The sequence below is a fragment of the Trinickia sp. genome (assembly GCF_035492435.1).
Lineage (GTDB): Bacteria > Pseudomonadota > Gammaproteobacteria > Burkholderiales > Burkholderiaceae > Trinickia.
In genome coordinates, this window is record NZ_DATJJF010000212.1 from 1 (window position 1) to 42,016 (window position 42,016).

Here is a 42,016-nt window from a genome sequence, read left to right on the forward strand (position 1 = left end):
CGCAAGGAATAGAGGGCTAGGCCGTGACAGATTGTTGAGCGAAGGGAAATAAAGGATTGTTCCGTGCGTCGATGATCGGGGCGGGACACATTGCTACACTGACGGCGCTGCTCGAAAGAGCAGACTTTTTCGCAGTGTCGAAAAAGAGGTCTCCAAACCATTGTCAGCGCGGCTCCGACGGCCGCGCTCTTTTTTTGTGGCTGAGCCGTGTCAGGCGATGAGCCGCAAGATTGTTGGTTCAGCGATGACCGCGGCGATTGCGCCGCTCTCTTGATGATGACGCGATGCCGCTTTCAGGTTCTTGCGTTGGCGGCGTCCAATCTTCCATTACGTAGTGCCGGGCATCCATCGGCGACGCTAGTAGGTTTTGCCAGTGATCGCCGTGCCAAAAAGGGTCCACATACAAAAGCGTGGCAGGCGCTGTTGGACCGACCCGATTTTTTGCACGCGCGGCTTGTGCGAACTTCGCGAATAAGCGCTTCAGTTCCACCCTAAGCATGACCATCTCCAACCAGCTAATCCCTCAAATGCATGATCCGACTGGGATCCAGCATAGGCAACCCGGATAAATACTTACATTAGAAACGGTTTTGTAGCAAAACATGGGTGGGTTGATAGTTGGGTGGCCAACAAAAGTAATATTAAAAGCGGGTTGCCCGGACCCTTTTCCAAGAGCATGCATAATGCATCGGAAAACTGTTCAGATAATGAAAAACTCCTTGACGAATGCTTGCGGTTCCCTTTATAACAGCAGCGCCGGATACGCTTTAGCATGACGCGGCGGGTGGAGAGACCGCTGTTCGCGCATGAATGAGATTTCGGTGGAGGGCGCTGCCCGTCTATTAAAAATTTCGAGGGAATTAGTACTATGGAAACTGGTATCGTCAAATGGTTCAACGATGCTAAAGGGTTTGGATTCATCACGGCAGATAAGGGTGGCGAGGATCTCTTCGCGCATTTCTCCGAAATCCAGGTGGAAGGCTTCAAGTCCTTGAAGGAAAATCAGCGCGTTCAGTTCGACGTGAAAACCGGGCCGAAAGGAAAGCAGGCGGCCAATATTCGTCCGATTTAACCGCTCATTGCATCGAAGCTAAGGCCGCCGCCAGCCCGCGCGAGGAATGTCGAGCGAGCGCGGCGCCGGCCACGGGCGCTTTAGGCTTGGTGCATACTTCGGTCATCCAAGTCGCTGAGCGCCTTTTTCATGTCAGATTTTGCATTGCCTAGCCCGGCAGTCGATGGGTCGGTCGTTTTCGTCGACCTGGAAACGACGGGCGGTTCGCTCGCCGATCATCGCATCACGGAGATCGGTATCGTAGAAGCAGGGCCATCGGGCGTTTCGCGGTGGAGCACCCTCGTCAACCCACAGCAATCGATTCCCCCGTTTATTCAACAACTCACCGGGATCACGGACGACATGGTGCGCGAGGCGCCGACGTTCGATGCGATTGCACCGGTGCTATTCGAACGGCTCGAGGGACGGTTATTCGCCGCCCATAACGCTGGGTTTGACCGAGGCTTTTTACGCAGCGAGTTCAAGCGTGTCGGCTTCGCGTTCAATCCGGATGTTCTTTGTACGGTGCGGCTGTCGCGCGCGCTGTTCCCCCACGAGAAACGACACGGGCTCGATGCGCTCATCGAGCGCCACGCGCTGATGCCGATCGCGCGGCATCGCGCGCTTGCGGATGCTGATCTGCTTTGGCAATTCTGGCAGCGATTGCACGGCGAGTTGCCGCTCGATGTGTTGCGCGAGCACGTCCAGCGAGCGGTGCATCCCTACCGGATCGCCGGCGAGATCACTGAAGACATGCTCGATTCAGTCCCGGCCGGTTGCGGCGTTTACGCCTTCTACGATAAATCGGACGTTGCGTTGTATGTCGGGCGCAGTGTGCGTTTGCGCCAGCGACTGCGCGCCCATCTGGCCGGCGAGCGGCGCTCGGCGCGTGAGATGCGCATGGTGCAGCAGATCTGGCGCGTGCAATGGCTCGAGACGGGCGGCGAGCTCGGCGCGCTGTTGACCGAAGCGCAATGGATTGCCGCGTTGCAACCGGTGCATAACCGTGCGCCACGGTCGGAGCGCAAGCGTTCGGGCAATGCACCTTGGCCGTTCCGAGGGGCGATTCTGTTCGAGGAACGCTCAGGCACCGACCCTTCCACTTTCCACGTGGTAGATCACTGGCGCTACCTGGGGGCAGCGAATTCCGTCGAGCAGGCCAGTGAGCTCGCGGCGAAGAACACGTTGCGCGAGTTCGAACCGTCGACGTATCGCATCCTGCAATCGCATCTCGCTCGGGGCCTGCAGGTGTTTCCGCTCGTGCCGGCGAATGAGTGCGCTGTGGCGCATCCATTATCGACCCTGCCCACGTCACCGGCGGGCTGCCCGACACAGACTAATCAGCTGACGCTGCCCACCCCACCGGACGAGCAAACATGCGCGAGCGCTGTCATGAGCGGCCCTGTCTCGCTCGCGTCGTAGCGCGTCATCGATTTCCAGTTCTGCACGCTGTGCGCGAGCCGGATCGGACAATCGGGCGCGTCGCGCAGTGGCTCGACCCGTGCCAGGCCTGCAATCATGGACGGAGTCAGTCGGTCGAGCGCCGGGCGGATGGTGGTCGCCAAGTCGGGCGGGGAGCCTTCGGGCGGCTTCGCTTTGCGCCATTGCTCGAAGAGTGCGCTTTGCACCTCTTTGCTTGCCTCGATCTGGTCTTTAAAAAATGTGCGAGCAAAAGCTGGATCGACGCCGGCTGCGCGCGCCTGCCGCTCGACATCGGCTAGGAGTGCCGCTTCACGCTGCGTGTCGGTGATCGGATGATGGTTGGCCCACTTCCATCGGGCGACGGGCGCTGCCAACGCCAGACGCTGGGACGTCAGTGCGACAAGGTTCATCAGCGGGGTATCGTCACCATCGGCCAAGGCAGGACTAGGGGCCGAGAGCAATGCGGCGCACAGCGCTGCGGCGCCGGCTATGCCGGCACAGCCGGCGCGAACAGAACGATTTATCAGCATGCGGACGCTGGGATGGTTGGCAACCGAACGCTAGGCGGACACCGCAATGTGGCTCGTGCCGCTGCGCCTGGTTGTCGATGATTGACATGCACGAACGCGCTGGCGGTGCGGGCAGTAACGCTGGCGGACGCCTGCGGCCAGGTACGCCACGGCACTGCGCTCGTCGGGCACGTTCACTTAGCGTCGCACAACTTGCGCTGCTCGTCGAAGAACGCACGAACGTGCTCAGGCAACTCGGCGGCAAGAAATTCAACGCCTACGGGCTCGGGATCGGGGCTCGCGACTTTGTCGGGGGGCGGAATATAGACGGGCTTTGCTTCCATGTTTCTCTCCAGACACAAATTCATTATCGACGCGCCCGTCGATCGATGCCAGCACGGAATCGCTTTTTAACGCTTTGTTGCATTAACAGCACAATTGGGGGTGTTTCCCGGTGGGCGATGATGCCGATGGCAATGGGCGACTCTTTTTTGGATGTCAGACATGATCAGCCTGCGACTTTGTCACGCGCCCGTGCATTGGTCGGTTAGGTGTCGCACACCGGCTTGCACGTGACAACGCCGTGCCTTCGCTAAGGGGAAATCTTTGCTATAGGTCCGCCCGCACCGCGCCTGGTATGGGTGGGAAAAGGCATGTGGCGGTAGCGACGCTCGCTCTCGCGGACTTCAGCTTCTGCCTGTTTGCGCGCGACAACGAGCGAACTGCTGGCGCTCAGCTAGCGGCCGGCCGCTCTTTGATCTCATCCACGCGGTCCGGATAGAACGCGAGGTGATTGCGGATCGGCGCGACGGCCTCGTACGGGGTGTTGTAGGTCCAAACTGCGTTAACCGAGCGCTCGCCGCCCGCCGGAATCGAGAAGTACGTGCAATCCCCCTTATACGGGCAGTACGTTGCGTGTCCGGTGCGCTCGAGCAACGTCATGTCGACGTCCTCTCGCGGGATGTAGATGACTGCCGGGTAACTGGCCTCGTGGAGCGTCAACGCATCGTGCGTATCGGCGACGACCTTACCCGACACAGTGACCACCACCCGCGAGGGATTGCGTTCAATGGCAATCGGGTGGTCCTTGCCCGGAATCTTCACTGGCCGGGCTCCGGTAGCGGTGTTGCTGACCATGATTTCTCCTTGAGTTCGGTGTATTCAATTTCGCCGCCGTATGCCGGGAGCTTGCCGACTGAGGCATGCGCCGCGAGCGACGAGAGCAAATTCACGTTGCTGCCCTTGCACATCACGTGCCGTAGCTGCTGCACGAGAAAATAGGGCGCGCGCACGTTCACTGCGAACAGATCGTCGAAGTCTTCAATGGTCGCTTCCTCGAGACTTGCCGTCTTGGAAATGCCAGCGTTGGCGACCAGAATGTCCAGACGATCGCCGAGCGCGGTGCGTACGCGTTTGGTGGCGACTTTCTTGGTGTTACCCCCGCCGCACGGATTTCGGCGACAACAGCATCCGCCTGCTTTTCTCCGCCGTTGTAATGAGCGAGGATCTGCGCGCCTGCTTTGGCGAGTGCTAGCGCACTGGCCTGTCCGATACCGCGCGCTGCGCCCGTGACGAGCGCACTCTTTCCGGTGAGATGAGTCACAGCTGTTCTTCCGATAGGTCTTTGCCCGGAATCAACCTGCTGTCTTGCCCCCGTCGACGGTGACAATCTGACCGGTTACGAACGACGCTGCATCCGAGGCAAGAAACAGGATTGCCCGGGCGATTTCGTCAGGTTGGCCCACGCGCCCAAGCGGCACCTTCGAGGCAAGCGCCGCCTTGCGCTCGGTTGTTCCGGTAAATCGATCGAGCATGCCGGTTTCGGTCGGGCCCGGCGCGACTGCGTTGACGCGCACACCTGACGCTGCAACTTCGAGCGCGGCCGACTTCGTCATGCCTTCGACCGCATGCTTGCTGCCGGCGTAGACAGACGCGTAAGCCGCGCCTTCATGGCCGTAGGTCGACGAAACGTTGACGATGCTGCCGCGCTTCTGTGCCTGCATCACGCGCAGTTCGTGCTTCATGCTGAGCAGGGTGCCGAGCACATTGGTGTCGAAGGTCGTGGCGTAGCTTTCCGCCGTTTGGTCGACGACGGAACCGGGTTGGCCCTCCGTGCCGGCATTGTTGACGGCAACATCGATGCGGCCAAAACGGGCTACGGTCTGGTCGACGAGCCCGCGGACGTCATCGTCGTGGCGGACGTCGGCGAGGACAAAGACGGCGTCTGCGCCGAGTCCGCGAAGTTCGGCTTCGAGCGCTTTGCCGTCGGCTTCACGGCGGCCGGAAACGACAAGATGCGCGCTGCTGTCTGCGAAGGCAAGTGCCGTGGCGCGGCCGATGCCTGTCAGCGCGCCGGTGATTACAACGACTGGGGTAGTGGCCATTGCACGCTCCTGCGATATAGATGAGAGGTATGGGGCGAAGGCGCTGGCAGTCCGTTGCGGAGTGCTGGTAGGCGCCGTGTCGTTGCCTAATCCTTAATCTAGTGACCTATTGCGGAAAGCAAAAAGACTTTGTAGGCTGGTACGCATGCCTGCTAAGCATGGTCAGCATGGGAACCGGCGGGGATCATGGAGCTCCGACATCTGCGCTATTTCATTGCCGTGGCGGAGACAGGCAGCCTTACGGTCGCCGCCAAACAGCGCCTGCACACGTCGCAGCCGTCTCTTAGTCGGCAGATTCGCGATCTGGAGGACGAGGTCCGTGCGGAACTGTTCAGCCGCAGTGCCGGGGGCGTTGAGCTGACTGCGGCGGGCAAGGCTTTTCTCGATCATGCGCGGCTGGCGCTCGCGCAGGTCGATGCCGCGACAGAGGCTGCGCGCCGCGCAGCGCAGCCGGCAAAACAGGCCTTCGCGCTAGGCTTTCAGACCGGTGAGGAAATAACCTGGCTGTCGCGCGCCATGCGGGTTCTGCGCGATGAGTTGCCAAATATCGACGTCACCGTATCGAGCGGTTATTCGCCGGATCTCGCCGATGCGCTAGCGCGTGGCAGGCTCGACTTGGCGTTTCTGCGAGCCGAACCGGGTTTCGATCTCGACTATCGCGTCATCAGCAGGGAAAAGCTTATTGTGCTCATGCCGAGCGACCACCGGCTGACGACACGAACGACGATCCGCCCCGTTGAGCTAGTGGGGGAGGCGTTCATCATGGCGTCGAATAAGGCGAGGGTGCTGCACGACGTCATCGAGCGGTATTTGCAGCAGAGTGGGGTCGATATCACGCCCGCACACGGCGTCGATAATCTCGCGATGGCGATGTCGCTCGTGGCATCCACGGGTGGGCTGGCGTTGATGCCGGAGTACGCGAACAATCTGCTGCCATGGTCGGTCGTAAGTCGGCCCCTTGAAGGCGACGTACCGACCGTTGATCTCGTTATGGGCTACAGCAGGTCGAACACATCTCCAGTTTTGAAGCTCTTTCTTTCGAGAGCAGAAGAACTCACGGCGCAATTCACTGCACCCTCGTCGTGAGGGAAAGCGCGCCCGTAGTGCCCTCGTGTGCGGCGAGCATGTAGCCTGCGTTGCGACATTGCTGTGAACCCCAGAAAAACAAAAAGCCCAGTCACGAGGGCTGGGCTTTTTGCTTGAATCTGTTGGTGCCGGAAAGAGGAATCGAACCCCCGACCTTCGCATTACGAATGCGCTGCTCTACCGTCTGAGCTATTCCGGCAACCGGAGAAACAAGATTATAGAGACAGGTCGGTTCGGCTGACAAGCCCTTTTTTCAAATTTTTTTGACTTACTGCTCTGCGACCTCTTGCGCATGGTAATGGGTCACCCTTTCGACCTCGTTCTTGGAGCCGAGGAAGACGGCCACGCGCTCATGCAAGCTGCTCGGCTGAATGTCCAGGATCCGCTCTTTGCCGTTCGTCGCTGCACCGCCCGCCTGCTCGACGATGAACGACATCGGGTTGGCCTCGTACATGAGCCGCAGTTTGCCGTGCTTATCAGGCGTGCGCTGGTCGGCCGGGTACATGAAGATGCCGCCGCGATTCAGGATGCGATGTACATCCGCGACCATCGAGGCAATCCACCGCATATTGAAGTCCGCTTGGCGCGGCCCCGTCTTGCCGGCGGTAAGCTCGCCCACATACCGCTGTACCGGCGGGTACCAGTGCCGTGCATTCGACGCGTTGATCGCATACTCGCGGGTGTCTTCGGGAATCTGCATGTTCTGGTGGGTCAGCACCCACGAGCCCAGCTCACGGTCGAGCGTGAAGCCATTGACGCCATTACCGGTCGTCAGCACGAGGACGGTCTGCGGCCCATAGACAGCGTAGCCCGCCGCCACTTGCTGGGTACCCGGTTGCAGGAACGACTCCTCGGTCGCGTCTGACCCGTTCGGGCAACGCAAGACGGAGAAGATCGTGCCGATGGAGACGTTGACGTCGATGTTCGATGAGCCGTCGAGCGGGTCGAACACGAGCAGATATTCGCCTCGTGGATAGTTGGAGGGAATGGGGAAGGGCATTTCCATCTCCTCGGATGCCATCGCGGCAAGGTTGCCGCCCCATTCGTTGGCCTCGAGCAGAATTTCGTTCGAGAGGACGTCGAGCTTCTTCTGCACTTCGCCCTGCACGTTCTCAGTGCCTGCGGTGCCCAGCGCGTCGCCCAGCGCGCCTTTGCTGACGTGATAGCTGATGAGCTTGCATGCGCGCGCGACGACTTCGATGAGAAGCCGTAGATCGGCGGGCATATTCTGCGTTTGGCGTTGCTGCTCGATCAGGAATTGGGTAAGGGAAGTGCGTCGTTGCAAGGACATTTGCAGTGCTCCGGAAAGCCATGGGAAACGTGGGAATTTTACTCGCCGGCACGCGGCCCTCCGCGGGTTTTTGCGCGGTGGCGCACGTGCTGGATTCGGCGTATTGCCGAGGTGCCCTGCCGTCATAACCGCCCGCGTGGTGCCAGGTCGCGGGCGGCTGAAGCGCTTTATGCGAGCGCTTTCTCAATGATTTCGCGCACGTCGCGCGACGACACCTTGGCCTCCACACGCTCGAGTGCCTCACGCATGCGCTCCCTCAGCGCGGGCGTGTAACGGCGCCAAAGCTCCAGTGCCCGTGCGAGACGTGCGGCCACCTGCGGGTTCAGGGCATCGAGCGCGATGACCTGGTCGGCCCAGAATGCGTAGCCGGAGCCGTCGGCGGCATGAAACTGAGCGGGGTTGCCCGAACAGAAACTGAAAATCAGCGACCGTGCACGGTTCGGATTGCGCAGCGTGAAGGCGGGGTGCGCCATCAGCTTGTTCACGACGTCGATGACGGGACGAGCCTGGGTGCCGCGCTGTGCCGCCTGCAAGGCAAACCATTTGTCAATGACGAGCGGTTCGCGCTCGAAGCGCCGATAAAAATCGTCGAGCGCGGTTTGCGCAGCCGCTGTCGGCGCGCTTGCCGATGCCGCGAGCAGTGCGCAAAGCGCTGCAGCGCGATCGGTCATATTGTTCGCGCCGGCGTATTGCGCGTCGGCGAGGCGAACCGCCTCGGACGGGTCGTCGAGCTCGGCAAGGTAGGCGAGCGCCAGGTTCTTGAGTGCGCGATGCCCGGTCGCCTGCGGCGTCGGCTCGTAAGGCCCGTTTGTGGTATGCCGAGCATAGATATCGAGCCACGCTTGACGCAGCGCCTCGGCGAGCCGCTTGCGCATGAATTGTCGTGCGGCATGCACTGCGGCTGGGTCGGCCTCGGCCATCTGTTCAGCCAAATACGCCTCGGAGGGCAACACCAGCGCCAGTTCGCGGAACGCTGGGGAGAGCGTTTCGTCCGTCAGCACGCGCGCAAATGCATCGATCACTGCGTCGTCCAGCGAAAGCGGCTCGTTGGCGGCCGCGCGCGCGGCGTTTGCGAGCAACGCGCGCGTGGCAAGCCGCTGGCCTGCCTCCCAGCGGTTGAACGGGTCGCTGTCGTGCGCGAGCAAGAAGGCGAGTTCCTCGGTCGTGTAGTCGTACTCGACAACGACGGGTGCCGAAAAGTTGCGCAGCAGCGACGGGAGCGGCCGCTCAGCGACGTCGACAAACGTGAACGTCTGCTCGCTTTGGGTCAGCTCCAGCACGCGCGTGCTGTCACCGGCAGCCGGCTCGCCTTCGAGGCGAAGCGGCATATCCGCGCCGTCGTGCCCAATGAGGCCGATGGCGAACGGGATCAAAAGCGGACCGGTTTGCGTTTCGCGCGCGGCCGGCGCTGCATCGCCATAACGCTGCGAAAGCGTCACGGTGTAGCGGCGCGCAGCGGCGTCATACGCCGTGCGCACACCGACGCGCGGCGTGCCGGCTTGGCTGTACCAACGTTCGAATTGCGCGAGATCCCGACCATTGGCATCGGCAAGCGCACGGCGGAAGTCGTCGCATGTGACGGCTTGTCCGTCGTGACGCTCGAAATAGAGATCCATCCCGCGTCGGAAACCGTCGCGACCGAAAAGGGTTTGGTACATGCGCACCACTTCAGAACCCTTTTCGTACACCGTCATGGTGTAGAAGTTGTTGATTTCGACGTAACTTTCCGGGCGCACAGGATGCGCCATCGGCCCCGCATCCTCGGCGAACTGCATTTGGCGCAGCACGCGCACGTCCTCGATGCGCTTGACGGCGCGCGCGGCAGCATCAGTCGCACCGCCTTGCATGTCGGCCGAGAACTCCTGATCGCGAAAGACAGTCAGCCCTTCCTTCAGGCTCAGTTGGAACCAGTCGCGGCACGTGACGCGGTTGCCCGTCCAGTTGTGGAAGTACTCGTGGCCGACCACGGCTTCGATGTTGCCGAAATCGGTGTCTGTCGCAGTCTCTGGATTGGCGAGCACATACTTCGTATTGAAGATGTTGAGGCCCTTGTTCTCCATGGCGCCCATGTTGAAGTCGCTCACCGCAACGATCATGAAACGATCAAGATCGAGCTCGAGGCCGAAGCGCTCCTCGTCCCAGCGAATCGAGTTGATCAGCGAATCCATGGCGTGCTGCGTCTTGTCGAGATCGTGCGGCTCGACCCAAACCTGCAACAGCTTCTCCTTGCCGGAGCCAGTCCGAACCCGCTCCTCGACCGCGACGAGCTTGCCTGCAACGAGTGCGAACAGGTAGCTCGGTTTCTTGAACGGGTCTTCCCACTTCGCGTAGTGACGAGCGTCGGGTAGATCGCCTTGCTCGATCAGGTTGCCGTTCGACAGCAACACCGGATACGTGGACTTGTCGGCCCTGAGTGTCACCGTGTAGGTGGACATCACGTCGGGGCGATCGAGGAAATAAGTGATGCGTCGGAATCCTTCTGCCTCGCATTGCGTGAAGAAGTTGCCGCTCGAGACGTAAAGGCCCGAAAGCGTCGTATTGTCAGCTGGGTTGCAGGCGTTCACGATCGTGAGTTCGAACGCGTCGGGCAAGTCTTCGACGACGAGGCCGTGCTCGTGCACCCGGTGCGCCGCGTGCTCGCTACCGTTGAGCGACACCGAAATCAGCTCTAGCGCTTCGCCCATCAGCTCGAGGTGGGGTGCCCGCGCTGCATCGGCGTTGCGGCGTACCCGCATCGTGCTCTTGACGAACGTACGCTCGGGTACGAGGTCGAATTCAAGAGCGACGGAATCGATTAGAAATGCGGGCGGCGCATAATCGGCCCGACGAATCACGGTGGAATTGGCGGTGGTGGCTTCGGACATGGTTAATCGATAGTCAGTTATAAGTTTCGATGTCGGCCATTGTACAAAGCGCGGGCGCTTCGCGCCTCCTCTTGCTGCGGCCCTCGGGGGAGCTGGTTGGAGGGGAGGGCTGTCGCCGAATGGCAACCAGTACGCCGATCGCCTGGTTGGGCCAGGAGTGGTGCTCGCGTAGAGCCTGCTCTGGCATGGGGCGCGAGCGTTTAACAATGAGTGAGGGCCAAATGATGACGAATTGGGAGAGATTGCGTCCGGTCGCGATGCCGGCACTGGCGCTTTGTGCCACGTGGATGACTGGCTGCACCACGTACGTGACGACGCAGGTCACGGCGTTTTCGCAGTGGAGTGGCAGCGATGCGACACGGACCTACGCGTTCACGCGCTCGCCGGACCAGCAAAACAGCATCGAGCAGGCGACTTACGAGCAAATCGTTGCGTCCGAACTCGATGCTCACTCGTTCAAGCAAGTCTCGGAGGGGCGGGCGCATTACTTTGTCGGCCTTATGTACTCGATGCGCGGAGACATGGTGACGGTGACACAGCCAGCCTACTACGCGAACCCGTGGCCCGGCCCCTATTGGCGGCCGATTAATCCATGGTTGGGGCCATATAATTACTCTTCGGCGTACGTCAGTGAGTCCTACCCGGTCTACACGCATACGCTCGGCATCCGAATCACCGAGCGGGAATCGGGTGAGGAGGTGTATCAGGTGACCGCCAACAACACCACGGAGGATCCGTCGCTCGTGGGGGCGATGCCGTTTCTCGCACGAAGTGCGCTTACCGGCTTTCCGCTTAGCAACGGCGTCGTGCGTACGGTGCGCATCCCCGCTGATGGCTCCGGCGCGCCGAACGAGGTGACCGTGAAGCAACCGCCAACCGCGGTCCCCGCATTGAAAGCAGGCTCCGCCGGCTCGGCAGGCACCACGGCCGCGTCCCCACAATAGCGGGGCAGTCTGCCTCGGGGCGAGAGACTCCCGTCAGTTCAGGCGGCTGCCCTCACTCTGCGCCGGGCCCGTAACCGCCAAAGACTGAAGACGACGGGTACAAAGGCGGCGATGAAGCCGATCAGTGCCCAGCCTGGCAAAAGGATGCCCAGAATGGGCGGATAAACCGTTTCGCAAAGGCCGGCCACCTTGAAGACACTCGGTAGCCAATGTGCGGGAGGCAGGCTATCGACAATCGGCTGCAGCGCGTCGAATCCACAGCTGAAACCCGGATTCATCTGGATGTAGACGTGACGGGCGCTGGTGAAGATGCCGGCGGCGGCGGTGATGGCGATCAGCGCTTCAAGGGCCGCCACGCTTCGCCAGTTTTTGCTGGCCGCACCGGCGAAAGCGAACCCCGCCATCAACAGGAAAAAGTACCGTTGAATGATGCAGAGCGGGCAGGGGTCCTCACCTTTTCCGAACTGGAGGTAAAGCGCACCGCCGACGAGGCCGACGCAAACAAGCCCGAGCACAACGAGCAGAGAGCGCTCGCGGCGCATCGAAAGAGAGTTGTTCATGAAGCGAGTGCTCCTACGAGAACAAGCAGAAAACAGGGATAGGTCGGTGCATTTCGTTGAGGCTAGCAGTAAGTAGCTTAGCGGATCGACGCAAGCACGCGTTCGACGGCGAGCGCAGCGCCAAAAAGGGCCTCGTCCCGATTCGGCGCGGCGGCGAGCATGAGTCCGACGGGAGCTTCACCGTGTGGATGGCAAGGCAGCGATATCGCGCAGGCGTCGAGCAGGTTGAAGACAGTGGGGTTACGCAGCACGAGACTATTGATGCGGGTGTACTCCGGATCGTCGCGGCAATCGGCTAGGCGCGGGGGCGCGATCGGCACCGTCGGCGCAACAATCGCATCGAAATGTTGCCACAAGGTTTCATGCGCCGCTTCGATCAGCGCCGCGCGTTGTGCGAGCAGATCGAGGTACTCGCTCGCCCGGACGCCTTCCCCTTTCATGATTCGCATGAGTACGAGTGGATCGTACTCGTCGCGGTGGGCGGCGATGAGTGGATGGTGCCACGCATAGGCCTCCGTCGCCGCAAAACTCGCTCGGTTCATTTTGTGCAGGCGTTCGAGCGGTGCGAAACGCACGTCTTCAAGAATCGCACCGGCCGCCTGGAGATGCTTCAGTGCGGTGTCGATTGCTGCGCCGACGGGGGGCTCGACGTCGTCGGTGACGTAGTGCGTCAGCACGCCAAGGCGCAGCCCTTCTATTGGGCGTGTGGCCGGCACGCGCGGCTCTAACCGCGCGAGAATCCGATCGACGAGCGCGCAGCATGCGACCGAAACCCCGATCGGACCGAACGAATCGAGCGTCGTGGAAAGCGGCACGGAGCCTTGGCGCGGGATGCGGGCGGCAGTCGGCTTGAATCCCGTGAGGCCGCAAAACGCCGCGGGAATTCTGAGGGAGCCGCCGGTATCACTGCCGAGTGAGACCGCCGCCATGCCGTCGGCGACGGAGGCGGCCGCCCCTGATGACGACCCGCCTGCGATGCGTGCGTCGTTGATCGAGTTGCGGCGGTATGGCGAAAGCGGCGTGCCGTAGTGCGGGTTCAGGCCGAGTCCCGAAAACGCGAATTCCGTCATGTTCGTGCGTCCGACGAGAATCGCTCCGGCACGCCTCAGCCTCGCGACTGCCGGGGCATCGGCGCCAGCGGGCGCAGAGCCGTCGAGCGCGCGTGAGCCGGCTCGGGTCACCTGGCCGGCGATGTCGAACAAGTCCTTGACCGAGATCGGAATGCCCGCCAGCGGGGATAGCGTCGTGCCGGCCTTGCGCAAACAGTCGTGCGCGTCGGCCGCTGCGCGGGCACCCGCCGCATCCACATCCACGAAGACGGTCGCGCCTTGACCCGCTGGGTCGGCAATTCGCTCGAGAGCGGTCTCGACAAGAGCGCGGCTCGTCGTCACGCCAGTTGCGAGATCGCTCGCCAGACGCGCGAGCGGGGGGAATGGGATGAAGTCGGTGGGCATGGGTCGGTCCAAGAGTTGGTCGGGTGAAATCGACGGCGGTTACCGCGTCAGTTATGCTGTCCTTTTGAGGGTTATATCCCGTGTTCTGAGCCTGCGCAGCCGGTGTGGTGGGGCTCTCCCAGGGTGGCAGGCATTTTAACGTGGCAGAGTGCCGTCCCAGGTTGAGTGGGGCAGGCGCGGCACGGTTGATGGCAACGGCGCGGCGAAACGGCGGCTACAGCTAGAGCCCAGGACAAGGGCCGCAGGGCTCGGCGAAATGCGACCACTGTGCGGTTGCCGTCGGCTCGAGCACTGGCTGATAATAGGCATGTCCTTTGTTGCGTCTTTGCGCGCGACGCGCACGTTGCCTAATGGTCATGAGCGAAAACATGTCACCGAACGCCCCGCGTCCCCATTCGGATTCTTCGACTCCTTCTTCCAACGATTCTTCTTCTACCTCCGCCTCGCCCAGTCAATCATCATCGCCACCCGCAGGCGCTGGTGACGCTGTTAAGACGGCACCGGCGTCACCAGGGGGAACCGGCAGGTCCGCAGCATCTGATGCCGCAGCACGTGCGTCGAGCGATACGATCGAGAGCGCGTCGTCACTGGCACCCCCCGCGGGTGAAACTCATGTAATGACTGAAGAAGCGCTGGCGGAGCGAGACGCAGCGGTGCAGGAATCTGCTTTGCGGCAATCGGCTCAGCATGGTTCGGCGGTTCAACGAGAGGCGAGCGGCCTGCAGCGAGGTGCGCCGCCACTTGGCTTCGGCGCACCGCCTGATTTCGACACGCAGCGAACGCCGCCGCCAGATGCGATTCCCTTCAAGCCAGCTTATCTGAGGCAAAGCGATTCACCTTGGACGGTGGTCGGCCGGACGATGGTGGCGCGCGCGCGGCGCTTGTTTGATCGCGCAGGGCAGCGAATCACGCAGCGTACGCTGCGCATCGGCATTTCGGCGCGCATCTTTCATCCGGAACCCGGTGCAATGGGGTTGCGCGGCAAGACGCTGCAATACCTCGAGGAATCGGTCGCGCATTGGGTGATGTCGCGCGACGTCATCGTTTTTATGATCCCGACCGTCGGGCATCAGGCCATGCTCCATCCGAGCAACATCCGTCTGCGCGATTACGCCAAGCATCTCGACGGCTTGCTTTTGCAGGGCGGGGCGGATGTTTCGCCACAAACCTACGCCGCAACGGAAATTCGCGCGGAATGGCCGGGCGACCGTGTGCGCGACATGTACGAGCTCGAACTGCTGCATGAGTTCGTCGAGTCAGGCAAGCCTGTGCTCGGCGTGTGCCGCGGTTGCCAGCTGATCAACGTAGCGTTTGGCGGCACGCTTTATCAAGATATTGCGACCGAAGTGCCGACAGCTGGCATTCACGTCAATGAGCACTATGACCAGCACCGCCATACCGTGCGTTTTCCGCAAGGCTCGACGCTGCCCGGCATGTTTCCGGGACGTCGCGACGCCATTGTCAATTCGATCCACCATCAGGCTATCAAGATGCTGGGGCGGGATCTCAATGTGGAGGCGGTGTCGTCGGAGGATGGGCTCATCGAGGCGGTTCGCTATCGACGCGCCCCATTCGTCATGGGTGTGCAATGGCATCCAGAGTTCCATCGCGCGGGCGGTCCCGAGTTGCTGGATTGCACCCCGCTGCTTGACGCTTTCTTGCGCACGGCGCGCGAAACCCGGTTCTGATCACGCGCTGGGCTCAGCCGACGGGGCGGGATCTTGGCGTTGGGTACCGTCAATGGGCTCCGCTTTGTTTTTTTCACAGAAAAGTGTTGACACGATTCGTCGGCTTATACATAATCTCGTTTCTTCGCTGCACGAACACTTGATTGTGCGACGCGAATGAAAATGCGGGAGTAGCTCAGTTGGTAGAGCGCAACCTTGCCAAGGTTGAGGTCGCGAGTTCGAGACTCGTCTCCCGCTCCAGTTTCTTTGTCCGCGGACTTTTGTTCTAGTTCGTCGGATTGGCAGCCCCCAGTTCTTGGGGGCATGCGCTTCCCAAGCAACCTGTTAATCGCCAAGCTCACATCGCATCAAGCGCTGAGCGCGTTATCTTGCTTTCAGCACCCAGAGTGTCGCTTTAATTGCTTTTGGCCGGTACCCAATCGAATCGGGTAGGGGGCCGCGTCTGCGGCTCAACGCGTGCGCCGTTTTTGCTGCTTGAGATCGATCCTCGACTGCTTGTGGGCTGGGTCTGGGGATTGAGCAGTGTCGGAGATACGCGCGCTCCGTGTCTTGGTCTTTGCAAACCAACGCTGACTGGCGTGTTCGCCGATTGAAACATCCATCGGGACGACATCTGATGCTGAGCGAGCGGCAGGCCATCACGCTCAACCATGTCGGCATTCATGGTGGCCGCCGTCCTAGTGTGTCGGCAGCCACGTGCGTTGGCGCTTCTTGAGCCGCTTGTTTGCGGGCTAGTGCCTGGTGCTTCGCGGCCTGTTGGCAGCGCGCGGCCATCGTACGCGATGGCATGCGCGCATGCCGTCGTGACGCCGATGCAGAACAACCGATACGTCACCTGCTCTGACCCGGACAATTCATGTGCTCGCAAATCAATGCGCAAAAGTGTTGACACGGATCGGGATCTTATACATAATCTCGTTTCTCCAGTTGATCGAAACGATTAACAGAGGGGAATGCGGAGAAGCGCAGAGAAAAGCAAATGCGGGAGTAGCTCAGTTGGTAGAGCGCAACCTTGCCAAGGTTGAGGTCGCGAGTTCGAGACTCGTCTCCCGCTCCAAACATTGGGGGAAGCAGAGCTTCCCTTTTTATTTGGCAGCCCGAATCGGTTGCTAGATGATTGAATCGTATCGGTGCAGCAACGATACGGTCAAACCCGCTTACGGCGCGATAGCAAAGCGGTTATGCAGCGGCCTGCAAAGCCGTTTAGGCCGGTTCGACTCCGGCTCGCGCCTCCAGACTCCAGATAAAGCCCTGACTCGTCAGGGCTTTTCTATTTGCGCCGGCAGCACGCGTCTATGGCGATGCGTCGCGCAAAGCAGACGACAAACATCCGTCCTCGAATGCTCCACTGAACATCGCCCTCGATGCATCGAGCCTGCGGCGCTATGCCGATGGTCGCCTGCGTGTTAGAAAAAGCCGGCTCCCCGTTGGCGATACGCGTACCTCCCAGCATCGAACAACCTCCAGAATCGCAGACCCAATGTACAGAGAGTGGCGTGGCTAGGTGTCGGCATGCTTATCACCAAGCATGGGCCGAAGAGCAAGAGTGAATTCAGAAGTACCAGCCACGGGCCGAATGTCGCCAATTCGCATAGCCCTCGATGAAGACCACTTTGCTGATTTTTTTTAGAATTTTTTCCCCGTAGTTTTTGCACTCAGAACAGGTCGTGGGATTAAAAGCGATGAGATGAATCATGCGCTTTGTTACTGAATCTGCAATTCGGTGACCGCGGTCTATGTTTTTTTAGGAGTGCGATATGCCGAGTCGTTCATTTGCCCTTGGCGCGTTCCGCCGGCGCCATCTCGTGGCACTTGCAGCAACGCTTGCATGCTTCGCTGGTTCGCTCGCCTCCGCCGCCGAGGCGCCATTGCCGCCAGCGCCGACAGGAGACATGACGCTCTCGCCGTCCGGTCCGTACATCGAAGGGCTTCAACGCGCGCGTCCAGCCGAAGACCACGCTCAACTACATGGCATAGGCAGTTCCACCTATACCTACTTGCGTTGCTGGTACCGCGTTGACTCCGAGCCGCTCAAGCCGCTGGCGACCTACGAGTGGGGACGCGACCCATCGAGCGGCGATTGGTATCGCGTCCCCGGCTACTGGTGGGCAGACGGAATCTTGCGGTGGAAAAACATGTTCTACAGCGTCACGACGCAGGAGACGCTCAACGATGTTTGCGCCAAAACGCTCGAGGGCAATGGCATTCGGCAGCCTGTGCTGCAGGCTGTCGCCGCAAACAACCAGTTGTCCTTCAACTACACCGTGTGGACGCTCGATAGCGCCGATCAGGGCGATCGGCTCAATCGTATTGTCATGCTCGGCGATAGCCTCTCCGATACGCAAAACGCCTATAACGCAACCTTTTGGCATGCGCCTAACCGCATGAGCTGGAATGCTGGACGCTTCAGTAATGGTCAATTATGGGTCGAATACCTGTCGAGCTTAATAAAATTACCTGTCTATAACTGGGCAATCGGCGGTGCGGCAGCGGATCGCTACTTTGTGATCCCAGGTGTTACGCAGCAAGTCGATTCGTGGAAAGAGAAAACGACATGGGCGCAAAATTACCGCGCGCAAAATACGCTTTTTCTCGTGTTCATCGGCGCCAACGATTTGATGAACGCTGGCCGAACAGCCCGGCAGTCGGCGGCAAGCGTGCGTGAGAGTCTAATCAAGCTCGCCGATGCGGGCGCAACGCACATCCTGCTGCTCAATTTGCCTGACCTCACGCGCGCACCGGCTTTTCTCTTGCGTCATGATGCGGAGGCCATCGCGGCACAGGTCGCGATCTACAACCGTCAGTTGGCACGCCTCGTCGAGGAGATGCGCTCTCGTTATGGCGCATCGCTGCGACTTGAGCTGTTCGATACACATGCAGTCTTCGACGACTTGTTTAACCACCCTCAGGACTACGGGTTCGAAAACATGGAAGACGCCTGTCTCGACATTCAAAGCCACTCAGCGCTTGCCTATCTGAGTGCACACGCACCGAGCCCGGCGTGTCGCGATCCCGGCGGGTTTGTGTTTTGGGACACGGTGCACCCCACGACTGCGACGCATCGGGTCGTGGCCGAAAAGGTCGCTGCATTCTTGAAAGACCGATTTGCCGACCGGCTCGCCGAGTAATGCCTGTACAAGCTTTGTTCGCCTTCTCGTAGCGCTTTCGCAAGCCCGCTGTTGCCCATGACGCCCGACGTCATAGCCGGGATAAGCGGTGGTTTCGCTCGATGAGTTCCGCCGGCCGCCTTCCGTGCGCCTGTCGGCGAGGGCTTTCTTCCACCGCCTGTGCTCGCGCATAATCGCGAGTCGTCCGTTTTTTCACCGATGCTATGACCGACCATGCCCGAAACCGCTTGAGTGACCTTGACTGGCGGTGGAAACCGTTCGTCGACCTAACGGCCGCCGAGGTCTACGACATGCTCGAAGCCCGCAATCGCGTATTCGTGGTGGAGCAAAACTGTGTCTACGCGGACATCGACGGTCTCGACATGGGCGCTTGGCACCTTTTTGCCTATACAGGGGGCGAGGGCGGGGTAACGCTTGCCGGCTACTTGCGAGTGCTGCTGCCCAACGAGAAAGAGCGCGATGTCCGCATCGGACGCGTGCTGACTACGCCCGATTTTCGCGGCATCGGCCTCGGCCGCGCGATGCTTGAGCAAGCACTCGAGCATATTGCCGCGCACTGGTCCGGCGTCGCCATCAGTCTTCACGCACAGGCGCACCTGCAGGCGTTCTACGGCGCATTCGGCTTCGAACCCATTTCCGACGTTCATGACGAAGACGGTATCCCTCACGTCTGGATGCGTTGCGCTAAGCCCGCGTAAGCGAGGGACTTGTCGGCGCTGCCGCTCACGCTCACGACCTTTAACGCCCGAGCTTCGCTCGGCAGGTTCGCATGCCGGGCGGCGCTTATCGCGCGAGCGACTTACTTAACGTTGGCTGGGCTCTTGACCGTCAGCAAAGTGTCGAGCGTGGTTCCATCCGAAAACTGCAACTTCAGCTTGATGGTGTCGCCTGGCGCGATCTTATGTTTGGCTTCCTCGAGCATGAAGTGATAGCCGCCCGGTGTGACGTTGACGATGCCATGTGCCGGGACTGTGACCTTGTCGACCATCTCCATCGTCGATGTCGATCCGTTCGTAATCGTCTCGTGAAGCATGACGCTGCCGTAATCGGGGCTTGACGCATCGGTGAGGTCCACCGGCTTGTCGCCGTTGTTGTGGATCGTCATGTAGCCGGCGGCCGGCAGATTATTGGGAAGCCATCGCACCCAGCCGTTATCGACGCTCATGTGCGAGGTGCCTGCCGCATGCACTGCGGCACTGATAAAAAGCGAGGCGAGGCATGCTGCCATCCGTGCGGTACGGTTCTTCATCGTCATGGGTTGTGTTTGCATCGGCCAGAAAGGTTGGGAAGTGGGAGGGGCGAAAAACGGGAGTGAAGATGGTGAAGACACATCACGAAGCAGATTCGATGATGCGGCGAAGGTCGTGCGCGATCGCGTCGGGGGTGTCGCTGCTCGTGGCGAGAAGTCGGGCACGTCCCTCGGCGTCGAAGATATAGACGGCTGAACTGTGCGTGACTTCGTAGTTGCCCTTGGGGTCGCGCTTTTCCATTTGATACGCGACGCGATAGCGTCTTGCGATCGACTCGATCTGCCGATCCGTGCCCGTAAGGCCGCGCGCGTGGTTCGCGTCGAATGCGGCAACGTAATCGCGCATCGCCTGCGGTGTATCGCGAGCCGGATCGATCGAAATAAAAAGGATGCGCACATGCTGCGCATTCTTTTGGCCCAGCTCGGCGAGAACCTGCATCAGCCGAGCCATCGTCTCCGGACAGACATCGGGGCAATGCGTGTAGCCGAAATAGACGAGGGTCGTCTGGCCTTTGAAGGCCGACGCATCGAGCGGCTTACCATCGTCGCCCGTTAGCGCAAACTGGAGGTCAGGCAGGTGCCCCGTCACGTTAGTCAATTTCCACGGGGGACCACCATGCGAGCACGCGGCGGCGAGGGTGATGCAGACGAGCGCGGCGCTAAGCCGCCTCGCGTATCGCTGTGCGATGCGGCTGGGGCAAAACGGTAACGCGGCGGTAGACGGAACACGCGGCTCGCGAACAAAGAGACGCGCGGGAAGACGTAGCGGCATCCGGATCTCGATCAAGGCGAACCGCAAGCAGGCGCCCGTGCCGGCAACCTCAATGTGCCATTGTAAGCCCGACGTTGCGGCGCGGCGGTTGCGACTATAACGCAAAAGCCGCCGCGTAAGCGGTGCCGGGACACGCATCCTCGTATAAGCAGACAATCTGCGGCTCGACAGTGCATGCTCCCGGAGCGGGTGGGAGACCGGCTTTGAGTCATCGGGAGCTTCAAGCGACAGTTCGCGTGCCACTGCACTAGGCGTGTTGGGTAACGTTCCGATTGGCAATCTATTGAAAGCGATGCGAAAGATTGGCGGAGAATACCAGAAGAGACGGCGGGCTGACATGGGACTAGTCTTGCGTTGAGGGAGTCGTCGTCGCTCGAAATCGTTGGCAATGCGCGGTAAGATGCGCAAACTTTTCCGGCTCGGCCAATGCTTTATGCCGCCCGAACCGATACACGAAGATGCTGATGCAACCGTTACCGGCTTTCCTGTCTCCGAGCGAGACAGCGTTTTTCTTCGACTTCGATGGCACGCTCGTCGAAATCGCGTCTACGCCCGACGGCGTCCTCGTACCGCCTGCGCTGCTCGACTCGCTCGCCGCGCTGCGGCGCTTGTCCAATGGGGCGGTGGCCATTGTCTCCGGGCGCGGCATCGATAGCATCGACGCATTTTTGCGCATGCCTGACCTTCCCGTGGCGGGCTTGCACGGCGCCGAGCGGCGCGATGCGAGGGGAGATGTCGTGCGGGTCGGTTTCGACGATGAGAGGCTGACGCGCATGGAACGTGTGCTCGCCGATGTCGTGAAGGCCCATCCGGGCATGTTGCTCGAAATGAAGGCGGCGTCGCTCGCATTGCACTATCGCAATGCGCCGTTTGCAGAGGCGATCGCCCGCGAAGCAGCCGAGCGCCTCGTGAGCGAGCATGCCGATGCCTACGTGCTGCAGCCGGGGAAGATGGTCTACGAGATCAAGCCAAAGGATGTCGACAAAGGCCGCGCGGTCGCGGCATTCCTCGATGAGCCGCCGTTCGCCGGCCGAATGCCCGTCTTCGCGGGCGACGACTTAACGGACGAGAAAGGCTTTGCTGCCGTCAACGCGCGCAACGGTCTTTCGATCAAGGTCGGAGCGGGCGAGACAGTTGCCCGCTCGCGCGTGGATTCGGTCAGCGCATTCCTTGCGTGGCTCGCATCGATCGTTTCAGCGGCGGACGGCGCGTCATGAGCCGCCTCATTATTGTTTCGAACCGCGTCGCGCCGATTTCCGAGGGCGGACCTGCCGCCGGGGGTCTCGCGGTGGGCGTCTACGACGCGCTCAAAGAAACGGGCGGCATGTGGTTCGGCTGGAGCGGGGAAGTCCTTTCATCGGGGCAGCCGCAGATGGAGGTGCTCGAGCGTGGACCGGTTACATTTGCGACGATCGGCCTCGCGCGCCGCGATTATGATCAGTACTACCGCGGCTTTTCGAACGCCACGCTGTGGCCGGCGTTTCACTACCGCGCGGATCTGATCCAGTACGACCGCAACGATTTCGAGGGCTACTGCCGTGTGAATGCCTGGCTCGCCCAGCAGCTCACGCAGCTTTTGCGGGCTGATGACGTCATTTGGGTTCACGACTATCACCTGATTCCCTTTGCAAAAGCGCTGCGCTCAGCCGGTGTGAAAAATCGGATCGGCTTCTTTCTCCACATACCGTTCCCGGCGGCGCAGGTGCTGCTTGCGGTTCCCCCGCATCGCGAGCTGGTCGAAGCGCTTTGTTCGTTCGATCTGCTTGGATTCCAGACAGAGCCAGACCTGCGCGCATTTTGCGACTATGTCGTGAACGAAGCACAAGGCGAAGTAGAGCGAGCGCAGGCCGGGCCTGCGACGATCCGCGCATTCGGGCGCTCCTTGCGGGCGGCGGCTTATCCGATCGGCGTCTACCCCGACGAGATTGCGCAGCTTGCCAAGGCCGGCACGCGTGGCAAGTCGGTGCGCACGATGAAGGCGACACTGCACGATCGCAAGTTGATCATGAGCGTGGATCGCCTCGACTATTCCAAAGGGCTCGTCGAACGGTTCCGTGCATTCGAACGGTTACTTGATAGCGTGCCCGCGCTTCGCAATGATGTGTCGTTCGTGCAGATCGCGCCCCCCACGCGCGCGGACATGAATGCCTATCAGGACATCCGGCTGCAGCTTGAAGCCGAATCGGGGCGAATCAACGGTCGCTTCGCGGAGCTTGACTGGACGCCAATCCGCTACATCCACCGGCAATACGAGCGCCCCGTGCTCGCGGCGCTTTTCCGCCAGTCCCACGTCGGCTACGTGACGCCGTTGCGTGACGGCATGAATCTCGTCGCGAAGGAATACGTATCGGCACAGGACCCGGACGACCCGGGCGTGCTCGTGCTGTCGTGCTTTGCGGGCGCAGCGCAGGAGCTGGAGGGCGCACTCATCGTCAACCCGATCGATATCGACGGCATGGCCGATGCGCTCGCACAAGCGCTGGCGATGCCGCTTGCAGAGCGCCGCGCGCGCTATCGCGACATGATTGCGCAGCTGCGTAAAAACAATGTCTCCGTCTGGCGTGACAATTTTCTGCGCGATCTGCAGGGCGTGGCACTAGCCGACAAGCGCCGGCCACCCCGAAGCAAGGCGGCGCGCACAACCGTCGCAGCCTGAGCGGTGGCGGAAGGTGCTGTGGCTTAGACGATTTCGATACCGAGGCCTCACGGACGATGCCTCGACAGGGGACTTCGGCCTCAGCGCTTTGTACTACGCCATCTCGGATCGGCCGAGCGACTGCAAAGCTCGTGAGCCGCTTGTGACCGTTTCTTCAGGTCGAAGCCGCGCCGGCGAGCGGCAAGTCGTGCGGTGGCGGCGTCTGTTGCCGCGCACCGCGTGAGAATTACACGCGGTTAGGCCGCGTGCTCATCGATTTGACGCCCGCCGGAGTGCAGCAATGTGGCTTTGCCGTGCTGCTTGGCAAGCAGATCGCGATAGATGCCAGGGCGGTTGCGCAGAGCCTCGGGCGTGCCGTCGTCGATGACCTTGCCGGCGCTCATGACGATAATGCGGTCAAAGTTCTGAAGCGTGGACAGCCGGTGCGCGATCGCGATGACCGTGCGGCCAACCATCAGCCTGTCGAGGGCCTGCTGGATGGCTTCTTCGGACGCGCTATCGAGCGCTGACGTCGCTTCGTCGAGCAGCAGAATCGGGGCGTTCTTGAGGATGGCCCGGGCGATGGCGATACGCTGTCGTTGGCCGCCCGAGAGCTTCACGCCGCGATCGCCAACGATCGTGTCAAAACCGTCCGGCATCGCTTCAACGAAATCGGTGCATCGCGCCTCGCGTGCGGCCGCGTAGACTTCCTCGCGGCTTGCTTCGGGTCTTCCGTAGGCAATGTTCTCGTAGACCGAACGGTGAAAGAGCGCGATATCCTGCGGAACGAGTGCGATCGATTGGCGCAGACTCTCCTGCGTGATCGATCCGATGTCTTGGCCGTCGACCTTGATCGAACCGCCTTGGGGCTCGTAAAAGCGCTGCAGCAGCGCGAGCACAGTCGATTTTCCGGCGCCAGATTTGCCGACGAGCCCGACGCGCTGACCGGGTTCGATCTGCAAATCGAAGTGATCGAGGATCGGGCGGCGGCGCGGGTAGGCGAACGTCACCTTTTCGAAGTCGACGCGGCCGCCATCGGAGATGAGCTCGGTGGCATGTTCGCGGTCGGGCATGCCATGGGGCTCGAGCAAGGTTTTGACGGCTTCGGCCAGACGCGCGACGTGCTGCGTCACATCCACGAGTGCCACGGCGAGGTCGCGGGTGCCATGCAAGATCGTGAAACCGAGCGAGCTGACGAGCACGATATCGCCGGACGTGGCGCGGCCCTGGTCCCAGAGCCACAGCGCCCAGCCGAGGAGGCCCGCTGACAGGAAGGCGGTGATGACGGCATGCAAAAGACGCAGCCGCTCGAGATAGAGCAGGCTTTGCTGCCGCGCGTCCATTTCTGCCTGCACGGTCGCCCCGAAGCGTTGCTGCTCGCGAAACGTCATACCGAATGCACGCACGAGGCTCATGTTGCTGATGACGTCGACCAGCTCGCCATCCACGGCCGCCGCCTTCGCCGCGAAGCTCTGGTGCCTTGGTGTGCCGCGGCCGGCGAGCCTGAAGAGCACGATCGCAAGAATGCCCGAGCACAACATCAGGCAACCCGCCATCAATGGATTGATGGTGACGGTCATCACGATCGCGCCGAGCACGGCAATGCACGGGGGCAGCACATTCCACGCCATCGTGTTTTCGGACGTGTAGACCGCGTTGGACGTCGCCGTAATGCGGCTGGCGAGCGTACCGGGCTGCCGCTCGGCGTAGTAGGTGGGCGAATGGCCGCTCAGGTACTGGAAGAGGTCCCGCCGCAAATCGCCCGTCACATTGACGAACGTGTGCGCCGCCACCCAGCCGCCGACACGCCAGAGCAGGTTATCGGAGGCAATGAGACCAACCAGGATGCCGAACGCCACCCAAAGCGGCCCCGGATGATGGCGCCCCATTGCCAGGACGTCGATCAGGTGCTTGATTGCGTACTGCGAAGCGAGTGCACATCCTACGGCCGCGATGACGCTAGCCAGCACGATCGCATGCGCGAGCGGATGGCGGCGGATATAGCTCATCAAGAAGGCGAGCGGCCTGTCTGCATAGCTTGAAAGCCTGGCATTGTGGGCATTCCGCTCGGAGACGGTCAGATGTTCCAATTGTTCGTGCGATGAGCGCAAAACAGGATAAGTCATGAAAAGAATAGTCTGCGGGTGACGCACCGCGAACCAATATCGAGATAGCTGACCAACCGCCATTGTAAACGCACGCGTAATCCTGCCTAGGTTAGGTGACCCGCTTGTGTGGATCGTTGGACACAAACAACGCAATTGTCTTACTACGCAGCGTGCTTGCCCCAAAAAACGAAAAGTGCAGTGGGGGAACCGGTAACGCGACGCAATTTTGAGACAAGTCGGGTTACAATGCCAAATTCGTCTGTTGCGACGGGGAAGCAACTCCTCGTAATCGCAAAGGCATCCGAAACTGCCATTTCATGCTTGCGTTCCAGTGGCGAGCGCAAGCAAAAAGAGATGGTACAGCGGGGCAGTGTAGGCGAGCCGCGTGATAGTGAGATAGACATAGTGTTACGCGGCTGTAACAAGGTAAATTATCTGAAAACGGGTGCAGCGCAGCATTATGGCGGTCTGATAATCAGCTGCGGGTTACCCCTGAGCCGTTTTGCTGGCAAGCTCAGCGAGCGCTTGGCGCATGGTTTTAGCAGTCACGTTAGCGCACTGGGGCCAAGGGAACGCCGAAGTGAAGCGAACGTCAGCCGACCTGCTCGCGAAGGGCTCTCGTCCAAGCGGTCATGCGCCTTTAGCAGAGTCCCCCTTGTGGGCGATTCGCCTTCTTTTTCGACAGCAGCAATCAATTGCCTGGAATTTTATTAGGAGTTCATCACTATGCGGATCGCTCAAATCGCTCCTTTGCATGAAGCGGTTCCTCCGAAGTTGTATGGCGGAACGGAACGCGTGGTGTCGTATTTGACCGAAGCCCTGGTCGAACTCGGGCACGATGTGACGCTGTTTGCGAGCGGCGATTCGAAAACCTCGGCCAAGCTCGAGGCATTTTGGCCGCAAGCGCTGCGGCTCGATCCGTCGATTCGCGACACAGTGGCTCCCCATATGCTGCTGCTTGAAGAAGTGCGTCGCCGCGCCGATGAATTCGATGTCCTGCACTTTCACATCGACTATTACCCGTTCTCGTTGTTCTCGCGCCAACCGACGCCTCATCTGACGACGATGCACGGGCGGCTCGATCTGCCGGAACTGCAGCCGATCTTCAGCGCGTTCAACGAAGTCCCGGTGGTTTCGATTTCGGACAACCAGCGTATGCCGCTGCAGGCGAACTGGCTTTCCACCGTGTACCACGGGCTGCCTGAGAACCTCCTCACGCCGCGCTCGGATATCAAGCCTGGCTACCTTGCATTCCTCGGCCGCATCTCGCCGGAAAAGCGGGTCGACACGGCCATCCGCATTGCGGAGAAGGCGGGCATGCCGATCAAGATCGCGGCGAAGCTCGACAAGGCCGATCGCGCTTACTATGAAGAACAGATCAAGCCGCTGATGCAGCTGCCGCACGTCGAGTACATCGGCGAAATCAGCGAGTCGGAAAAACCCGAATTTCTGGGCGGTGCACATGCACTGCTGTTCCCGATCGACTGGCCGGAGCCGTTCGGGCTCGTCATGATCGAGGCGATGGCTTGCGGCACGCCAGTTATCGCGTTCAAGCGAGGTTCCGTGCCTGAAGTCGTCGAAAACGGCGTGTCAGGCTTCGTCGTGGAAGACGAGTTGTCCGCCGTCGCGGCGGTCAACCGGCTGCATACGCTTTCGCGCGACGGCGTACGCAAGGCGTTCGAGCAGCGCTTCACGTCGAAGGTGATGGCGAGCAACTATGTCACCGTATACGAGGAACTGCTGCGTCAAAAGCGCCACGCCGTGCTGCGCGAAGTCGCTGCGGGCTGAGCGAACGCCTTCCTGCTCTCCCGTGTTCGGGCGCCGCGCCGTGCGGCGGTTTGTCGACGAGGGAGGGCGATCTCGTTTTCCGACGAGTCTGCGCAGGCACAGCCCGACGCTCAACTCCCACCCTGCATGCGGGTTACGCTGCAGGGTGTTTTCATTTCTGAGGTGACGATATGACGCCATCATTGGCGGCCTGGTCGCGGGAATGGGTTGAAGTCCACTGTTGCCTGCGCGTTAATTCATATAATGGCTGCGCCGCCGCGCGACGCGGCGTTCGGTGAATGCCCAGGAGGACGCTTTGACGAGAACCCAACCCACGCGGGACAGTGCGGTGCCCGGCGCCGGGACCCTTTTCGCGCTACGCTCGATTGGTCTGGTCCTCCTCGCGCGCTGGCTGTTCTCGATGTCGCAAATGGGTTATGGCGCCTCGTTCTCGGCGATGGTGTCGTCCCCGTGGGCGTCCATCAACGCCGTCTTCCTTTTTCTGCTGATCGTATTGCCCGGCGCCCATGCGCGGGCCGAACGGCCGTTCCACCCGCTGCCCCAATGGCTGCGACAGGCGCTGCGCTTTTTTGCGTTTCTCGGGCTCTTGTTCGCATTGTGGACAATCGGCGTCTTCATTTGGGCCGCCGGTGGGCGCCGGACCGTGTATGCGATCGCAGAAACGAACGGCTGGCTCGTCGTTGCCCCGGCACTGTATGCAGCGGTGCTGTGGATATGCCGGCCGCGCGCGCTCTGGCGCACGAACGTTGCGGCCCGGCGTTTCGCCATTGGGCGTTATGCCGTCGTCCTCGATACGGCGACGCGCACGGCGGTCGTTTGGGTCGAGAGCCGCAAGCTGGGCCAGTACGATGCGCGCGAGTTGTCGCTCAAATGGCCTGCGGCCGTCGTTGCCGAGCCGGTGCCGTCGCCGCGCTGCGCCGCCGAGGTCGCTGCGGCTCAGCTATCGCCTGATTTTGTTCCGATGGCGCCGGCTACAGCCTCTGGTCGCGCAGGGTCTTGGGGCACTAGCGCAGGCTTTGCCGGTCAGGCCGACGAAGGGGCGCCGGGCGCTGCGGTCGCACCCGAGACGCAGGCGAGCGTTTCGGTTCAATCGGGTGGATCTGTCGGCGATTCCAACGCTTGGCTGCAATCGAGCGCTCATGGCGTGGATTCGCGGCTTGCCGACCGTGCAACACCCTTTGCCTCCACGTCGTCACGCATCGGCGTGACACGCCGTGGGCCAGGGGGGGCGGTACATGGCCCGCGGTCAAACGGGCGGGGACGCCGCTCGCATGTCCAGCTTTTATGGGATTCGCCCGCCGCGGCCGGTCACAATCGACAGACCGTGTTCCGTGTCGCTCTGGCAAGCGAAAGCGATCGCAGCGCCGCACGCGCGCTCGATGCGGCGCTCCAGCAAGTCGTGTGAGCGGGCACGGTGAGCGTCGCGCTTAGTGCCGCACACGCGTGGGAGGGTGGCGATGAACGACTCACGAATCGGGTTGTCGCGGGCCTACGATCTTCCGGGTGAACGCGACGGAGCGCGCTTTCTCGTCGATCGCGTCTGGCCGCGCGGTGTCACCAAAGATGCGCTGCGCCTCGAGTCTTGGCCGCGTGATGTGGCACCCAGCGCGGCACTGCGCCGCTGGTTTGGCCACGATCCGACGCGATGGGACGAGTTCGTAAAACGCTATCGCGCGGAGCTCGACGCCAACGCCGCGGCCTGGCAACCGCTGGCCGACGCCGCGAAGCACGGCCATGTAACCCTGGTCTACGGCGCCCGCGACCGGGAGCACAATCAAGCCGTTGCTTTGCGCGAGTACCTCGTCGCGAAACTAGGCCATCCATAAATCACTGTTCTCAATCCGTTCGTTCATGACCGACTCCGCTTCTTCGCGCCTGCCGGCAGTGCTCGCCGAAATCCGCGCATGCCGGATCTGCGAGCCGTACTTGCCGCTCGGCCCGCGCCCCGTATTGCAAGCCGGGCGCACGGCGCGCGTGCTCGTCGTCGGTCAGGCGCCTGGTGCGCGTGTACATGCGACGGGTGTTCCCTGGGATGACGCAAGTGGTGCCCGATTGCGGACGTGGATGGGGATCGATGCCGACGCTTTTTATGACGCTGCGCGCGTGGCATTGCTGCCGATGGGGTTTTGCTACCCGGGCCGCGGCGTCTCGGGGGACCTGCCCCCCCGTCCTGAATGCGCGCCACGCTGGCTGGATCGCGTGCTGGCTGAACTGCCTGACGTCGAGCTGACCGTACTGGTGGGTGCTTATGCGCAGCGCCGGTTTTTGGGGCGCGAGCGCCGCGCGACGCTGACCGAGACCGTCACCGCGTGGCGCGAGTACAGCGAGCGGTGTGTGCCTCTGCCGCATCCATCGGGCCGCAATCAGGGGTGGTTCAAGCACAACCCATGGTTCGAGCGCGAACTGGTGCCCGTTTTGCGGGCCCGCGTGGCGGAGGCGCTCGATAAAGGGCGCTAATTCGGCCGCTTCGCGGTTATGCGAAGCTGCCTCTTTCTGATTTCGGTATCCACGACGATCCGGATGCGCTTCGAGGTCGCCGTGCAACAGCGATAGCCCAGAGCGAACGGTGGGCTGCTCTCATCTCGCCCATGCAAAGGGGCGATCCGGCTTGCCGATGACGAGACGCATGAGCGCCGCGCAGGGCTCCTGCCTCTGCGCGGACACAATGGCGAGCAGAGAATTCGAGACCGTCAGCGGCACGAAACGGCATCCCAGGCTCAGCGGGACTATCATTGCAGCCCTGGTTTGCCGATTTATCTCAAAAATAGTGGCGCGAGGCCGATGCCGAGCGTTGACAGCGATACCCGGCTGTTCGCCGCAACGTTACCCGCCATACCGTATCAAGCCGTGCAAGAGGACCGTCCCATGACTTCTGGAGTCATCCGCATCCGTGGAGCTCGCCAGCACAATCTCAAAAATATCGATCTCGATCTGCGCACGGGCGAAATGGCCGTAGTGACGGGGCCATCGGGGTCGGGCAAGTCGAGCCTCGTCTTCGATACGCTGTACGCGGAAGGTCAGCGTCGCTATGTCGAGACGTTCAGTGCGTATGCTCGCCAATTTTTGGATCGGATGGACCGGCCGCTGGTCGATCGCGTGGAAGGCGTGCCGCCTGCCATCGCAATCGACCAGACGAACCCGGTGCGTAGCTCGCGCTCGACGGTCGGCACGATGACCGAGCTCAACGATCATCTGAAACTGCTTTATGCACGCGCCGCGCAACTGTTCGACAAAGCGACGGCTCAGCTCGTACGGCATGACTCGCCTGAAACGATCTACGCGGAACTCATCGCTCGCACGCGAGAGAAGGATCCGCGGCTTGTCATCACGTTTCCTGTCGAATTGCCGGAGAACGCCAGCGCGGAGGAAGTCGCCGAATGGCTCTCCGCAAGCGGCTATACGCGCGTGCAGGCTGAGCGCGAGCAGCGATCGGCGAAGGGCATGTGCAAGGTACTGGATGTTGTCGCTGATCGCTTCCGCTTGCAGAAGACGGAAAAGGTCCGCGCCGTGGAAGCCATCGAAGCCTCGTTGAAGCGCGGCGCAGGACGTGTCAACGTCTACGTGCTGCCGGAATCGTCTGAGTCAGTCGACCCCGCCGATGCGCTCAAGCAAGCCGAACCCCAGATCTGGCGTTTCTCGACGGGCTTGCACTGCCCCGACAGCGACTTGCGCTACGCCGACCCTCAGCCGGGTCTTTTTTCCTTCAATTCGGCCTATGGCGCGTGCGAGACCTGCCGTGGCTTCGGTCGCGTGATCGGCGTCGATCTCGGTTTGGTGATACCGGACGCGCGCAAGACGCTCGCCGGCGGCGCGATCAAACCGATGCAGACGCCGGCCTGGAAAGAGTGCCAGGACGACCTGATGCGCTACGCCGCACGCGCCGGAGTGCGCACGAGCGCGCCATGGGCCGAGCTGTCGGACGCCGAGCGCGATTGGGTGATCGACGGCTCGCCCGATTGGGATGGCGAATGGCAGCGCCAGTGGTACGGCGTGCGGCGGTTTTTCGGCTATCTGGAATCCAAGGCGTACAAGATGCACATCCGTGTGCTCTTATCGAAGTACCGCAGCTATACGCCCTGTGAGACCTGCGGGGGCGCCCGCCTCAAAACCGAATCGCTCCTTTGGCGACTCGGCACAAAGGAAAACGCCGACGCAGTGCTCGCGCCCGTGTCGCGCTTCAAGCCGCGTGGCGTGTCGTGGCCTCGTGAGCAACTGGAGGCGCTGCCCGGCCTGACGGTGCACGACGTGATGCTGTTGCCGATCGAACGAATCCGCCGGTTCTTCGATGCGCTAACGCTGCCGAGCGCGCTGCTCGACGATGCGCTGAAACTTCTGATCGCCGAGGTGCGTACGCGCCTCAAGTATCTTTGCGACGTTGGCCTCGGCTATCTGACACTCGATCGGCAGAGTCGTACGCTTTCGGGCGGCGAAGTGCAGCGGATCAATTTGACGACGGCACTCGGCACGTCGCTGACGAAGACACTCTTCGTGCTCGACGAGCCGAGCATCGGCCTGCACCCGCGTGACTTGAACCGGATTGTCGAGGCCATGCGCCGGCTGCGTGATGCGGGCAACACGTTGGTCGTCGTCGAGCACGATCCGTCGGTGATGTTGGCGGCCGATCGTTTGATCGATATGGGGCCGGGCCCGGGCGAGCGCGGCGGCACGATCGTTTATGACGGCACGCCCGACGACATCCGCACGGTGGGCACGCTCACGGGCGATTATTTGGGCGGACGGCGGCACGTGGCCGACGCGACGCATTGGGCGGCGAGGCCCGTCGATGACACTACGCCGCGGCTCGTACTCGAGGGCGCGAGCGAGCACAACCTTCGCGACGTGAGCGTCGAAATCCCGCTGGCACGGCTTGTCTGCGTGACGGGTGTGTCGGGGTCGGGCAAGTCGACGTTGATTCAAAACGTGCTTTACCCGGCGCTGGCGCGGCAATTTGGACAGGCGACCGAGACACCGGGCGCGCATCGGCGCCTGATCGGTGCGGAACTGATCGACGATGTCGTTTTTGTCGACCAGTCGCCGATCGGCAAGACAGCGCGCTCGAATCCGGCGAGCTACGTCGGCGCGTTTGATGAAATCCGCAAGCTCTTCGCCAAGGCGCCGCTCGCGCAGCAGCGCGGTTACACGGCGGGCACATTCAGTTTCAACACCGGCGACGGACGTTGTCCGACCTGCGGCGGCTCGGGCTTCGAGCATATCGAGATGCAATTTCTCTCGGACGTCTACCTGCGCTGCCCCGACTGCGATGGCCGCCGCTATCGTGCGGAAGTGCTGGAGGTGACGATTGAGCGGGGACAGCCAGCGCGTGCGTTGTCCGTTGCCGATGTGCTCGAGTTGACGGTCAGCGAAGCGGTCGCTTGGTTCGCGGGCGACGCGGACGTGCTGCGTGTACTGCAACCGATCGTCGATGTCGGGCTCGAGTACGTGAAACTTGGCCAGCCAGTGCCCACGCTGTCGGGCGGTGAGGCGCAGCGGCTCAAGCTCGCGGGCTTCCTGGCGGAGACCGCCGCCACGCGAGGCAGCGCGCCGGCGCCGGGCGGGCGGCTCTTCATGTTCGACGAGCCGACCACCGGTCTGCATTTCGACGACATCGCCAAGCTCATGCGCGCGTTCGGCAAGCTACTCGGGCGCGGTCATTCGCTACTCGTCATCGAACACAATCTCGATGTGGTGCGCGCGGCCGATTGGCTTATCGACTTGGGGCCGGAGGGCGGCGACGCCGGTGGCGAGGTCGTGATCGCCGGCACACCTGAGGAGGTGAAAAGCTGCGAGGTGTCGCACACGGGCCAGGCGCTATTGCAGTACGAAGCCTCGCTCGGCGCCGCCAGCGAGGCGCAGGCGGGCCGACCGCTGCAGACGGCGCTTGCCGCCGTGAGAGCCCAGCAGGTCGCGCAAGCCGATGAGGCCATCCGCATCGTCAACGCGCGTGAGCATAATCTGAAGTCGCTCAACGTCGACATTCCGCATGGCAAGTTCAATGTGGTGACGGGTGTCTCGGGATCGGGCAAATCGACGCTCGCATTCGACATCCTGTTTCACGAAGGCCAGCGCCGCTATCTGGAGTCGCTCAACGCTTATGCGCGCTCAATCGTACAGCCGGCCGGGCGGCCGGAAGTCGATGCGGTCTACGGCATTGCCCCGACTGTCGCCATCGAGCAACGGCTCTCACGGGGTGGCAGAAAAAGTACTGTCGCCACGACGTCCGAAGTCTGGCACTTCCTGCGGCTCCTCTTCGTCAAGCTTGGCGTGCAGCATTGCATGCACGACGGCGCGGCGGTGACGCCGCAAAGCATCGATTCGATCGCCGCACAGCTGCTGCGCGAGCATGCGGGCGAGCATGTCGGTCTGCTCGCGCCGCTCGTTGTGAACCGCAAGGGCGTCTACACCGATCTCGCGAAATGGGCCAAGGCACGCGGCAATACGCATCTGCGTGTGGATGGGGAGTTCGTTCCTGTCGATCCCTGGCCGAAGCTCGAGCGATTCTGCGAGCACACGATCGAATTGCCCGTTGCTGACTTTGTCATTTCGGCCGATCGCGAAGGCGAGCTTCGCCGAGCGCTCGCGGAGACACTCGAGTTGGGCAAAGGCGTCATGCATTTGCTTGCGCCGCTCGATGGGCTGTCCGACGCGTTAACGCACGGGCATCCGACTGCACAGTTCGGCACATTGAAGGTGCTTTCGGTCAAGCGGGCCTGCCCCGAATGCGGCACCAGCTACCCCGAGCTCGATCCGCGAATGTTCTCGTACAACAGCAAGCATGGCTGGTGTACGAGCTGCGTCGGCACGGGCCTTGCGCTGACGCGCGAGCAGCGCGCCGCGTTCGACGACACGACGTTCGCTGACGACGGCCGCGGCCGCGAGCAAACGCTGCCCGCGGAGGAGCTCGAACCGGAAGGCGTGGGCGAGACGCCATGCCCCGATTGCGGCGGCACGCGGCTCAATGCCACGGCGCGGGCGGTGACATTTGAAGGCAATTCGATTGTCGACATCGGTCGGATGACCGTATCCGAGACGCGGCGCTGGATCGACTCGCTGGAGCTCGGTGGCCGCGACGCGCAGATCGCGCGCGATGTGGTGAGCGAGATCGCGAGCCGCCTGCGGTTTCTCGAGGCGGTGGGCCTGGGCTATCTGAGCCTGGACCGTGCCGCGCCGAGCTTGTCGGGGGGCGAGGCGCAGCGCATTCGCCTCGCCGCTCAACTCGGCAGCAATCTGCAAGGCGTTTGCTACGTCCTCGATGAACCAACGATCGGGCTGCATCCGCGAGACAACCGCATTTTGCTCGATGCGTTGCGCGAGCTCGGCGACAAGGGGAACACGCTGGTCATCGTCGAGCATGACGAAGATACGATTCGCCGGGCCGACCACATTATCGATATTGGCCCGGGCGCAGGTAAGCGCGGAGGGCGGCTCGTGGCCGAGGGCGGCGTGGCCGATCTCGCCGGAGAGCCCGATTCCCTGACGGGGCAATTCCTCGCGCGGCCGATCGTGCATCCGTTGCAGCCGCGCAGGCCCGTGCTATCCCCGGTGGGGCGCGGGCCGGCAAGTGAGGCGCCGCATAGCCGGCTAGTTGCCGGCGACGCGATGGGCAGCGGCGAGACTGATGCCAGTGCGGCCGAACGGTGGCTCACGATCGATGGCGCGAACCTGCATAACTTGCGGGATGTGACCGTGGATATTCCCCTGTCGCGGCTCGTTGCCGTGACGGGCGTCTCGGGCTCGGGCAAGTCGACGTTGGCGCGTGACGTATTGATGACCAACCTGCTCGATGCGGTAGGGCGTTCGACCTTGTCGTCGCCGGCTACGCGGCGTGCACGTCGGACGGCACAGGAGAGCGAACGTGGACAGCCTGCGCGTCGCTCGTCCAGCGCCGCGCGAAAAACCGTGCCGGTGGTCGTCGAACATCGCTGGCACGGCTGCCGGTCGATCTCGGGATGGGAGTCGATCGACCGCGTGCTGGAAGTGGATCAGACGCCGATCGGCAAAACACCGCGCTCCTGCCCGGCGACGTACATCGGCGTCTGGGACACCATCCGCAAGCTCTTCGCCGATACGCTAGAGGCACGCGCACGTGGGTATTCGGCATCGCGGTTCTCCTTCAACACGGGCGATGGACGTTGTCCCGCCTGCGAGGGGCAGGGCGTGCGCACGATCGGCATGAGCTTTTTGCCGGATGTGAAGGTGCCTTGCGATGTCTGCCACGGCCAGCGCTTCAACGCCGAGACGCTCGCCGTCACTTGGCGTGGCCGAAACATCGGCGACGTGCTGACAATGGAAATCGACGAAGCCGTCGAGTTTTTTGCGGCAATGTCGAGCGTCGCACACCCGCTACAACTGATGAAGGACGTCGGGCTCGGTTATCTGACGCTGGGCCAACCTTCGCCCACGCTCTCGGGCGGTGAGGCACAACGCATCAAGCTTGTGACTGAGCTCGCCAAGGTGCGTGACGACGTGACGCGGCGAGGACAGAAGGCACCGCATACGCTTTATGTGCTCGACGAACCGACAGTGGGCTTGCACATGGCTGATGTGGCACGGCTCATTCGTGTGCTGCACCGGCTCGTGGACGGGGGCCACAGCGTCGTCGTCATCGAGCATGATCTCGACGTGATTGCGGAAGCGGACTGGATTCTCGATTTGGGTCCGGAGGGCGGCGCGGGCGGGGGCGCGGTCGTCGCTGCGACCGACCCGGAGACACTCGTCGGCGTGCGCGAGAGTCACACGGGCGCAGCGCTCGCGCCCGTGCTGGCGCGCAACGAGCGCGCGGCCGAACCGGTGCAGGTGGCATAGTGCGAGAGCAGTGACGGGCTGCTACCGGCTGAAACCGGCTAACGCTTGGCGAGCGGGATAGGGGCGCGAGGGTTATTTTCGTGCGCAGGGCGAAGTGCGGCTGTCGGCGATGGCCGCCTCGGGCGGACGGCCGCAGCCACGGCTACGACCTACCCCGAGTCCGATACGGAAGCGGACACCATGCGAATTCTTCAGCTGATCCTCGCGCCCAGGCTTTCGGGCGCCGAAATGCTGGTCAAAGGTATTGCCATCGGTCATCAGCAGAGCGGACACGCAGTAGGCGTCACCTCGCTGTTGCCCGCAGATAGCGACTTCGCGCTCGTAGCCGGCGAACTGGCGGACAATTGCGTGACGTGTCTCTTTCCGACGCGCCGCTACGAAAGACTCGGGCGCCTCCTTTTTCTATACCGGTCGATTCGCCGCTTCAGGCCGGATATCATTTTTGCCCACGCGACCATTCCCGCGCTCTATGTGCGGGCGCTGCCTCTGCGCGTACCCATTGTTTGGGTCATGCATTCAAGCGTGAACGATTTTCTTGATAATGGCCTCTTGCAACGTGCCGAGCGGATTCTATCGCTGCGCGCAAAGGCTGTTATTGGTGTCTCGCAAAAGCATGTCGATGAATACACGAATGCAATTGGCCGGCATCCATCGTTGCTCGTTGTGCCGAATGGGGTGGACGCGGCGCGGTTCCGCAAGCCGCGCGGGAGAGAGGGGGGGGCCGCTGAAAGCAGCACGGGGGCTGTGAAACGGATCGTGCAGATCGGCCGCTACGTTCCCGAAAAAGGACAGATCGATACGCTGCACGCTTTCAGACATGTTCTTGGGTTCGAGCCCGACGCGCGTCTCTTGCTATGCGGCGTGATCGAAGACAAGCCTTATTACTCGGCCGTTGCAGCGCTCGCGGAAGAACTAGGCATCGCATCTCACGTCGACATTGCGGGGCCGCAGAGCAATGTCGACGAGATTCTGGTGAATTCGAGTGTTTTCGTCATGCCATCGAGTATCGAAGCGCAGGGCATCGCTTTTTTGGAGGCGCTCGCTTCGGGTATTCCGATCGTCGCGAACGTGATTCCGTCGTTCACTTTCGCTCACAACTGGGCTGGCGTACGACTTGTCGATACGTCGGATCACGAATGCTACGGCCGTGCGCTCGTTGCAGCGCTCGGCGAGCCGCGCGCACAGCGCCCGCTCGATGGATTCATGCTCGAGGATACGGCTGAGCGTTACCTCGCCATCGCGCGGCAAGTGATCGGATAGGGCTAATCATCAATGTAGTGCAGGGGGTGCCGCAGCGTTGCGGTACTACCTCTCGCTCACCTGATTTCGATACTTGGGCTATGCGGCCGTACCCCTTGGTTTTGGCCCATGTTTTCGGATCGAATCAAAGTCGTTCCTGCGAGGAGAGCGGCGCTGCTTCGTGTGCGGAGATTCGCTCCAGAATCGCCTTCTTGATGATGTCGGCCCGCTCCTGGATCTGCGATTCCGTCGCCCGAGAAAATAAATAGGAGAGGTAGGCGACGATTAGAACTGCGGCGGGATACATCAAGAGAGCCGCGTTGGTCGATTGGATCCGGAGTATTTCGTTAACAAGGCGTCCGCATGCAAATACGATAAGGAAGTGCCATATATATACTCCGTAACTATATTGCCCAAAGCGCGCCAGCCAGTGCAATCGTAGTCGGGCGGCAGTGCGCGTGCTAAGCAGGATGAGAAGGCCGCTTGCGGCAGTAGCCGCGCAGACGGGGGCCAAGACGTACGCAACGCCACCTCCTACGCCAAACACGAAGGCACCGGCCACACCCAAAGTCATGAGGCAATAAGCCAGCGCTACGGAAAACCCGCCGATGCGATTGCGTCCGGCCAAAACCGCGCGCAGTTTGAACCACGCGATCGTCCCGATGAGGAAGCATGGAATTTGCGCGGGCAACGAAAAATATAAGAAAGAATTATTTTTGATGTCGAGAATTTTGCCGTCTGCTAACACTAGCATCGCCACGGCGCACATCAAAAAAGCAACCGCAATGATTAAGGAGGCATGTTTTCTATCTGGCATCAAATAGAGCAATCCGGGCGCGATCGCGTAGAAGGCCATCTCGATGCCGATTGACCAACCTCCGGGCACGACGTTGTTGATGGCCGATGGAAAGAAAGCGTGAATGAATGCTATGTTTGCTGCAATGGCTGCGGTGCCATGTGGATCCAGCAATGGGGCGCGCGCGTTCAGTTTTGATACGGCGATTGCGTTCAGGAATCCGTAAACGAGTATTGCTAAATAATAAATTGGCGCAATTCTGAAAAATCGTTTGATGTAAAATCGAAATGCAACGGTTTTTTTGTTGCTGAATTTTTTTGCATCCACATCAATCGTCGTAAAAATTGTGATTGCGCTGATTACAAAAAAGAGCTGAACGCCATATTGGCCCATGTCTGAGAGTGTCCTGGCCCATGCAGGCAGGGCGGGGAATCTGTCGCCTACGTGCACTGCTACCACGCCGAGGATTGCGAGCGCTCTCCCTACGTCCAGAGCGGCTGATCGGGTTTCCATAAGCAGCCTCCGGGTTTCTCCTTACGCTACCGGCATGCGGCGCCTTGTGTCGGACAAGCCGATGTTGAGAACCGCCAGTGCGCGGCACGTCGCATGCTCACGCAATAGGGGCGCGAGCCCATCCATTTGAGAAGGTAGGGCACACAGGTTCGGAGTCCGAAGCAAGTTCAGCGCGGATTTCGATACCCGGCTTCAACGCAAGCATCGTCCGGTGGTCTGCATGCGAGTGGCCGCGGCCCTGTAGCGGGCAAGCAACGAAGGAAATCTTCGTCCATGGAGCGCGCGGGGCAGGCGACGTCTTACGGAATTTTTCGCTTGCCCGACAAAGAACGCCGAGCATACAATCCGCCGTGTTTTCTAACAGAGGAGTGTCCCCCGTGGACGCAAGTGCCAGTTATCGATCTTGTCCGCCGGCCCAAGCCGGCAGCCATTTCGCAATCGCGCGTTAGCGCGGCACGACTCTTCTGTCGCCGCTGACCGCATTTGTCGGGTCAGCGCGCTTCTCCCAGGACCGTTCGAAACGGTCCTTCTCAAGCTCGCTCCCTCTATTCGACCGTTTGTCGCGCTTGCGAGCGCACGATTGCGCGTCGAAGGTGCCGTTCGTGGTGGGCCTCAACTTAGCTGAGCGTGCGCCACGTGGCGGCTGGATTCATTTCGCCATCGAGCGCAGACCAATGAATTTCGTTTGCCCGCTTACGTCACGTTACGACGACAGCATCTTCACCCCCGCCGGCATTCGGTTCGCCAATTTTGCTGGCTCCAGGTTTTCCCGCTTGACTGCCATTGGCGCCACTGCGCTTTTTGCGTTCACGCTGGGCATTTCCTCCCACGCGCGCGCGCAGTCTGCGCCGGCGGCCGCCTCAGCTGTTGGCACACCGCTAACGAATGGAAGTGCAACACCTGCCGCATCAACCGGGCTGTGGGATCGCTCGACGCTCTTTGGTGACATGGGCGGCTTGCGTACATGGCTCGACAACTATGGCGTCACGTTAAACATTCAGCAGACGGGCGACGTCTTCGGTAACTTCACGGGTGGTGTAAGGCGTGGCGCTGTCTACAACGGGGTCACGCAATTCGGCTTGAGCATCGATACCGATAAGGCGTTTGGCTTGAAGGGCGGCCAATTCTATGTCGATGCGCTGCAAATTCAAGGTTACGGCATATCCGGGTCGAATCTCTATGTCTTGCAGAGTGCGAACGGCTTCGAAGCCTCTCCGGGCACGCGCTTGTGGGAGCTTTGGTATCAACAGAGTTTCGGCGACAAGTTCGACGTGAAGATTGGCCAGCAAAGTCTCGACAACGAGTTCATGATCAGCCAGTACGGCGCGCTGTTCGTGAACGCGATGTTTGGTTGGGCTGCGCTGCCATCCTATGACATGCCAGGGGGCGGCCCGGACTATCCGCTGTCATCGCTCGGCGTGCGGCTGCGGTTCAAGCCGAGCCAGTCACTGACAGTGCTTGGTGGCGTCTTCGACGCCAATCCGGCACCGGGCATCGGGGACCCGTACCGAATCAATCCCAACGGCACCCACTTCGAGCTCTCCAATGGCGTGATGATGATCGGGGAGTTGCAGTACTCGATCAATCAACCGCCGACAGCGGGTTCACCTTCGAAGTCGGGCGGGCTGCCTGGCACCTACAAGCTCGGCTTCTGGTACAACGACGAGCGCTTTCCCGCGCCGCAGTACGGCACGGGGCTAACGTTTGCAAGTCCGACGACGTACCGCGGGGACTTCAGCATTTATGGCATCGCTGATCAGATGATCTGGCGCTCCAGTGCTAACACGTCACGATCGCTTGGCGTGTACGCAATGGCGATGGGTGCCCCGAGCAATCGCAACTTGATCGATTTCGAGGTCAACGCAGGGCTCGTGCTGAAAGCGCCGTTCAAGGGGCGCAACAACGATTCGGCGGGCATCTCTTTCGGCTATGTGGATATCAGCCCGGGAGTGAGATTCGTCAACAATCCTGCCTCAACGCAACTGGGCTCTTCTGTGCCGTCAGGTGAAACGGTCATCGAGGCGACCTATCTGTGCCAAGTTACCCCTTGGTGGCAAGTGCAGGCGGACTTTCAGTACTTCTTCAATCCAACCGGGGGCATATCAAATCCGGCTAACGGAGCACCGGTTCGCAATGAGGCGGTTGTCGGGCTGCAAACGGTGGTGACGTTCTGAGTGAGGGTTTGGGACAACGCCTTTGAAGACCTTCGCTTCGCGGGTTCTCGGGCGAGCAGGGGGCGATAGTATTTTTTCGTTAAATTGCACGAGGCAGTTTTAAAGACCGATCGAAATACACACCTCCCCTGGACCAAGATCGGGGGGCGGGGCAGTTCGGGAACACGGGAGATAAGTCGATCTACGCGAAAGTGCTCTATCCGCTGATCGGCTCATTGGTCTCATTCTTCCACGACTTGGGCGACTATGAGGCGACGAGCAGCAAGGGACAGCAGAAGTTCGGACTCGTCGACCTTCAACATCACCTGACGGGTCGCCGCGAAGACGTGCGCGCTATCGCCCCCAAGGGGATTGCCGCCCAACACGGACGCCTGGGGCACGACAACTATGCGGGTGTGATGACCGCCTCCTATTACGAGTCGGTCAATCCCGCGGGCACAGGCTTCACCGGGTGCGACGAAGGGGCACTGCGCCAGAGCGGCGTTCATCGTACATCCCGGCTGAGTTTGATCAATTTCCGAAGCTCAAGGCGCTTGCCACTCAACTCTCTCCAAGGAAACCGCGGGCAAGAGTGATGACGCGCCGGCCAGAGAGCCGGACAGTTTGAGGCGTTTGCGGGAATTCATCGAGGGCGGATCTGCCGGTGCGCGCGGAGGGCAGGGCCGAAGTTGCCAACATCCGAGCCGAGATTGCCGATACACCGGACAGCTAGGGCCTTAATTTCTTTGGCCTTCACGCACCATGAATTCTGGTGGTTTTTTACCGGTGAGCCTCGCCGCGTCACGAATGCACTGCACGGTCGCCTGATCAACAGGTCGTTCCTTAGATAGCGAATGTATCCGTAGCCCGTTATCAAAACGAATCGCCCACGCGGCCCTTCGACGGGCGCACACCTGCCTCCCGGCAACGCCTACGGGCGGAGCTCGAAGGGCAGCAATTCGACGGCGAGCGGCGTGCCGAACCGCTGACTGGCGCATCGAGAATGGTTTTTTTGTCGCGAGTCCATCACTTTCCTGAAAGACATTATTTCAGAATCACAAAAGAGGGGAGCGATCCTGACTCTTATACTGCAACACTATTCCGCTTTTCGCCATTTCACAATTTCACCATTTCACTAATTCGTTGGGTCATTGGTGATGTGAAATCTTTGGCATAAAAATTCTAATGAAGGGGACTTTATGAAACTGAAGGCTTTGACCATTGCGACGCTCGCGCTGTTGACGGGGGAAGCGCATGCACAAAGCAGTGTCACGCTGTACGGCGTCCTCGACGCGAGCGTGGCCTATACGAGTAGCGTGAACACGAGCAAGGGCATCTCCACAGGTACCGCCCAAGGTGGTGCCCAATATCAGATGTTTTCTGGACTCCTGAGCACCTCGCGCTGGGGCCTCAGAGGGAGTGAGGATCTCGGCGGCGGTCTGCACGCCGTGTTCGATTTGGAAAACGGCTTCCTGCTCAACAGTGGCGCATTGAAAAATTCCGAAGCCGGGCAAACCCCCGACTTGTTCGGCCGGCAGGCCTGGGTCGGTCTGAGTTCCGACCAATACGGCTCGGTTACG

The 42,016-nt window shown here is 61.2% G+C and carries 30 protein-coding genes, 4 tRNA genes and 1 pseudogene; 21 read left to right on the top strand and 14 right to left on the bottom strand.

Translation table 11 applies throughout. The features are described from left to right. The first annotated feature begins 868 nt into the window (after positions 1-868). Entirely contained in the window at positions 869-1,072 is a 204-nt protein-coding gene (locus VL598_RS15255) for a cold-shock protein (RefSeq protein ID WP_325327569.1), read from the top strand. 129 nt (positions 1,073-1,201) lie between these two features. Then, positions 1,202-2,473, top strand: a complete 1,272-nt coding sequence (locus VL598_RS15260) for an exonuclease domain-containing protein (RefSeq protein WP_325327570.1) — start codon at positions 1,202-1,204, stop codon at positions 2,471-2,473. Here VL598_RS15260 and VL598_RS15265 read toward each other — a convergent pair. The 5 genes and pseudogenes from VL598_RS15265 to VL598_RS15285 all read right to left on the bottom strand — a co-directional run bounded on the left by VL598_RS15265 (position 2,392) and on the right by VL598_RS15285 (position 5,366). Then, positions 2,392-2,997, bottom strand: a complete 606-nt coding sequence (locus VL598_RS15265) for a chorismate mutase (protein WP_414718732.1) — start codon at positions 2,995-2,997, stop codon at positions 2,392-2,394. The genes VL598_RS15260 and VL598_RS15265 overlap by 82 nt on opposite strands. 179 nt (positions 2,998-3,176) lie before the next feature. After that, positions 3,177-3,326, bottom strand: coding sequence for a hypothetical protein (locus VL598_RS15270; protein WP_325327572.1), 150 nt, complete (start codon positions 3,324-3,326; stop codon positions 3,177-3,179). 388 nt (positions 3,327-3,714) lie between these two features. Then, positions 3,715-4,119, bottom strand: a complete 405-nt coding sequence (locus VL598_RS15275; protein ID WP_325327573.1) for a DUF427 domain-containing protein — start codon at positions 4,117-4,119, stop codon at positions 3,715-3,717. Between the two features lie 38 nt (positions 4,120-4,157). Further along, positions 4,158-4,585, bottom strand: a pseudogene (locus VL598_RS15280) (SDR family NAD(P)-dependent oxidoreductase); the annotation flags it as partial. 31 nt (positions 4,586-4,616) lie between these two features. Next, the gene (locus VL598_RS15285) at positions 4,617-5,366 is read right to left on the bottom strand and encodes a glucose 1-dehydrogenase (RefSeq protein ID WP_325327574.1); all 750 of its coding nucleotides are present in this window, start codon (positions 5,364-5,366) and stop codon (positions 4,617-4,619) included. Between the two features lie 186 nt (positions 5,367-5,552). On the opposite strand from VL598_RS15285, the gene VL598_RS15290 reads away from it, so the two are divergent. Beyond that, on the top strand, positions 5,553-6,452 hold the full coding sequence (locus tag VL598_RS15290; protein WP_325327575.1) for a LysR family transcriptional regulator: 900 nt from the start codon (positions 5,553-5,555) through the stop codon (positions 6,450-6,452). Positions 6,453-6,575: 123 nt separating this feature from the next. Here the strand turns inward: VL598_RS15290 and VL598_RS15295 are convergent. From VL598_RS15295 to pepN, 3 genes are all read right to left on the bottom strand, one after another. Continuing rightward, positions 6,576-6,651 (bottom strand) — tRNA-Thr (locus VL598_RS15295). Between the two features lie 69 nt (positions 6,652-6,720). Further along, on the bottom strand, positions 6,721-7,743 hold the full coding sequence (locus tag VL598_RS15300) for a class 1 fructose-bisphosphatase (RefSeq protein WP_325327576.1): 1,023 nt from the start codon (positions 7,741-7,743) through the stop codon (positions 6,721-6,723). A gap of 167 nt (positions 7,744-7,910) precedes the next feature. Next, positions 7,911-10,607 (bottom strand): aminopeptidase N, encoded by a 2,697-nt coding sequence (pepN, locus tag VL598_RS15305; RefSeq protein WP_325327577.1) that lies wholly within the window; start codon positions 10,605-10,607, stop codon positions 7,911-7,913. A 221-nt stretch (positions 10,608-10,828) separates the two neighbouring features. Here pepN and VL598_RS15310 point away from each other — a divergent pair, with 221 nt between their 5' ends. After that, a complete protein-coding gene (locus tag VL598_RS15310) occupies positions 10,829-11,551 on the top strand; it encodes a DUF4136 domain-containing protein (RefSeq protein ID WP_414718733.1) in 723 nt (240 codons plus the stop codon). A gap of 38 nt (positions 11,552-11,589) precedes the next feature. On the opposite strand, the gene VL598_RS15315 is transcribed toward VL598_RS15310, so the two are convergent. Beyond that, positions 11,590-12,111 carry a disulfide bond formation protein B gene (locus VL598_RS15315; RefSeq protein ID WP_325327578.1) on the bottom strand — a complete coding sequence of 174 codons (522 nt, stop codon included), beginning with the start codon at positions 12,109-12,111 and terminating at the stop codon, positions 11,590-11,592. Positions 12,112-12,188: 77 nt separating this feature from the next. Then, positions 12,189-13,565, bottom strand: coding sequence for an amidase (locus VL598_RS15320; RefSeq protein WP_325327579.1), 1,377 nt, complete (start codon positions 13,563-13,565; stop codon positions 12,189-12,191). A 356-nt stretch (positions 13,566-13,921) separates the two neighbouring features. Here VL598_RS15320 and VL598_RS15325 point away from each other — a divergent pair, with 356 nt between their 5' ends. From VL598_RS15325 to VL598_RS15350, 6 genes are all read left to right on the top strand, one after another. Further along, positions 13,922-15,253 (top strand): type 1 glutamine amidotransferase, encoded by a 1,332-nt coding sequence (locus VL598_RS15325; protein WP_325327580.1) that lies wholly within the window; start codon positions 13,922-13,924, stop codon positions 15,251-15,253. A 164-nt stretch (positions 15,254-15,417) separates the two neighbouring features. Next, positions 15,418-15,493, top strand: a tRNA-Gly gene (locus VL598_RS15330). A 741-nt stretch (positions 15,494-16,234) separates the two neighbouring features. Further along, positions 16,235-16,310 (top strand) — tRNA-Gly (locus tag VL598_RS15335). Positions 16,311-16,414: 104 nt separating this feature from the next. Continuing rightward, positions 16,415-16,488: transfer RNA gene (locus tag VL598_RS15340), tRNA-Cys, on the top strand. Positions 16,489-17,010: 522 nt separating this feature from the next. Further along, positions 17,011-18,381: an SGNH/GDSL hydrolase family protein gene (locus VL598_RS15345; RefSeq protein WP_325327581.1), complete on the top strand. Its 1,371-nt coding sequence runs from the start codon at positions 17,011-17,013 to the stop codon at positions 18,379-18,381. 203 nt (positions 18,382-18,584) lie between these two features. After that, positions 18,585-19,079, top strand: coding sequence for a GNAT family N-acetyltransferase (locus tag VL598_RS15350; RefSeq protein ID WP_325327582.1), 495 nt, complete (start codon positions 18,585-18,587; stop codon positions 19,077-19,079). Positions 19,080-19,180: 101 nt separating this feature from the next. Here the strand turns inward: VL598_RS15350 and VL598_RS15355 are convergent, their stop codons facing one another. Then, positions 19,181-19,636 (bottom strand): copper chaperone PCu(A)C, encoded by a 456-nt coding sequence (locus tag VL598_RS15355; RefSeq protein WP_325327583.1) that lies wholly within the window; start codon positions 19,634-19,636, stop codon positions 19,181-19,183. Between the two features lie 76 nt (positions 19,637-19,712). Then, on the bottom strand, positions 19,713-20,402 hold the full coding sequence (locus tag VL598_RS15360) for an SCO family protein (protein WP_325327584.1): 690 nt from the start codon (positions 20,400-20,402) through the stop codon (positions 19,713-19,715). 464 nt (positions 20,403-20,866) lie between these two features. Here VL598_RS15360 and otsB point away from each other — a divergent pair, with 464 nt between their 5' ends. Together otsB and otsA are read left to right on the top strand one after the other, a co-directional pair. Continuing rightward, a complete protein-coding gene (gene otsB, locus VL598_RS15365) occupies positions 20,867-21,619 on the top strand; it encodes a trehalose-phosphatase (RefSeq protein WP_325327585.1) in 753 nt (250 codons plus the stop codon). Continuing rightward, a complete protein-coding gene (gene otsA / locus VL598_RS15370) occupies positions 21,616-23,058 on the top strand; it encodes an alpha,alpha-trehalose-phosphate synthase (UDP-forming) (RefSeq protein ID WP_325327586.1) in 1,443 nt (480 codons plus the stop codon). The genes otsB and otsA overlap by 4 nt, the downstream gene beginning before the upstream one ends. A 236-nt stretch (positions 23,059-23,294) precedes the next feature. On the opposite strand, the gene VL598_RS15375 is transcribed toward otsA, so the two are convergent. Next, entirely contained in the window at positions 23,295-25,163 is a 1,869-nt protein-coding gene (locus VL598_RS15375; protein ID WP_325327587.1) for an ABC transporter ATP-binding protein, read from the bottom strand. A gap of 708 nt (positions 25,164-25,871) precedes the next feature. On the opposite strand from VL598_RS15375, the gene VL598_RS15380 reads away from it, so the two are divergent. The 6 genes from VL598_RS15380 to VL598_RS15405 all read left to right on the top strand — a co-directional run bounded on the left by VL598_RS15380 (position 25,872) and on the right by VL598_RS15405 (position 36,995). After that, positions 25,872-26,933: a glycosyltransferase family 4 protein gene (locus VL598_RS15380; RefSeq protein WP_325327588.1), complete on the top strand. Its 1,062-nt coding sequence runs from the start codon at positions 25,872-25,874 to the stop codon at positions 26,931-26,933. A gap of 295 nt (positions 26,934-27,228) precedes the next feature. Then, the gene (locus VL598_RS15385; RefSeq protein ID WP_325327589.1) at positions 27,229-28,338 is read left to right on the top strand and encodes a hypothetical protein; all 1,110 of its coding nucleotides are present in this window, start codon (positions 27,229-27,231) and stop codon (positions 28,336-28,338) included. Positions 28,339-28,390: 52 nt separating this feature from the next. Beyond that, positions 28,391-28,759 (top strand): DUF488 domain-containing protein, encoded by a 369-nt coding sequence (locus tag VL598_RS15390; protein ID WP_325327590.1) that lies wholly within the window; start codon positions 28,391-28,393, stop codon positions 28,757-28,759. A gap of 25 nt (positions 28,760-28,784) precedes the next feature. Then, positions 28,785-29,390, top strand: a complete 606-nt coding sequence (locus VL598_RS15395) for a uracil-DNA glycosylase family protein (RefSeq protein ID WP_325327591.1) — start codon at positions 28,785-28,787, stop codon at positions 29,388-29,390. Positions 29,391-29,798: 408 nt separating this feature from the next. After that, a complete protein-coding gene (uvrA, locus tag VL598_RS15400) occupies positions 29,799-35,735 on the top strand; it encodes an excinuclease ABC subunit UvrA (protein WP_325327592.1) in 5,937 nt (1,978 codons plus the stop codon). 180 nt (positions 35,736-35,915) lie between these two features. After that, on the top strand, positions 35,916-36,995 hold the full coding sequence (locus VL598_RS15405) for a glycosyltransferase family 4 protein (protein ID WP_325327593.1): 1,080 nt from the start codon (positions 35,916-35,918) through the stop codon (positions 36,993-36,995). Between the two features lie 124 nt (positions 36,996-37,119). Here the strand turns inward: VL598_RS15405 and VL598_RS15410 are convergent, their stop codons facing one another. Further along, complete coding sequence (locus tag VL598_RS15410; protein ID WP_325327594.1) at positions 37,120-38,283, bottom strand: acyltransferase; 1,164 nt, start codon at positions 38,281-38,283, stop codon at positions 37,120-37,122. Between the two features lie 674 nt (positions 38,284-38,957). Between VL598_RS15410 and VL598_RS15415 the strand changes: the two genes are divergently transcribed. From VL598_RS15415 to VL598_RS15425, 3 genes are all read left to right on the top strand, one after another. Next, a complete protein-coding gene (locus VL598_RS15415; protein WP_325327595.1) occupies positions 38,958-40,457 on the top strand; it encodes a carbohydrate porin in 1,500 nt (499 codons plus the stop codon). Positions 40,458-40,648: 191 nt separating this feature from the next. Beyond that, the gene (locus VL598_RS15420; RefSeq protein ID WP_325327596.1) at positions 40,649-41,032 is read left to right on the top strand and encodes a hypothetical protein; all 384 of its coding nucleotides are present in this window, start codon (positions 40,649-40,651) and stop codon (positions 41,030-41,032) included. 603 nt (positions 41,033-41,635) lie between these two features. Beyond that, positions 41,636-42,016, top strand: a 381-nt coding sequence (locus VL598_RS15425; protein WP_325327597.1) for a porin, incomplete at its 3' end; no start/stop codon positions are given.

Excerpts from the sequence above, each read along its gene's own strand:
- VL598_RS15260 (WP_325327570.1), top strand. The coding sequence starts at position 1,202 with ATGTCAGATTTTGCATTGCCTAGCCCGGCAGTCGATGGGTCGGTCGTT.
- pepN (WP_325327577.1), bottom strand. The coding sequence starts at position 10,607 with ATGTCCGAAGCCACCACCGCCAATTCCACCGTGATTCGTCGGGCCGAT.
- uvrA (WP_325327592.1), top strand. The coding sequence starts at position 29,799 with ATGACTTCTGGAGTCATCCGCATCCGTGGAGCTCGCCAGCACAATCTC.
- VL598_RS15275 (WP_325327573.1), bottom strand. The coding sequence starts at position 4,119 with ATGGTCAGCAACACCGCTACCGGAGCCCGGCCAGTGAAGATTCCGGGC.
- VL598_RS15355 (WP_325327583.1), bottom strand. The coding sequence starts at position 19,636 with ATGACGATGAAGAACCGTACCGCACGGATGGCAGCATGCCTCGCCTCG.
- VL598_RS15375 (WP_325327587.1), bottom strand. The coding sequence starts at position 25,163 with ATGACTTATCCTGTTTTGCGCTCATCGCACGAACAATTGGAACATCTG.
- VL598_RS15320 (WP_325327579.1), bottom strand. The coding sequence starts at position 13,565 with ATGCCCACCGACTTCATCCCATTCCCCCCGCTCGCGCGTCTGGCGAGC.
- VL598_RS15285 (WP_325327574.1), bottom strand. The coding sequence starts at position 5,366 with ATGGCCACTACCCCAGTCGTTGTAATCACCGGCGCGCTGACAGGCATC.
- VL598_RS15270 (WP_325327572.1), bottom strand. The coding sequence starts at position 3,326 with ATGGAAGCAAAGCCCGTCTATATTCCGCCCCCCGACAAAGTCGCGAGC.
- otsA (WP_325327586.1), top strand. The coding sequence starts at position 21,616 with ATGAGCCGCCTCATTATTGTTTCGAACCGCGTCGCGCCGATTTCCGAG.
- otsB (WP_325327585.1), top strand. The coding sequence starts at position 20,867 with ATGCAACCGTTACCGGCTTTCCTGTCTCCGAGCGAGACAGCGTTTTTC.
- VL598_RS15350 (WP_325327582.1), top strand. The coding sequence starts at position 18,585 with ATGACCGACCATGCCCGAAACCGCTTGAGTGACCTTGACTGGCGGTGG.
- VL598_RS15345 (WP_325327581.1), top strand. The coding sequence starts at position 17,011 with ATGCCGAGTCGTTCATTTGCCCTTGGCGCGTTCCGCCGGCGCCATCTC.
- VL598_RS15410 (WP_325327594.1), bottom strand. The coding sequence starts at position 38,283 with ATGGAAACCCGATCAGCCGCTCTGGACGTAGGGAGAGCGCTCGCAATC.
- VL598_RS15290 (WP_325327575.1), top strand. The coding sequence starts at position 5,553 with ATGGAGCTCCGACATCTGCGCTATTTCATTGCCGTGGCGGAGACAGGC.
- VL598_RS15315 (WP_325327578.1), bottom strand. The coding sequence starts at position 12,111 with ATGAACAACTCTCTTTCGATGCGCCGCGAGCGCTCTCTGCTCGTTGTG.
- VL598_RS15300 (WP_325327576.1), bottom strand. The coding sequence starts at position 7,743 with ATGTCCTTGCAACGACGCACTTCCCTTACCCAATTCCTGATCGAGCAG.
- VL598_RS15390 (WP_325327590.1), top strand. The coding sequence starts at position 28,391 with ATGAACGACTCACGAATCGGGTTGTCGCGGGCCTACGATCTTCCGGGT.
- VL598_RS15310 (WP_414718733.1), top strand. The coding sequence starts at position 10,829 with ATGATGACGAATTGGGAGAGATTGCGTCCGGTCGCGATGCCGGCACTG.
- VL598_RS15360 (WP_325327584.1), bottom strand. The coding sequence starts at position 20,402 with ATGCCGCTACGTCTTCCCGCGCGTCTCTTTGTTCGCGAGCCGCGTGTT.
- VL598_RS15255 (WP_325327569.1), top strand. The coding sequence starts at position 869 with ATGGAAACTGGTATCGTCAAATGGTTCAACGATGCTAAAGGGTTTGGA.
- VL598_RS15415 (WP_325327595.1), top strand. The coding sequence starts at position 38,958 with ATGAATTTCGTTTGCCCGCTTACGTCACGTTACGACGACAGCATCTTC.
- VL598_RS15405 (WP_325327593.1), top strand. The coding sequence starts at position 35,916 with ATGCGAATTCTTCAGCTGATCCTCGCGCCCAGGCTTTCGGGCGCCGAA.
- VL598_RS15380 (WP_325327588.1), top strand. The coding sequence starts at position 25,872 with ATGCGGATCGCTCAAATCGCTCCTTTGCATGAAGCGGTTCCTCCGAAG.
- VL598_RS15395 (WP_325327591.1), top strand. The coding sequence starts at position 28,785 with ATGACCGACTCCGCTTCTTCGCGCCTGCCGGCAGTGCTCGCCGAAATC.
- VL598_RS15325 (WP_325327580.1), top strand. The coding sequence starts at position 13,922 with ATGAGCGAAAACATGTCACCGAACGCCCCGCGTCCCCATTCGGATTCT.